The 57,671-nt window shown below is 64.2% G+C and carries 45 protein-coding genes (1 of these 45 cut by a window edge); 24 read left to right on the top strand and 21 right to left on the bottom strand.

Features of this window, described 5'->3' with window-relative positions:
- The 4 genes from IGS60_RS25285 to IGS60_RS25270 form a co-directional block, all read left to right on the top strand.
- Nucleotides 1-2,450: the 3' portion of an ATP-binding protein gene (locus tag IGS60_RS25285; protein WP_230506550.1), read on the top strand. It extends 382 nt beyond the left edge of the window; only the last 2,450 of its 2,832 coding nucleotides appear in the window; its start codon lies beyond the left edge, outside the window; the stop codon is at nucleotides 2,448-2,450.
- 5 nt (nucleotides 2,451-2,455) lie between these two features.
- Nucleotides 2,456-3,454: a DUF4424 family protein gene (locus IGS60_RS25280; RefSeq protein ID WP_230506549.1), complete on the top strand. Its 999-nt coding sequence runs from the start codon at nucleotides 2,456-2,458 to the stop codon at nucleotides 3,452-3,454.
- A 2-nt stretch (nucleotides 3,455-3,456) separates the two neighbouring features.
- A complete protein-coding gene (locus IGS60_RS25275) occupies nucleotides 3,457-4,050 on the top strand; it encodes a nucleotidyltransferase family protein (RefSeq protein WP_141750021.1) in 594 nt (197 codons plus the stop codon).
- Between the two features lie 72 nt (nucleotides 4,051-4,122).
- On the top strand, nucleotides 4,123-4,932 hold the full coding sequence (locus IGS60_RS25270; protein WP_230506548.1) for a hypothetical protein: 810 nt from the start codon (nucleotides 4,123-4,125) through the stop codon (nucleotides 4,930-4,932).
- A gap of 1 nt (nucleotide 4,933) precedes the next feature.
- Here IGS60_RS25270 and IGS60_RS25265 read toward each other — a convergent pair whose 3' ends face one another.
- Nucleotides 4,934-5,452 carry a hypothetical protein gene (locus tag IGS60_RS25265; protein WP_058048930.1) on the bottom strand — a complete coding sequence of 173 codons (519 nt, stop codon included), beginning with the start codon at nucleotides 5,450-5,452 and terminating at the stop codon, nucleotides 4,934-4,936.
- A gap of 189 nt (nucleotides 5,453-5,641) precedes the next feature.
- Between IGS60_RS25265 and IGS60_RS25260 the strand changes: the two genes are divergently transcribed.
- From IGS60_RS25260 to IGS60_RS25250, 3 genes are read left to right on the top strand one after another with little or no spacing between them, the layout of a single operon-like run.
- Entirely contained in the window at nucleotides 5,642-8,137 is a 2,496-nt protein-coding gene (locus tag IGS60_RS25260) for a S9 family peptidase (protein WP_230506547.1), read from the top strand.
- A 56-nt stretch (nucleotides 8,138-8,193) separates the two neighbouring features.
- Nucleotides 8,194-8,346, top strand: a complete 153-nt coding sequence (locus IGS60_RS25255) for a hypothetical protein (protein WP_162995534.1) — start codon at nucleotides 8,194-8,196, stop codon at nucleotides 8,344-8,346.
- 24 nt (nucleotides 8,347-8,370) lie between these two features.
- Nucleotides 8,371-8,610, top strand: a complete 240-nt coding sequence (locus tag IGS60_RS25250) for a hypothetical protein (RefSeq protein WP_034753464.1) — start codon at nucleotides 8,371-8,373, stop codon at nucleotides 8,608-8,610.
- A gap of 173 nt (nucleotides 8,611-8,783) precedes the next feature.
- Here the strand turns inward: IGS60_RS25250 and IGS60_RS25245 are convergent, their stop codons facing one another.
- Both IGS60_RS25245 and IGS60_RS25240 read right to left on the bottom strand, forming a co-directional pair.
- Nucleotides 8,784-13,208 carry a translocation/assembly module TamB domain-containing protein gene (locus IGS60_RS25245; RefSeq protein WP_230506546.1) on the bottom strand — a complete coding sequence of 1,475 codons (4,425 nt, stop codon included), beginning with the start codon at nucleotides 13,206-13,208 and terminating at the stop codon, nucleotides 8,784-8,786.
- Complete coding sequence (locus tag IGS60_RS25240; protein ID WP_230506545.1) at nucleotides 13,208-15,115, bottom strand: autotransporter assembly complex family protein; 1,908 nt, start codon at nucleotides 15,113-15,115, stop codon at nucleotides 13,208-13,210. The genes IGS60_RS25245 and IGS60_RS25240 overlap by 1 nt, the downstream gene beginning before the upstream one ends.
- 223 nt (nucleotides 15,116-15,338) lie before the next feature.
- On the opposite strand from IGS60_RS25240, the gene queC reads away from it, so the two are divergent.
- On the top strand, nucleotides 15,339-16,052 hold the full coding sequence (queC, locus tag IGS60_RS25235) for a 7-cyano-7-deazaguanine synthase QueC (protein ID WP_230506544.1): 714 nt from the start codon (nucleotides 15,339-15,341) through the stop codon (nucleotides 16,050-16,052).
- Nucleotides 16,053-16,131: 79 nt separating this feature from the next.
- Nucleotides 16,132-17,025: a sterol desaturase family protein gene (locus IGS60_RS25230; RefSeq protein WP_230506543.1), complete on the top strand. Its 894-nt coding sequence runs from the start codon at nucleotides 16,132-16,134 to the stop codon at nucleotides 17,023-17,025.
- A gap of 8 nt (nucleotides 17,026-17,033) precedes the next feature.
- Here IGS60_RS25230 and IGS60_RS25225 read toward each other — a convergent pair whose 3' ends face one another.
- Nucleotides 17,034-17,717, bottom strand: a complete 684-nt coding sequence (locus IGS60_RS25225; RefSeq protein WP_230506542.1) for an AraC family transcriptional regulator — start codon at nucleotides 17,715-17,717, stop codon at nucleotides 17,034-17,036.
- 259 nt (nucleotides 17,718-17,976) lie between these two features.
- On the opposite strand from IGS60_RS25225, the gene IGS60_RS25220 reads away from it, so the two are divergent.
- A complete protein-coding gene (locus tag IGS60_RS25220; RefSeq protein ID WP_230506541.1) occupies nucleotides 17,977-21,015 on the top strand; it encodes a CHASE domain-containing protein in 3,039 nt (1,012 codons plus the stop codon).
- Here the strand turns inward: IGS60_RS25220 and IGS60_RS25215 are convergent, their stop codons facing one another.
- On the bottom strand, nucleotides 21,016-21,390 hold the full coding sequence (locus IGS60_RS25215; protein WP_083287436.1) for a hypothetical protein: 375 nt from the start codon (nucleotides 21,388-21,390) through the stop codon (nucleotides 21,016-21,018).
- 211 nt (nucleotides 21,391-21,601) lie between these two features.
- Between IGS60_RS25215 and IGS60_RS25210 the strand changes: the two genes are divergently transcribed.
- Complete coding sequence (locus IGS60_RS25210; protein WP_143449926.1) at nucleotides 21,602-21,838, top strand: hypothetical protein; 237 nt, start codon at nucleotides 21,602-21,604, stop codon at nucleotides 21,836-21,838.
- A 121-nt stretch (nucleotides 21,839-21,959) separates the two neighbouring features.
- Nucleotides 21,960-22,469 carry a hypothetical protein gene (locus IGS60_RS25205; protein WP_070292404.1) on the top strand — a complete coding sequence of 170 codons (510 nt, stop codon included), beginning with the start codon at nucleotides 21,960-21,962 and terminating at the stop codon, nucleotides 22,467-22,469.
- Nucleotides 22,470-22,652: 183 nt separating this feature from the next.
- Here the strand turns inward: IGS60_RS25205 and IGS60_RS25200 are convergent, their stop codons facing one another.
- The 5 genes from IGS60_RS25200 to IGS60_RS25180 all read right to left on the bottom strand — a co-directional run bounded on the left by IGS60_RS25200 (nucleotide 22,653) and on the right by IGS60_RS25180 (nucleotide 30,339).
- Nucleotides 22,653-25,793: an efflux RND transporter permease subunit gene (locus tag IGS60_RS25200; RefSeq protein WP_230506540.1), complete on the bottom strand. Its 3,141-nt coding sequence runs from the start codon at nucleotides 25,791-25,793 to the stop codon at nucleotides 22,653-22,655.
- A gap of 25 nt (nucleotides 25,794-25,818) precedes the next feature.
- On the bottom strand, nucleotides 25,819-27,036 hold the full coding sequence (locus IGS60_RS25195) for an efflux RND transporter periplasmic adaptor subunit (protein WP_230506539.1): 1,218 nt from the start codon (nucleotides 27,034-27,036) through the stop codon (nucleotides 25,819-25,821).
- 12 nt (nucleotides 27,037-27,048) lie between these two features.
- Nucleotides 27,049-28,281, bottom strand: coding sequence for a TolC family protein (locus IGS60_RS25190; protein WP_230506538.1), 1,233 nt, complete (start codon nucleotides 28,279-28,281; stop codon nucleotides 27,049-27,051).
- A 105-nt stretch (nucleotides 28,282-28,386) separates the two neighbouring features.
- On the bottom strand, nucleotides 28,387-28,749 hold the full coding sequence (gene czcI, locus IGS60_RS25185; RefSeq protein WP_230506537.1) for a cation efflux protein, CzcI family: 363 nt from the start codon (nucleotides 28,747-28,749) through the stop codon (nucleotides 28,387-28,389).
- A gap of 42 nt (nucleotides 28,750-28,791) precedes the next feature.
- Nucleotides 28,792-30,339: a C13 family peptidase gene (locus IGS60_RS25180; protein WP_230506536.1), complete on the bottom strand. Its 1,548-nt coding sequence runs from the start codon at nucleotides 30,337-30,339 to the stop codon at nucleotides 28,792-28,794.
- A gap of 185 nt (nucleotides 30,340-30,524) precedes the next feature.
- Between IGS60_RS25180 and IGS60_RS25175 the strand changes: the two genes are divergently transcribed.
- A complete protein-coding gene (locus IGS60_RS25175) occupies nucleotides 30,525-32,471 on the top strand; it encodes a GAF domain-containing sensor histidine kinase (protein ID WP_230506535.1) in 1,947 nt (648 codons plus the stop codon).
- A gap of 284 nt (nucleotides 32,472-32,755) precedes the next feature.
- Here the strand turns inward: IGS60_RS25175 and IGS60_RS25170 are convergent, their stop codons facing one another.
- On the bottom strand, nucleotides 32,756-34,267 hold the full coding sequence (locus IGS60_RS25170; RefSeq protein WP_070292411.1) for a DUF3369 domain-containing protein: 1,512 nt from the start codon (nucleotides 34,265-34,267) through the stop codon (nucleotides 32,756-32,758).
- Between the two features lie 434 nt (nucleotides 34,268-34,701).
- Here IGS60_RS25170 and IGS60_RS25165 point away from each other — a divergent pair, with 434 nt between their 5' ends.
- Both IGS60_RS25165 and IGS60_RS25160 read left to right on the top strand, forming a co-directional pair.
- On the top strand, nucleotides 34,702-35,205 hold the full coding sequence (locus IGS60_RS25165; RefSeq protein ID WP_070292412.1) for a DUF3016 domain-containing protein: 504 nt from the start codon (nucleotides 34,702-34,704) through the stop codon (nucleotides 35,203-35,205).
- A gap of 138 nt (nucleotides 35,206-35,343) precedes the next feature.
- The gene (locus IGS60_RS25160; protein WP_230506534.1) at nucleotides 35,344-35,886 is read left to right on the top strand and encodes a DUF3016 domain-containing protein; all 543 of its coding nucleotides are present in this window, start codon (nucleotides 35,344-35,346) and stop codon (nucleotides 35,884-35,886) included.
- Here IGS60_RS25160 and IGS60_RS25155 read toward each other — a convergent pair whose 3' ends face one another.
- The 3 genes from IGS60_RS25155 to IGS60_RS25145 all read right to left on the bottom strand — a co-directional run bounded on the left by IGS60_RS25155 (nucleotide 35,887) and on the right by IGS60_RS25145 (nucleotide 38,774).
- Nucleotides 35,887-36,672, bottom strand: a complete 786-nt coding sequence (locus tag IGS60_RS25155) for an ABC transporter substrate-binding protein (RefSeq protein ID WP_230506533.1) — start codon at nucleotides 36,670-36,672, stop codon at nucleotides 35,887-35,889.
- A gap of 71 nt (nucleotides 36,673-36,743) precedes the next feature.
- Nucleotides 36,744-37,187, bottom strand: coding sequence for a thioesterase family protein (locus IGS60_RS25150; RefSeq protein WP_070217768.1), 444 nt, complete (start codon nucleotides 37,185-37,187; stop codon nucleotides 36,744-36,746).
- 132 nt (nucleotides 37,188-37,319) lie between these two features.
- Nucleotides 37,320-38,774, bottom strand: a complete 1,455-nt coding sequence (locus IGS60_RS25145; protein WP_230506532.1) for a sorbosone dehydrogenase family protein — start codon at nucleotides 38,772-38,774, stop codon at nucleotides 37,320-37,322.
- Between the two features lie 216 nt (nucleotides 38,775-38,990).
- Here IGS60_RS25145 and IGS60_RS25140 point away from each other — a divergent pair, with 216 nt between their 5' ends.
- On the top strand, nucleotides 38,991-40,097 hold the full coding sequence (locus IGS60_RS25140; RefSeq protein WP_099409206.1) for an S-(hydroxymethyl)glutathione dehydrogenase/class III alcohol dehydrogenase: 1,107 nt from the start codon (nucleotides 38,991-38,993) through the stop codon (nucleotides 40,095-40,097).
- Nucleotides 40,098-40,213: 116 nt separating this feature from the next.
- Nucleotides 40,214-40,447, top strand: coding sequence for a hypothetical protein (locus IGS60_RS25135; RefSeq protein ID WP_230506531.1), 234 nt, complete (start codon nucleotides 40,214-40,216; stop codon nucleotides 40,445-40,447).
- A gap of 12 nt (nucleotides 40,448-40,459) precedes the next feature.
- Here the strand turns inward: IGS60_RS25135 and IGS60_RS25130 are convergent, their stop codons facing one another.
- Entirely contained in the window at nucleotides 40,460-41,464 is a 1,005-nt protein-coding gene (locus IGS60_RS25130) for a GlxA family transcriptional regulator (RefSeq protein WP_070217731.1), read from the bottom strand.
- Between the two features lie 115 nt (nucleotides 41,465-41,579).
- Here IGS60_RS25130 and IGS60_RS25125 point away from each other — a divergent pair, with 115 nt between their 5' ends.
- The 3 genes from IGS60_RS25125 (at nucleotide 41,580) to IGS60_RS25115 (ending at nucleotide 45,865) form a co-directional block, all read left to right on the top strand.
- On the top strand, nucleotides 41,580-44,522 hold the full coding sequence (locus IGS60_RS25125) for a polymer-forming cytoskeletal protein (protein WP_230506530.1): 2,943 nt from the start codon (nucleotides 41,580-41,582) through the stop codon (nucleotides 44,520-44,522).
- A gap of 87 nt (nucleotides 44,523-44,609) precedes the next feature.
- A complete protein-coding gene (locus IGS60_RS25120) occupies nucleotides 44,610-45,308 on the top strand; it encodes a dienelactone hydrolase family protein (protein WP_070217726.1) in 699 nt (232 codons plus the stop codon).
- Nucleotides 45,309-45,448: 140 nt separating this feature from the next.
- Nucleotides 45,449-45,865: an SRPBCC family protein gene (locus IGS60_RS25115; protein ID WP_070217725.1), complete on the top strand. Its 417-nt coding sequence runs from the start codon at nucleotides 45,449-45,451 to the stop codon at nucleotides 45,863-45,865.
- 117 nt (nucleotides 45,866-45,982) lie between these two features.
- Here the strand turns inward: IGS60_RS25115 and IGS60_RS25110 are convergent, their stop codons facing one another.
- Nucleotides 45,983-47,599, bottom strand: coding sequence for a M28 family peptidase (locus tag IGS60_RS25110; RefSeq protein WP_230506529.1), 1,617 nt, complete (start codon nucleotides 47,597-47,599; stop codon nucleotides 45,983-45,985).
- A gap of 135 nt (nucleotides 47,600-47,734) precedes the next feature.
- Here IGS60_RS25110 and IGS60_RS25105 point away from each other — a divergent pair, with 135 nt between their 5' ends.
- The 3 genes from IGS60_RS25105 to IGS60_RS25095 all read left to right on the top strand — a co-directional run bounded on the left by IGS60_RS25105 (nucleotide 47,735) and on the right by IGS60_RS25095 (nucleotide 53,067).
- Nucleotides 47,735-48,616 (top strand): alpha/beta fold hydrolase, encoded by an 882-nt coding sequence (locus tag IGS60_RS25105; protein WP_230506528.1) that lies wholly within the window; start codon nucleotides 47,735-47,737, stop codon nucleotides 48,614-48,616.
- A 200-nt stretch (nucleotides 48,617-48,816) separates the two neighbouring features.
- A complete protein-coding gene (locus IGS60_RS25100; protein WP_230506527.1) occupies nucleotides 48,817-50,970 on the top strand; it encodes a DEAD/DEAH box helicase in 2,154 nt (717 codons plus the stop codon).
- A 441-nt stretch (nucleotides 50,971-51,411) separates the two neighbouring features.
- Complete coding sequence (locus tag IGS60_RS25095; RefSeq protein WP_230506526.1) at nucleotides 51,412-53,067, top strand: PAS domain-containing methyl-accepting chemotaxis protein; 1,656 nt, start codon at nucleotides 51,412-51,414, stop codon at nucleotides 53,065-53,067.
- A 95-nt stretch (nucleotides 53,068-53,162) separates the two neighbouring features.
- On the opposite strand, the gene bamE is transcribed toward IGS60_RS25095, so the two are convergent.
- Genes bamE through IGS60_RS25070 form a run of 5 tightly spaced genes read right to left on the bottom strand, consistent with a single transcriptional unit; the run spans nucleotide 53,163 to nucleotide 56,607 of the window.
- The gene (bamE, locus tag IGS60_RS25090; RefSeq protein WP_230506525.1) at nucleotides 53,163-53,471 is read right to left on the bottom strand and encodes an outer membrane protein assembly factor BamE; all 309 of its coding nucleotides are present in this window, start codon (nucleotides 53,469-53,471) and stop codon (nucleotides 53,163-53,165) included.
- Entirely contained in the window at nucleotides 53,468-54,265 is a 798-nt protein-coding gene (locus IGS60_RS25085) for a hypothetical protein (RefSeq protein ID WP_230506524.1), read from the bottom strand. Before IGS60_RS25085 ends, bamE begins: the two co-directional genes overlap by 4 nt.
- Before the next feature lie 49 nt (nucleotides 54,266-54,314).
- On the bottom strand, nucleotides 54,315-54,674 hold the full coding sequence (locus IGS60_RS25080; RefSeq protein WP_230506523.1) for a nucleotide pyrophosphohydrolase: 360 nt from the start codon (nucleotides 54,672-54,674) through the stop codon (nucleotides 54,315-54,317).
- Entirely contained in the window at nucleotides 54,671-55,132 is a 462-nt protein-coding gene (locus IGS60_RS25075; RefSeq protein WP_230506522.1) for a GNAT family N-acetyltransferase, read from the bottom strand. The genes IGS60_RS25080 and IGS60_RS25075 overlap by 4 nt, the downstream gene beginning before the upstream one ends.
- Nucleotides 55,133-55,167: 35 nt before the next feature.
- The gene (locus IGS60_RS25070) at nucleotides 55,168-56,607 is read right to left on the bottom strand and encodes a cytochrome P450 (protein WP_230506521.1); all 1,440 of its coding nucleotides are present in this window, start codon (nucleotides 56,605-56,607) and stop codon (nucleotides 55,168-55,170) included.
- Between the two features lie 135 nt (nucleotides 56,608-56,742).
- On the opposite strand from IGS60_RS25070, the gene IGS60_RS25065 reads away from it, so the two are divergent.
- The gene (locus IGS60_RS25065) at nucleotides 56,743-57,600 is read left to right on the top strand and encodes an AraC family transcriptional regulator (RefSeq protein ID WP_230506520.1); all 858 of its coding nucleotides are present in this window, start codon (nucleotides 56,743-56,745) and stop codon (nucleotides 57,598-57,600) included.
- Nucleotides 57,601-57,671 lie beyond the last annotated feature (71 nt).

Here is a 57,671-nt window from a genome sequence, read left to right as displayed (position 1 = left end):
TCGAGGACATCACGGACGCCAACGACTGGCTCGGCGTGGAAAACTACCGCAAGCGCCTGGCCAATGCGGGCCTGTCGCCGGCCATGTCGAAAGTGCTGGCGCTGGAGCAGGGCGAGACGGATAAACTGTGCGAATACGCGCCGCGCCAGCTGCTCGACCTGGTGTTCCAGGTCTTCGGCGACAAGGAAGTGCTCGATGCCTACGACGAAGCCAAGCGCCACCAGCGCGACACGGAAGTGGAGCTGAAACGTTTCGAGACGGAACTCGAGGCGTCGAAGACCAACCTGGAAGGCTTGCGCCTGCGCGTGGCCAATTACCACCAGTGGGAAGGTTTACATAAGGAACGCCGCAACCTGCTGGAAGAAGTGCTGCCCAGCCTGCAATACCACGAGGCGCGCGAAAAGGCGGCCATCGCCAGCCGGCAATTGCGCGATGCGCGCAAACCGATGGCGCAGGCGGACCAGCAACTGACGGATAAACGCAATGCGCTGGCGGCGCAGGCGAAGGCTCTGTCCGACGCGCAGATGAACGAAACCCTGCTGGAGCAGGAATCGATCGGCTTGCAGAGCCGTTTGTCCTTGATCAATGCCAAGCTGAAACCGCTGGACAGCCTGCTGGAACAGAAGGACCGCCTGCACAAGCTGGCGGCCGACTTGGGCAGCGACATCGCCGAAGTGGCGGCCCAGCTGGAACAGAAGGAAGCGCAATTGCTGCAGCAGCGCCAGCAGCGCGACGCCTTGTCGGCCCGCATCGCGGGCGAGCAGGCAACGATTGCCGCGCTGCAAGGCAAGACGGCCATGCCGGAGCCGGACAATGTGCGCGGCATGCGCCGCGCGCTGCGCGACGCGGGGATATCGCACGCGATGCTGTCGGACATCGTCGAAGTGACGGACAGCCGCTGGCAGGGCGCCGTCGAAGGCGTACTGGGCGGTTACGCCTCGGTGGTGCTGCTCGACAAGGCCAAGGATGCGGCCGCCGCCTACCGCCTGGCCGAGAAGGAGCGCTACCGCCACTTCATCGTGCCGGACCTGGTCACGGCGCCTGTCGCCAAAGACGAGAGCTTGCTGGCGGTGGTGAAATTTTCCGCGCCCGTGCCCAGCTGGCTGATCGAGCAGCTGTCGCGCATTGCACGCGTGGACTCCGTCGAAGCCGGCTTCAAGCTGGGCAACCACGAAGAGTGGATCACACCCGAGGCGTATCACCGCGAACGCCGCGGCGGACGCTCGCTGTTCGTGGAAGCGTCGCGCTACCGCTTCGGCCAGGCTGGCCGCAGCGGCCGCCTGGAAGCGCTGCTGCGCTCCTTGCCGGGCCTGGAAGGGCAGGAAGACACGCTCACCCTGGCGATCTCGAAGCTGGCGGCGGAAGTGGGCGCCTTGAAAGCGCGCATCGCCGGCGTCGACGCGGCCAAGGAACTCAGTGCGCGCCAGGAAGAATTCGCCGAAGCGCTGCGCAATTCGAAGCCGCTGAAGGAAGAGCGCCTGGAAGTGGGCGGCCGCCTGGGCGAGTTGCAAAATCTCACCAAGAACGCCACCGTGGCGCGCACGCGTGCCGATACAGTGTGGCAAAACGCGCGCCTGGCCCTGTCCGAAGCGGAAGCGGGTTCGCGCCTTGGCTACAAGAAACAAATTGAACAGCGCGCCGAGCATGCGCGCGCCTTGCTGGCGCTGCGCCATGCGTGGCGCCATTTGCCGAAAAGCTGGCGCCGTCCCGCGCGCCGCGCGGCCCTTGTGGCCGAGCACCAGAATGCGCACCAGGTCGACTTGCGCGTGGCCAGCCTGCAAAACAGCCTCGCGCGCGACGACTGGGAACTGGACGCCACCGTCATCGACCAGCACCACCGCCTGTCGGAGCAGCTGCATGGCCGCCAGTCGGAAACGGACGAGCGCCGCTACCAGAACAACCGCGCCATCGAAGCGACGGGCAATGCCCGCGGCGCCTACATGGAGCGCTTGCGCTACACTATCAAGACTTACAGCAAGAACATCAAGGAGCTGGGCGAACTGGCCGGCATCGAAGTGCATGCCGACCCCGTGCGCCTGGAAAACGACGATGTGCAGCTGTCGCAGGCGGGCTTGCACGTGCGCTTCAAATTCGACGGCAAGGGCGTCATCGGCATGAACGATGGCGAGGCGTCGGGCGGCCAGCAGGTCATGAAGTCGCTGGTGCTCCTGATCGGCTTGCTGAAATCGGAAGACGGTTCCGGCGGCTTCGTCTTCATCGACGAACCGTTTGCCCACCTCGATATCCGCAATATTCAATTGGTCGGCGAATTCCTGAAAAATACGGAAGCGCAATACCTGATGACGACGCCGTTGACGCACAACACGGATGTCTATGATCCCTCGGAGCTGACCTTGATCACCAGTAAGAAAAAGAAGGATACCCAATGGGCACAACCGATTTTCGTGCTGCAGCGCCGGATCGAACCCGCACCGGGCAAGGCCGCATGATGGCCGTGCGCAAGCTTGTTCTGGCCGCGGCCCTGGCGCTGGCGTGTTCGGCGCCAGCCGTGGCCAACGACGGCATCGGCTCCGTCAGCGCGGGCGGCATCCTGTTCGGCAAGACGGATGCCGTGGCCATGAAAAAGGAAGTGCTCAGCGTGAGCACGGACTTGATCAAGGTCGAGTATGAATTCCTCAATGAATCGGCCAAGGATGTGGAGGAAACGATCTTCTTCCCCTTGCCCGAATACTCTTCCGTCTACCATGGCTCGCCCACGTATTACGGTCAGCCGCAGCAGTTTACCGTCGACGTGGACGGCAAGCGCAAGGAGTATAAAACCACGTTTGTCGCCAAGCTCGGCAGCGCCGACGTGACGGCCCGCCTGCGCCAGCTGGGCTTGTCCGACGCGCAGATCGCGTATTTCCCTTCGCACACGCCATTCGACAAGAAAGTGGTGCCGCTGACGGCCGCGCAAAGCAAGATCATGATCAAGGAGGGTCTGCTGGCCCAGCTGTACGACGAGGAGTGGGTACCGGCCTGGACCGTGAAAGTCATCTACTTGTGGCAGCAGAAATTCCCTGCCGGTAAAGTCGTGCGCGTGCGTCATCAATATGCGCCGTTCGTCGCAGCCGGCCCCGGCGCCTCCTACCTGGGCGATGGCAATATCTTTGAAAAGAAATACTGCGGCGACAAGGCCTTCTACAAGACGTGGAACCGGCTGGCGGCCCAGCAGGGCGAAAGCGGCTTCGTCAATGCCGTCTGGGTGTCGTACATTTTGACGACGGGTAACACCTGGAAGAATGGCATCGAAGACTTCACCATGAATTTGATCAAGGGCAAGCCGGACGAGCTGGTCAGCCTGTGCTTCCCCGGCACATTCACCAAGATCAATCCCACCACTTTGCAAGTCAAGTTGCGCAACTTCCGTCCGAAGCAGGATCTGGACGTGTACTTCGGCAATGTCGAAGGCACGGTGAGCAACGACGGCGTGGCGCCGCAGATCCGGCCATAGGAATGAGCACGCAGGAAGCGCTGGCCGCGCGCCTGCGCGCCATCGTCCGTGCCACGCCATGGTGCATGCAGATGCTGCAGGCCGTGGCGCAGCTGGGCTTGCCCCACTGCTGCATCGGCGCCGGCGCCGTGCGCAAGCTCGTGTGGGACGCCTTGCACGGTTTCACCCAACCGTCGGCATTGAACGACGTCGACGTGGCGTATTTCGACGCGCACGATGTGCTTGCGGAAAGCGAGGTGCGGCTGCGCCAGCGCCTGGAAACTGTACTGCCTGGCGTGCCATGGGAAGTGTGCAACCAGGCCCGGGTGCACCTGTGGTTTGAAGACGAGTTTGGCTACGCCGTGCCGCCCTTGCTGTCGCTCGACGACGCCATCGCTTCCTGGCCCGAGTTCGCCACGGCTGTCGGCATCTATCTGCAGCCTGACGGCGAGATCGGCATCGTCGCGCCGCATGGCCTCGATGACTTGTTCAATATGGTGATCCGGCGCAACCCGGCGCGCATCAGCGAAGACGGCTATGCGCAGCGCCTGGCCAGCAAGGACTACGCGGCGCGCTGGCCGCGCGTCACCATCATCGCCTGGAAAAATGTGGTGTAAAAAGCAATTAAATGCACTGTGGATACAAATTGCCTATAATTGCCAATTTTCCAATAGTGCTTTCCTGATCCCATGTCCTTCTTGATTTCCATGCCGCTGCGCCGCCTCGGCCGCTTGTTCTGCCTTTCCTCCGCCCTCGTGGTGCCCGCCGCTTGGGCCGACAGCTACACCGATTTCCAGCAAGCCAGCGGCCAGCTGGAAGCGCTGATGGCCAAGGCGACGCCGCACAGCGGCTTGCCGCGCCTGGGCGACCCTGGCGTGGCGCAGCTGTTTGCGCAGATCGCCGACGGTCCGCGCCTGTTCCAGGCGCCCGTCGCGGCGCTGCAGGACGTGAACGAAAGCGTGGCCGTGTGCGAAAAGGCCATGCGGCTGGGCAAAACATACTATGCGTTTGGCCTGGAACGGCCGTTGTCGCTGTCAGGCGCCGAATTGCAGCAGGCGCGCAAGGAACAAGTGACGCGGAACCTGGCCAATTATGGCGATGAAATGAGCACCTTGTTTGCTTTCAGCATGCATTGCCATGGCCATTTGATCGGGCTGATGGAGCAGGAATTCAGCGCCCAGCCGGCCGATGCGGTGAGCGGGCCCGAGCGTCTGCGCGCGCGGGCGTTCAGCAAGAACACGGCCATTGTTTTCACGAGCGTGGTGCAGTTCGTGCAAGTGCCGTTCTGGAACGTGGCGCAAAAGAAGCGGATGCTGGAAGCGGCGGCCCAGCACGCCACGGCGAATGCCAATCTGATGGCGCCGCCCTTGCGCGAGCGTTTGCTGGCCAGCCTGGCCGATGCGGACAAGGATATCGATCCGGTCCTGGCGCCGGTGCTGGCGACGATACGCCAGGCGCTGTCGGTGACGACGTGTACTGGCCTGTGCCAGTACTACTGAGTTATTCGGCGGCTTGCAGCGGCTTGTTGCGCTGGCGCCAGCGCACGAGGCCCCACGCATACACGGCGTAGTAGCCGATGACGAGGCCGTAGGCGGCCATGGTCAGCGGGCTCTGTCCGAACGGCGGCGGCGGCACGGGCACGTCCAGGCGCGTGTTCAGGTAGATTTCCATGCCGCGGTACAGCAAGCGGGCGATGAACAGCATCGTGATGGCCAGGCCCAGATAGCGGTGCTGGGTAAAAAAGAAATCCTTGCCGACTTGCTCGAAACGCGTCAGCTTCAGGCCCAGCACACCGAGCCAGCCGCCGGCCAGCGCGCCCGCGCCCAGGCTCGACAGGGGCAGCAGCTCGAATTTCGTCGTCGTCGCCAGGAACAGCAGCAGCGCGGGAAAGACGATCGCCACGCTCCAGTGGCGCCACAGCTGCGACTTCTGGCGCGCCACCAGTTTCTTCAGGCGCGAATAAATGCGCCAGACCAGCAGCGGGACCAGGAACAGCAGGGCGAGGGTAGTGGTTTCCATGTAGGCAATCGGGTGCGGGTAAAACAGCGATTGTAAGCCAGATGGCGATGGGCGGCGATGCTTGTCAAACGGTAAAAGTTGCTGGTTGACATTTACTTGGCCTGAACGCACTATGCCCTGTCACAAAGCGCCGCCATGAGCGGCGCGGTGCGCTCGCTTGTTGTCACCACCTTCATACACTGGAGTTCCATGTCTACACGTTTGCCTTTGCTGCCCATCACTGTCGGCTTGATGGCCTCGTCTTCCCTGGCCATGGCGCAAGATGGCGCTTATCAAGCCCCGCCCGCGCCCCTGCAAGCCATCGTCGATGCGCCGCGCGCGCCGACCCTGAGCCTGAGCCCGAAACGCAACCTGGCCGCCGTGCTGCCCACGCCATCGTTGCCCGGCATTAGCGAAGTGGCGCAGCCGGAACTGAAGCTGGCCGGTTTGCGCATCAATCCGCGCACCTATTCGGCCAGCCGCTTCAGCTTCCACACGGGGCTGGGCTTGCTCGACATCGATACGCAGAAGGAAATCAAGGTCAGCGGCCTGCCGGCGGCACCCCGCATCGCCGATCTGGCCTGGTCGCCCGACCAGCGCTACCTGGCCTTTACGCACATCGCCTTTGCCGATCCCGCCAGGGGCGTGAAGGAGTCGGGCGTGGAACTGTGGCTGCTCGACGTGCAGACGAAGGCGGCGCGCAAGCTGTCCAGCACCCCCCTGTCGGCCGTGTATGGCCGCGGCTTTTCCTGGATGCCAGACAGCAAGACCTTGCTGGTGCAGCTGAAACCGGCCAAGCTCGGCGCGGCGCCCGTGGCCAGCGGCATCCCGACGGGCCCGTCCATCCAGGACAGCGTGCCGGGCGGCGGCGTCAAGCAATTGCGCACCTATCCCGACTTGCTGAAAAACGAACAGGATGCGCAGCTGTTCGAACACTACATCACGGTGCAGCTGGCCTTGCTGGACGTGGCGGGCAAGCAGCGCCTGGTCGGCCAGCCGGGCCAGTTCTCGCGCGTGTCGGCCTCGCCCGATGGCAAGCACCTGCTGACGACCAGCATCGTGCGTCCGTATTCCTACATCGTGCCGGCGCATGATTTCGGCCACAAGATCGACGTGCGCGACCTCAATGGCAAGGTGGAGCACGCGGTGGCGGCCCTGCCGCTGGAGGAAGGGCTGCCGCCAGGCAATGATGCCGTGTCCGCCGGCGTGCGTTCCGTCAGCTGGAGGGTCGATGCGCCCGCCACCCTGGTATGGGCCGAAGCGCAGGACGGCGGCGACCCGGCCAGGGCGGCCGAAATCCGCGACATCGTCTACACGCAGGCGGCGCCGTTCACCGCCAAGCCGGCCGTGCTGGCCAGGCTCGGTTCGCGCTACGCGGGCGTGGCCTGGGGCCGCGGCGATCTGGCCCTGCTCGGCGAAGCGTGGTACAAGACGCGCGCCGTCAAGCAGTGGTGCATTGCGCCAGATCAACCGTCCACGCCGGCCGACCTCGTGTACGCGGGATCGTTCGAAGACCGCTACAACGATCCGGGCCAGCCCGTCATGCGCACGGACGCGGCCGGCTTGCCGCGTTTGCTCATCGCCGCTGACGGTTCCATCCTGCTCGACGGCCAGGGCGCATCGAAGGAGGGCGACCGGCCGTTCATCGACCGCCTGAACCTGGCGACGAAGCAGAAGGAGCGCCTGTTCCAGAGCGCCGCCCCCTACTATGAAAACGTGGTGGCCGTGCTGGACGAGGATGGCAGCCGTCTGCTGTCCACGCGCGAATCGCCGACCGAGCAGCCGAATTACTATGTGCGCAACCTGAAGCAGCAGGGCGTGGCGCAGCTGACGGCCCTCACGCATTTTCCCCATCCGCTGCCGCAGCTGAAGGACGTGCAGAAAGAGCTGATCCGCTACAAGCGCGCCGACGGCGTGGACTTGACGGCGACATTGATGTTGCCGCCGAACTACGACGTCAAGCGCGACGGCCCGCTGCCGACCCTGATGTGGGCGTATCCGCAGGAATTCAAGACGGCCAGCGCCGCCAGCCAGACCAAGGGCTCGCCCTACAAATTCAATGCCGTCAGCTACTGGGGCCCGGCCGCCTTCCTGTCCATGGGCTACGCCGTGCTCGACAATCCATCGTTCCCCATCGTCGGCAACGGCGAGCAGGAGCCGAATGACACGTATCTGCCGCAGCTGGTGGCCGATGCCGAGGCGGCCGTCGAGGAAGTAGTCAAGCGGGGCGTGTCGGACCGAAACCGCATCGCCATCGGCGGCCACTCGTATGGCGCCTTTATGACGGGCAACCTGCTGGCGCACACGCGGCTGTTCCGCGCCGGCATCGCCCGCAGCGGCGCCTACAACCGGACCTTGACGCCATTCGGCTTCCAGGCCGAAGAGCGCCCGTTCTGGCAGGCGCCGGCCGTCTACCAGGCCATGTCGCCGTTTAATTATGCGGACAAGATCAAGGATGCGCTGTTGATGATCCATGGCGAGCAGGACAACAACTCGGGCACCTTCCCCATCCAGAGCGAGCGCATGTTCCAGGCCGTCAAGGGACTGGGCGGCACGGCGCGCCTGGTGATGCTGCCGAACGAGAGCCACGGCTACCGCGCGCGCGAATCGATCATGCAGATGCTGTATGAAAGCAACAACTGGCTGGAGAAATATGTGAAGAACGCGGCGCCGCCGGCCGCCGACGTCAAGCCGGCCGGCAAATAAGGGCGGCGGCGCGCAACTCGTGGTATGGTCTTCCTTTGTCTGCAGGGAGGCCAGCCATGACCGTCATCCATGCCCACCGCGCGCCCGACCCGGCGCCCGTCGATGAACCCATGCCGGCGCCGGAGCCGCAAGAAGCGCCCGGGCGCCACCCGGGGCCCGTGCACCCGGTGCCGCAGGACGATCCCGTGCCGCACCCGCATCCCAGTTAATCTCGTCAAGAAAGGCTGTTTTAGATGGCAATTGTCAAGGAAGTCTACACACGCAAAGTCAGCGGAGAATCGTTCGACTATGAACTCGATTACACCCAGGGCGCGGACGTGGCCTGGATTGCGCGCGTGTACCACGACGGCGTGCTGAAAGGCTCGCCGCACGGCGCGCTGACGGCCAACGTGCTGTCCGGCCCCGCGCTGGAGCAATATCTGCGCGCGTATGTCGAAGGCATGATCGAGCGGGGACTCGACGTGGCCGAGTAAGATCGCCTTTGCGGCAGATCAAGACAAAGGGCGCCGAGGCGCCCTTTGTTGTTTCGGTGGTGTCGGATTACGCGGCTGCGCCGCGAATCCGACCTACGTGGATGCACATGGGCCGTAGGTCGGATTAGCGGGGCCACGCCCCGCGTAATCCGACAACATTGTTGGCCGCCAATCTAATCAAACGCCCACGTATACAACACGTCCAGCGCATTGTTCGTGCCCGTCTGGAACTGCAAAGTGATGCGGCGGTTCAGTTTGTAGCGCAGCTTGACCAGGCTCGTCGCCGTGCTCGTGCCTTGCTCGAACGTCAGGTAGGCGCGCGACGACAGCCGCTTGCCGACGGTGACGACCGTGCTTTCCAGCCCTTGCGCCTGCGACAGGCCCACTTCATCGAGGCCCAGCGAATTGGCCAGCTTGCCCTGCAAGCCGCCGCCGGAGCCGCCGAAGAGGGCGCCTGCGGCCGTCGTCAAGAGCGCCATTTCATCGCCGGCCGCCGTTTCCGCGCCGTGGCCGAGGATCAGCCATGCCAGCTTGTCGCTGTCCGACACGCTCGGCGTGGACACCAGCTTGGCCGTCGGCGCCTGCGCAGTGCCGCGCACTTCCACGCCCGCTTCCACGTTCGTTTCCGACAGCGCTTCGCCTTCGGGACGCTTGCGCACGGCCAGGATATTCAGCGACGGGTTGTCGTAGGCGCCCGTGAAGGCGATCAGGCCCCGCTCGATCGACAGCTTCTGTCCATACGCGGCGTACTGGCCGTTCGTGACCTTGATGCTGCCCGTCACGCGCGGCGCGGCGCGGTTGATGACTCTGGCGCGCACATTGCCCGCCAGGTCTGCATCGAGCCCCATGCCGCGCAGGTGGAAAGCGTTGCCCAGGTCAAACTCGAGGTCGATATTCAGCGGCAGCGAAGGCGCTTCCTTGCCGCCCTTGACTTCCTTGCCCAGCACCACGACGTCGCTGCTTTGCGTGGGGGTATCCTGCGGCGCCAGTTCGATCAGCGCGCGGTTGGCCTTGAACTTGCCCTCGAAGCTGAAGCGCTTGTCGTTGCGCACCAGGGTGCTGTTGCCCGACAGGACCAAAGTGCGGTCCGGACGCGACAGCGCCTGCAGGCGGTCGGCCATCAGCTTCAGTTCCAGGCTCGCTTCGCCATTCGCAAAGCGCACCCAGCCATCGGCCTGCACCTTGCCGTCGCCGCCGTCAAAGCTCAAACGCTGCAATTGCAATTGATCGCCGGCCAGCTTGGCTTGCAGCACGCCATTGCGCAATTTCAAGCCCTGGTCGGCCCAGTTCACCAGCAGCTTGCTGCCGTTGATGTCGCCATTCAATTGCGGCGCGCCGATGGTGCCGCTGCCGGACAGGGCCACCTTCAAGGCGCCGCCCAGTTCCAGGCCCGGCTGGCCCGTCAGCGGCGCCAGCCACGCCAGCGAATCGATGCTGGTGGTGCCCGTCAGGGACAGGGCGCTGTCGTTGCTGATGCGTCCGTTCAGCATTTGCACGGTGGCATTGATATCGCTCTGGCCCGCGCGTGCGCCATCGAGTTTCACGGCCAGGCGCAGCTGCTGGTTGGCGACATCCACGCGCGCATCGAAGGTGCGCAAGCCCAGCGCCAGCGGCTGTTCCACGCCCACCGTCACGTCGCCTTTTTCGCGGTAGATGTGCAGCATGCCCGCCAGCGAGGGATCTTTCTGTTTCGCCGTCGGCACCTGCATGTCGAGCGACCATTGCGCGCCCAGGGTCAGGTCGCTGCGCGCATTGGCTTGCAGCGAGGGAATGACCTGCGCCAGATAGGTCAGGGCCACGCCGGCAGCCTGGCCGGAACTGGTCCAGCGGGGGCCGTTCTTGACGAGGTTTTGCATGGTGATGCTGCCTGCCGGCAATTTGATGACGGTGTTGCCCACGCTGATCTGCTCCGGCTGGCCCAGGCCCGCCACGCCGCTGCCGGCCGGTCCCGCCACTTTCACGGGCACGGGCGCTTGCAGCACGAGCGCATAGCGGCCCTTGTTTTGCAGGCTGTCGATCGTGCCCGTCCAGGCGGCGCCGCTCTGGCTGCCGCGGATTTGCACGGTGGCATCGAAATCGTCATTGCGCGCCGTCAAACTGACCGTATGGCTGCCGCGCGTGCCCGTCGTGCCCAGGCGGGCGCTGGCCAGCTTGAAGGTGGGCGTGCTGTAGCCCGTGATCTCCAGGCTGCTGACCATGGGGTCGAGCGCGCCCTGGCCGGCGCCCACGCTGGCGCTGCCTTTCACGGCTTTCAATTGCTGGTCGCCAAAGAAGGTCAGATCCTTGCCATCGAGCGTCAGCTGCGCGGCGGGCGCGTCCATCTTGCCCGAGACGGAACCGGCCGCATGCAGCACGCCGGCAAACTTGGGGCCCAGGGTCGACAGTTGCGGCGCATCGAGCTTCCACCTCAGCTGGTCTGTGGCGCCGCCCAGCGCGCCCTTGGCCAGCAGGCTGTTCGGCCCCAGGCGCAATTCCGTATCCACGCTGTCGATGCGTTTCGCATTGGCCGACAGCTTGGCGTAGCCGGCCAGCGGGGCATTTTGCAGGGTCGATTCGCGCAGGGCCAGGTTGAGGGCCACTTGCCAGTCGCTGGTGAGGCGGCCGCTGCCGTTGAAATCCGCATTGACGTTGCCGTTGGGCATGGATGCGCCAAACGCGGCCGGGTTGATCTTTTGCAAGGAACCCGTCATTTTCAATTCCGCCTGCTGCTTCGGACCCGTCAAGCCCACGTCGCCGCTGGCGTGGATGGCGCTGTCGGGCGCGGGGCGCTTGCCGCTGGCGAGGCCCAGTCCTTTCGCGTCGGCAACAAACGTCGTGCGCGGCTGCTGCAGCGTGCCCTGCACCACGCCGCTGGCCAGCACCGTACCCAGCAAGTCGCCCTGCAGGGCAGAAAGTTGCCGTGCATCGACGTTCCAGTTGAGCTTTTCGCCGGCGCCGCCAAAGTTGCCCTTGGCAGTCACTTTGTTTTTGCCCAGTGCCAACTGCACGTCGATGCCGCTGAAGTGGGCCGCATCGGCCGTCAGCTTGCCCTTGCCGGACAGGGGCTGGTCGAGCAGCTTGCTGGGGCGCACGGTGAAGTCCGCGTTCGCCAGCCACTTGGGGGCCACGTGGCCATGGGCGCGCACGTCGAGGTTCAGGTCGGCCACGGGGAAGGCGCCGAAGTCGGCGGGATTGAGGCGGCTGGTGCTGGCCACGGCCTTGAACGGTTGCTCATCCTTCAGGCTGATCTGGCCCGTCGCGTTGACGCTGCTTTTGCCTGCCTGCAAGGTGGCCTTGCGCAGTTGCACGAGCGAATCGGCCAGGGTGGCTTCCATGTCCAGGCGCAGCTTGGCTTCGCCGAGTTTGGCGCGCAGGGTTTGCGTCTTGCCGTCGCTGTCGAGCACGATGTCGCCGACGATCTTCGTGCTGTTGATGCTGCTGTAAATGTGCTGCAAGTCGATCTTGTCCGTGTGCAAGGTCAGTTGCGCATTGCCGATGGGGCCATCGACGGCATCGCGGTTGAGTTTGCCGCCGCCCGTGAACTTGCCCGCGTTGCCGAAATCGATGATGGCCGACTCCAAGGTCGTGGCCGTCAGGGTGCCGCCCAGGCGCGCCTCGAACTGGCGCAGCGGCAGCTTTTGCTGGTCGATGGGGCCCGGCGTGGCGTGGTTGAGGATGGCCAGCTTGCCCGACACGGTTTGCTTCGTCGGCCGGGTGTCGATGGCGGCATCGAGTTCCAGGCTCAGGTCCGCCTGCGGCAAGGTGGCGTCGAACTTGCCCGGATTGATGTTGCGGCCTTTGATGCTGGCCGAGCGCAGGATGATGACGGGGTCGAACGGCGCCAGCGCCAGCTGGGCGTCGGCCGTGGCCGCGCCCGCATTGCCCTTGGCCGTGACGTTCAGCACGTTCAGGTCGCCGCCCAGCTGCAGCGCCAGGGCGGCCGGTTTTTCGCCGGCGGCAGGGTTGATCTGCGTCAAGCCCGCCTTGCCGCTGAGCTTGAACGGCTGCGTGGCGGCGATCGTCGCGCTGGCCGTGGCCTGGCCGAACGGCGTGACGGCCGATGCATCTTCCAGCTGCCATTGCGACTTGTCGCCCGACAAGGTGAAATGGATTTTTTCAAACACCGTATTGCCGCCCGCGCTGACGAGGGTCACCTTGTCCAGGCGCGCGTCGGCAATGCCGATTTTAAAAGGCGCGGCCAGGCTGGCGGGCATGGTCGACGGTTCCTCGGACGGCGCCGTGCTTTCCACGGACAGGCTGGCCACGTGCAGTTCGCTGATGGCGATGCCTTCCGAGAAGAACTGGAACGGCGACCAGTTGATGTCGATGTTGTCGGCCGTGATGTGCTGCGTCTTGCTGCGGTAGCTGACGTGGCCCAGGTGCATGCGGTTGTACAGCGAGCCGGACACGCCCGACACTGCGATGTCGCCGCCGCTGGCGCTGGCCACTTTTTGCACCAGCATCTGCAAGGTCGATTCGCGGCCCAGGAACCAGAAGCCGGCGCCCAGCAGCACGGCCAGGCTGGCGACGGCGATCAGCACGTAGCGCACCCAGCGGCGCGGTTTTTTCGCCGGCGGTGGCGGCGCGGCATCGTGGGACTCGGTAGAAATATCGGACATCAGAAAGTGAATCCCAGAGAAAAGTGCAAACGGTAGGCGTGGACGGCGTGGCCATACGCCACGTCGACATTGATGGGGCCGACGGGGCTCTTGTAGCGCCCGCCCAGGCCATAGCCCGATTTCGGCGTCATGGCCGCTTTGACCGTGTCGGCCGCGTTGCCGGCGTCATAGAAGGCGGCAACGGCCCATTTCGGCTTGAACCAGTACTGGTATTCGGCGCTGCCGGTGAGCATGTAGCGCCCGCCGATGGTGGCGTCGCCTTCCTTCACGCCCAGTTCCTGGTAGCCATAGCCGCGTACCGACTGGTCGCCGCCCGCGCGGAACAGGTAGACGGCCGGCACGCCGCGTTTTTCCTTCGAGCCCAGCGCGCCCATTTCGCCGCGCACGATCAGCTCGCCCTTTTCGCCGAGCGGACGGTAATACACGGCCTTGCCGGCCACGCGCACGAAGCGCTCGTCCGTCAGCAGGGGCAGCAGGGCGCCGCCCACCTGGGCGTTGATGACGTAGCCCTTGGTGGGGAACAGCAGGCTGTCGAGGCTGCGCTTGGTGATGGCATAAGTCAGCGGCAAGCTCTTGCTGCGCGTCTGTTCCAGGCCCACCACCGTCTTGTCTTCGCTGAGGAACTCGAACGTCAGGCTGCGCTCGAGGTTGGTGCCGCCCCAGTTGCGCTTGGCCGAGATGGTGGTGACGGCCGTGATTTCATTGGAAATATCGCTGCGCTCGAACGAGGCGCCCGCGCTGTCGTTGTAGCCGCGCTCGGTGGTCGGAAAGTAAAAATTGGCGTGCGCCGCCTGTTTCTTCGTTTCCATGGTGATCGCGCTCTTGAAGCGCGTGCCCCACACGTTCAGGTTGTCATAGTTGAGCTGGGCACGATTCCCCGTATTCGTACTGAAACCGAGACCGGCGCTGACGTTCTGCTGCTTGTTTTCCGTCACGCGCACGACCAGCGGCAGCTGCGGCGCGGGGCCGCGGTTGGCGGGCCTGGCTTCTGGCGCGGCGCCGGCGGCCTCGGCCTGCTGGCTTTCCTGGCCCGCCTCGATCTGCTCGCCCAGGATGCTGCTCATGTCGGCACTGACTTCCACGCTGGCAAAGTAGCCCGTGTCCTGCAGGCGCGCCTGGAACGATTGCAGCGCCGATTCGCTGTAATAGTCGCCCGGGCGTATCTTGTCGAGGTTGCGGATGATGCTGGCATCGTAGCGTTTCAAGCCTTCGATGCGCAGCTCGCCGAAGCGCAGCTCGGGGCCGCTGTCGAGCACCACCAGCAAGGAGACCTTGTGCGTTTCCGGGTCGACCACGGCTTGCGTATCGACCAGCTGGGCGCGCGGGTAGCGCGTCTGCACCACTTCGCGCAGCAGCGCGCGCTTGGCCGCTTCCCATTCCGCCTGGCGGAACACGCTGCCCGTCTTCAGGGCCCAGCTGCGTTTCAGGGCTTCCGTATCGTAGGGTTCGGAAGCGGCCAGCGGCGGCGTGGGATCGAAGCCGCGCAATTCCAGCTCGACCTTGTCGATGGTCACCGGCTGGCCCGGATCGACGTCAACGATGACGACGGGTTTGGCGCCCGTCGTATCGACGCGCACCGTGACGACGGGCGTGTAGTAGCCGGCCGTGGCGATGAGGTTTTTGGCTTGCTCGGGCGTATCGCGCACGAGGCGCTGCAATTGCTCGCGATCCATGCGCGGGTTGCCGCGGAAGCGTTCCAGGTCCAGGTTTTTTTCCAGCAGCTCATCGAGGTCGCCGGGCGCGTTGACCTTGACCTCATACTGCAGCGGGGCGGGCGCCGTGTCCGTGGCGGGGCTGTCCGCAACGGCATCTTGCGTGCGTTCCTGCGTACCCTCCTGCGCGCCGGCATGGGCGATGGGAAACAGCGAGATGACACTGCCGGCGGCCGCCAGTGTCAGTTGACCCATTGCTTTTGTCACTACTTGTGCCAAAATTCGTGGTCGTATCGCCTTGCCGGCAGCCGTATGCCGTATGGGTCGTGCAGAAAACATGGTGCTCCAGATGAGTAAATGCTGACTGCATGTTACCGGAATAGGTAAACTGATGGCGGACGAATAAGTATTTTTTGCACTGGGAATCTTGTTTCCCCGCGCACAATTGGAACAGAATCAAACTGAAAAGAAAGAAATTATGCTAGCAACGGACTCCGCACTGGTGCTCTTTAGCGGTGGACAAGATTCCACCACCTGCCTGGCCTGGGCTCTCAAGCACTATAGCCGCGTGGAAACCATCGGCTTTGACTATGGACAGCGCCATGCGATCGAGCTGACCGTGCGTCCTGGCGTGCTGGAACAGATGCGCCGGCAGTCGCCCGAGTGGGACAGCCGCCTGGGCCAGGACCACATGATCGACCTGTCGTTGATTTCCGCCATTTCCGATACGGCCATGACGCAGAACGTCGAGATCGTCATGCAGGAAAACGGCTTGCCGAATACCTTCGTGCCCGGCCGTAACTTGCTGTTCATGACGGTGGCCGCCACCGTGGCCTACCGCCGCGGCTTGACGGTGCTGGTGGGCGGCATGTGCGAGACGGATTTTTCCGGCTACCCGGATTGCCGCGACGACACGATGAAAGCGCTGCAAGTGGCCCTGAACCTGGGCATGAATACGCGCCTGAAGCTGGAAACGCCGCTGATGTGGCTGGACAAGGCGCAAAGCTGGGACCTGGCGGAAGACCTGGGCGGCCAGCCGCTGGTCGACCTGATCCGCAGCGGCACGCACACCTGCTACCTGGGCGAACGGGGGCAATTGCACGACTGGGGCTATGGCTGCGGCACTTGCCCCGCCTGCGCCCTGCGCGCGAACGGCTACCAGCAATACGCGGCGAGGAAGGCTGCCAAGTAAGTAATTTTGCGCCGTTTATTCAAGCGGCGCGGCAGGGGGGATGGCCATGCTGTGGTTTTTGCCACAGGAGAACCTTGCCATGACATCCCTCTTTGCCGCGCTGTACGGCCCCGTCTTCTGGGCCGGCTTCATCGGCGCCGCCAGTTACCTGATTGCGGTGTGCCGCTATTCTTTCTGGGTCTTGCCGCCCTTGCTGTTGCTGGCGCTGCTCACGTCCCTTCTTGCCGAACGCTATCTGCCGTATGACGGCGCGTGGAACCACGCGCACGGCGACGGCTGGCGCGACGTGCTGCACGCGCTCGTCAATGAAGCGCTATATCTGCTGGGCCTGGCTGCCTTTCCCCTGCTGGCAGGGCACCTGGCGCTGGGCGCATTCTGGCCGGGCCAGCTGCCGTTCTGGGCGCAGCTGCTGCTGGCCATCCTCATCGCCGACTGCGGCATCACGCTCGTGCATTACCTGAGCCACCGTTCTTATTTTCTGTGGAAACTGCATGCCGTGCACCACAGCGTGCGGCGCCTGTACGGTTTCAATGGCTGGATGAAACACCCTTTGCACCTGCTGCTGGAAGCGGCGGGCGGCATGCTGCCCTTATTGCTGCTGGGCATACCGGAGCCTGTCATGGCCGTGCTGGCGTTTGCCGTGGCGATCCAGCTGTTGCTGCAGCACGCGAACGTCGACATGCGCATGGGGCCGCTGCGCCACGTGTTTACCTGGGCGCCGCTGCACCGTTTTCACCACATGAAGTACGGCACGGCCGGCGACGTGAATTTCGGCCTGTTCTTTACGTGCTGGGACCGCCTGCTGGGCACGGCCTTCGACGCACCGGATTACCGCATGCGGGGCGAGGACCTGGGCATCGGCAGCCGTCCCGATTACCCGCTCGCGTATGGAGCGCAATTGATCGAACCGTTCCGCGCGGAAGAGGGCGTGCGCGCGCCCGAGCTGCCGGCCGGCTTGCGCAACGGGTCGTAGCCGGCAGGTCAATCGAGCAGCTTGACGTCGAGCTGGCGCAAGCTGCGGTCGGCGCGCACGCCGAACAGGCTGCGCATGGTGCGCGAAAAATGCGCGGCATCGGCAAAGCCGGCGCCGTGGGCCGCGTCCGTCAGAGTGCTGCCGAGCAAGATAAAACGGATGGCCAGGCGCAAGCGGCGCCACAGCACCAGCCGCCGCACGGGCAAGCCCAGCTGGGCGCTGAACAGGCGTTCCAGCTGGCTCAGCGACAAATGCGCGGCCCCGGCCACGGCGGCCGCGCTGACCTTGCCCGACAACAATATGTCGACCTGCTCCAGCGCGCGCCGCACGCGGGCGTCGGACAGGATTTCCCGGGGCTGGGCCTGCAGGGCGGCGGCGACATGCTCCAGCGTGGGCGCGCCAGCATGGGCGGCGGCCGCCAGCAAGGCTGCACCGCCCAGGCGCTGCGGTTCCGCATAGATGGTCAGCATGGGCGCCGGTGCGGCGACGATGGCGTGCGGGCGCAGGCTTTCGACCAGCAAGTGCCGCGCCGTGTGGACGATGCCGTCGAGCTCGGCCGTGAAGGGCGCGCCCGTGCTCAGCATCAGCTGGTGCGCATAATGGGCGTGACTGTCCGTGGCGCCCGCTGCGCCATGCAAGATGGCAAAATCCGGCGCCAGCCACAGTGTTCCCTGCCAGCTATCGTGCTGCAAACGCGGCTCCCTGATGATGGATGACGGGGCGATCATAGCAGCCGGCGGGAATGGTTTTCATGGCATTGAATTTTCCTGGAGTACACATCATTGCATCGATGAAATATGTGGTCTTTTTAATACAATATTCGGCATTGCAAGGGCGCCCGCTGTAACGTACTATCATTCTCATCGACTACCGATGGTAATCGTGCAGCCCGCTGCCAGCCATGTTGCCGGCAGTGTCGCGGTTTGATGTCGTCCTGCCTGTCAGCCTGCCATGTCTACACGCGCGTCTTCGTCGTGGTTTGCCCGGCCAGTGTCGTACTGGGTGGGGCCGCGCGCCTTGGCCACGCTGGTGCTGGCGCTGTGCCTGGGATTGACGTATGGCGCCTGGCGCAATGCCCACGACGCCAGCGAACAGCAGGTGCAGGCCGATTTCGATTTCCGCGTGCGCGAACTGGTGGGCAACATCGCCGGCCGCATGCAGACCTATATCCAGGTGCTGCACGGGGTGCAGGGACTGTATGCCAGTTCGCAGGAAGTCACGCGCCGCGAATTCCATGCCTATCTGGCGGTACAACAGGTCGACCGAAACTTTCCCGGCATTCACGGCATCGGCTACCTGCCGCTGGTGCCCGGCGCCGCCCTGGCGCGGCACGAGGCCAGCGTACGCGCGGAAGGCTATCCCGGCTATGCCGTGCGTCCGTACGGCCAGCGTGTCTGGCATGCGCCCATCACGTATCTGGAACCTTTAAGCGACAGCAACCTGCTGGCATTCGGCTATGACATCTGGTCCGAATCCGTGCGCCGCACCGCGCTCGAGCAGGCGCGCGACACGGGCCAGGCCGCCATGACGGGCAAGATCCACCTGGTGCAAGATGGCGGCAGCGACCAGGCGCATGGTTTCCTGGTCGTACTGCCCGTGTATGACAACGGCTTGCCGCATGCCAGCGTGGAGCAGCGGCGCGCCGCCTTGCGCGCCTGGGTGTTTGCGCCGTTCCGCATGGGCGACCTGATGGCGGGCGTGGGCGGCGAGGCGGCGCGCCAGCTGGACCTGGAAATCTATGACGGCGCGCAGCTGGCCGAGGCGGCCCTGATGTACGACAGCCTGCCGGGCGGCCTGTCCTCTGCCGCCTCGGACAGCCTGTTATCGCGGCAAGTCATCACCATCGCCGGCCGGCCGTGGACCTTGCGCGTGCGCGCCATGCCGGGCTTCGATGGCGAGCTGCTGGCGCGGCCCCGCCTGGTGGCCTGGACCGGTTTGCTGGCCAGCATCGTGCTGGCGCTGGCGGCCTGGCTGCTGGCGGCGGGCCGCGCCCGCGCCCAGGTGGCGCTGGCGCGCTCGAGCGAGCTGACCGGCCAGCTGGAGCAGGGGCAGGCGAGCGTGCTGGCGATGGCCGAGGCGGCGCAACGGAGCCAGGCCATGCTGCGCAGCATCCTCGATTCGACCATCGACGGCATTCTGGTCGACAACATCAATGGCCGCATCTTTACCTCGAACCGGCGTTTCCGCGACCTGTGGCAAGTGCCCGACGCGCTCGACTGGCAAGCCGATGGCGCGGCGCTGGTGCGCCATGTGGAAAGCCAGCTGGAGCAGGCGGCGCCTTTCCTTGGAGCACGCGCCCATGCGCCGCACGGCCACCGCGAGCGGCGCGACGTGCTGCACCTGCGCGATGGGCGGGTGGTCGAACAATATGTGCGCAGCATGCAGTTAGGCAATGAGCAGGCGCGCCTGTGGACCTTCCGCGATATCAGCGAGCGCAGCCAGATGGAGCGGCGCGAGCATACGCGGCGGCAAGTGCTGGAAATGCTGGCCACGGGCGCGCCGCTGGAACGGGTGCTGGAAAGCGTGGTGCTCAGCGTGCAAGCCGACCATCCCGCCATGCTGTGCAGCATCTTGCTGCTCGATGAAAGCCGCCACCGCCTGGTGCTGGGCGCGGCGCCGAGCTTGCCCGCGTTTTTCAACCTGTCCAGCCATGGACACGACCTCGACACCCTGCAGGGCGTGCATGGCATCGCCGCGCAAGCCGTGCGCGACGGCCAGCGCGTGATCGTGGGCGACCTGCATGCCAATGTGCAGGAAACGATGGAACTGGCGTACCGGGCCCAGCTGCAATCATGCTGGGCCGAGCCCGTGCGTGGCGGCTCGGGCAAGCTGCTGGGCGTGCTGATGGCGTATCACCGCCAGCCGACCTTGCCGGGCGCGGCGCATCTGGCGCGGCTCAGCGAGGCGGCGCACCTGGCCGGCATGGCCATTGAGCAGGCGCAGGTGGCGCTGGCCCTGCGCGCCGGCGAAGCGCGTTTCCGCAGCCTGTACGACCACGCGCCCGTGGCCCTGTGGGAGCAGGACTGGTCGGCCGTGCGCGCCGCGCTCGACGCGCTCGAGCAGGCGGGCGTGCGCGACCTGGGCGCCCACTTCCAGGCCAATCCGGACGCGCTGCGGAAGCTGGCGGGCCTGGTGCGCATCATCGATGCGAACGGTGCCGCGCTGGCGCAGGTGCGCGCCAACGAGGACGACCAGCGCCGCGGCGCGCTGAGCCTGGCACAGAATTTCGATGACAGCGCCTTGCCCCGTTTCGGCGATGCGTTGCTGGCGCTGGCTGGCGGCGCCCACCTGTACGAGTGCGAAAGCAGCTTCGTGCGTCTCGACGGCGCGGCGCGGCAAAATGAATTGAGCCTGCTGGTGATGCCCGGGCATGCGGACAGCCTCGATTTCGTCATGGTGTCTTCGCTCGACATCACCGAGCGCAAGCGCATGAACGCGGAACTGCTGCAGCTGGCCACCACGGATTTCCTGACCGGCTTGCCGAACCGCCGTCACTTCATGGCATCGCTGGAAAACGAGCATGCCCGCTTGCAGCGCGAGCTGGCCAGCTGCGCCAGCGTGCTGATGCTCGACATCGATCACTTCAAGCGCGTCAACGACGAGCATGGCCACGCCGTGGGCGATGCCGTGCTGTGCCACCTGGGCGCGCTGATGTGCCAGGCGCTGCGCAAGGTCGACGTGCCGGGCCGCGTGGGCGGCGAGGAATTCGCCATCTTGCTGCCGGGCACGGATCTGAGCGCCGCCGCCGTGTTTGCCGAACGGCTGCGCCGGCGCGTGGCGGAAAGTTCGCTGACCATCGATGGCGGCATTGTGCTCACCATCACGGTGAGCATCGGCATGGCCGCCATGGTCGGTACCGATGCCGATTGCGACGCCGTGCTGGCGCGCGCCGACGAGGCGCTGTACCGGGCCAAGCGGGGCGGGCGCAACCGCATCGAACAGAATGACGGCGGCGGCGACGGCGTGCTCAGCAAGTTCATGGCGCAGTGATTACAGGCTGTGCTGACGCGTCTGTGCCTGCTTGCGGTTGCGGCTGACGATCAGCCAGACGATGGCGACGGGAATCAAGAGCGGCAGCAGCACGGGCGTGCTCAAGGCCAGCGCCAGCGCCACGCACAGGGCCACGACGGCGATCAGCACCACGCCCACGCCGGCCAGTACCACGCCCGTGACGACGGCGCCGCATACCAGCGCAATGGCGGCGATCAGCAGGCCGCCGCCGGCAAACACCAGGCCGAACAGCCACTCCAGCGGTCCGTCGATCTCGTCGCCGTTGAGCTGCATGTGCATGTCCGTGGCGCCGATTTTGTCGAGGAACAGGCAGGCGAGCATGACGATGAGGACGAAGGTGAGCAATTTTTTCATGGTAAGCCTCGGTGTGTGGGTGATCGGGTATTGCATGGTCACACTGTAGGCGCGCGCCCCGCTTGCCGCCAGCGGCGTGCGACAGGCCGTCATTTTCACGGTATGGAAGGCGCTGGCGCCCAGAAAACACTGATCTGGAACAAGATTTCTTTTCTTGTAATGTGCGCAAGCCGTCCTATACTGAACACCTCAGTCTCGCAAGGAGGGCAACATGCTTTTGTTTGCAGATACCGGGGATCAATCGCTATCCCTTTTTCACCATCGAACCACGCGCCAGCGTAGCGCCACGCAGTCCTGCGCCGAGCCCGTCGGCGCGCCATCGGCGATCCCGCCGATCATCATCAATCCTTTTAATTATCATGCGCCGCTGCCGGCCATCGACCCGCGCTGGATACCGCCCGGCCCGCCGCTGACCTGGCCCAACCGGCCTGCCATGTCCATGTGCTGACAGTTGCCTGGGAAGATGCCGGACGGAAGCATTGAACGTTCACCCATGCCGCCGTGAAGGCGGCACGGGCGGGCGTTTTCGACTATCATGCTAGCCCCGACCTTCCATCACGAGCACCGCCATGAGTACCGATTTCCCCGACTTTTCCGACGAAGCCGCCGAGCACGACAATGACGCCCCGATCCAGGAGCCGCGCCTGTGGGTAGGCAATGGCTGGACGGCGCGCGTGATCAAGAACGAGGAAGATGAAGGCTGGGCCGTGGCCATGATCAAGGATGGCGAACCGGAGCCGGCCCTCGTGGGCCCGTGGACCATGGGCCGCGACAAGAAAAACCCGAAGCCGCTCGACGTCAACGCCTTCAACACCCTGGTCAAGACGGCGTCCGAGGTGCTGCGCCGCCACGAGCAGCAGCTGCATGCGCAACTGCACAAGAACCTGTTCGTCGCCACCGACGAGGGGCAGATCAAGGTGATGTTCGACATCGTGCCCGACGAAGACCACCCGTACGCGGAACTGAGCGCCTACGACGCCGACGGCGAACAGATCGCCAAGGTGCGCACCTCGGCCGCGTTCAAGTTCAACGCCACGTCCGCCGCGAACTGGATCGAAGGCGGCTACCGCCGGCCCTAAGCTGCATATTGTTGGCGCTGGTGCTGGTGTCGGATGACGCTCCTTCGGAGCTAATCTGACCTACGTCCGCGGTATCGACGCATGGACAGGTAGGTCGGATCAGGCCTGCAAGGCCGTCATCCGACGTTACCGCCAGCGTCAACAATGTGTCGGATGACGCGCTTGCGACCTCGGCGGCCCCCGCTAATCCGACCTGCCTCTTACGGCATACGCCAGCCGGTACAACAGCGGCAGCACCAGCAGCGTCAATGCCGTCGACGATAAAATGCCGCCGATCACCACGGTGGCCAGCGGACGCTGCACTTCGGCGCCCGTGCCCGTGGCAATGGCCATCGGCACGAAACCGAGCGACGCCACCAGCGCCGTCATCAAGACGGGCCGCAAACGCGTGATGGCCCCCTCGCGTATCGCATCCTGCAAGGGCATGCCCTGTTCGCGCAGCTGGCGGATGTAGGCAATCATCACCAGGCCGTTCAGCACGGCCACGCCGGACAGGGCGATGAAACCGACCGCCGCCGAAATCGACATGGGAATGTCGCGCAGCCACAGGGCGACGATGCCGCCCGTCAAGGCGAACGGGATGCCGCTGAAGACCAATAGTCCATCCTTCACGTTGCCGAACATGGCGAACAGCAACACAAACACGAGGGCCAAGGCCACGGGCACCACCAGTTCCAGGCGTTTCGTGGCCGACTGCAATTGCTCGAACTGGCCGCCCCAGCTGGTCCAGTAGCCAGCCGGAATGGCCACCTGCGATTGCAACTGCTGCGTGGCATCGGCCACGAAGGAGCCGATATCGCGCCCGCGCACGTTGGCGCTGATGACGATGCGGCGCTTGCCGTCTTCGCGGCTGATCTGGTTCGGTCCCGGCGCCACTTGCAGGCTGGCCACTTCGCCGAGCGGGATGAAGCGCGCGCGGCCTTCCGCCGCCGCGCCCAGGGGCAGGGCGATGGGCAGGCGTTTCAACTGCTCCAGGTCGCTGCGCAGGCTGTCGGGCAGGCGCACGACGATGTCGAAGCGGCGGTCGCCCTGGAACAGGGTACCCGCCTCTTGCCCGCCGATGGCCGTGGCGATCGCCGCTTGCACGTCGGCAATATTGAGACCGTAGCGCGCCGTCTGCTCGCGGTCGATCTGCACCGTCAGCATGGGCAGGCCCGTCGTCTGCTCGACTTTTACCTCTGTTGCGCCCGGAATCTTGCCCAACACGACCGCAATCTTCGCCGCCGTGCTGTCGAGCACGCTCATATCGTCGCCGAACAGTTTCACGGCCACGTCGCTGCGCACGCCGGAAATCAGTTCATTGAAGCGCAGCTGGATCGGCTGCGAAAACTCATAGTTATTGCCCGGCAAGCTCGTGGCCGTCGCTTCGATTTCCGCCAGCAATTGCTCGCGCGACTTCTTCGGTTCCGGCCATGCGTCGCGGGGTTTCAGCATGATGTAACCGTCGGAGATATTCGGCGGCATGGGATCAGAGGCGATCTCGGCCGTTCCAGTGCGGGCGAACACGCGCGCGATTTCCTTGTGGTTTGCCATCAGCTTGCTTTCCAGCTGCTGCTGCATGGCCAGCGATTGCGTCAAGCTGGTGCCGGGGATGCGCAGGGCCTGGATGGCGATGTCGCCCTCGTTCAGGCTGGGCACGAATTCGCTGCCCATGCGCGTGGCCAGCAAGCCGGACAGCACGACGGCTACCGCCGCGCCCGTCAACACGACGGGCGTGTTGCGCATCACCTGGTCCAGCAGCGGCGCATACCAGCGCTTGGCGGCGCGCATGATGGCGTTTTCCTTCTCCGCCACCTTGTCGCCGATAAACAGCGCGACGGCGGCGGGAATGAAGGTGATCGACAGCAGCATGGCGCCGAGCAGGGCGATGACCACCGTCAGGGCCATCGGCGTAAACATGCGGCCCTCCACGCCCGTCAGCGCGAAGATGGGCAGGTACACGACCATGATGATCAGCTGCCCGTACAGCAAGGGGCGGCGCGCTTCTTGCGATGCCGCAAACACTTCCTGAAAACGCTCCTGCAAGGTCAGCGGCCGTCCCAGCTTCTGCTGCGCATGGGCCAGGCGGCGCACGCAGTTTTCCACGATGACCACGGCGCCATCGATGATGATGCCGAAATCGAGCGCCCCCAGGCTCATCAGGTTGGCGCTCACATGGTATTGCACCATGCCCGTAAACGTGAACAGCATGGCCAGCGGAATCACCATGGCCGTGATGACGGCCGCGCGGATATTGCCGAGGAACAAAAACAAAATGGCGATCACCAATACCGCCCCTTCCAGCAGGTTTTTCTTCACCGTATTGATGGCCTTGTCGACGAGCACCGTGCGGTCATACACGGTGACGGCGTGCACGCCTTTCGGCAGGCTGCGGTTGATCTCGATCATCTTCTTGTCGACGGCTTGCGACACGGCGCGGCTGTTTTGCCCGATCAGCATGAAGACGGTGCCGAGCACCACTTCGCGGCCGTTTTCCGTGGCCGCGCCCGTGCGCAGCTCGCGCCCCAGCACCACGTCGGCCACGTCGCGGATGCGGATGGCCACGCCTTGCACATTGGCGACGACGATGTTGCCGATGTCGTCCTTGGACGCCACCTGGCCCGGGGCGCGTATCAGCAGCTGCTCGCCCTGCTTTTCGATGTAGCCGGCGCCCACGTTGCTGTTGTTGCGCTCGAGCGCCGTCACCACGTCTTGCAGGCTGATGCCGTAGGCGGCCAGTTTTTCCGGGTAGGGCGCCACCTGGTATTGCTTGGCGTAACCGCCGATGGCATTGATTTCCGTGACGCCCGTGACATTGCGCAACTGCGGCTTGATGATCCAGTCCTGGATTTCGCGCAAGTCCGTCGGCGTGTAGGGCGTGCCGTCCGGCTTTTTCGCGCCCTCCTGCGTTTCCACCGTCCACAGATAGATTTCACCGAGACCCGTGGAAACGGGCCCCATCTTCGGCGTGATGCCGGCCGGCAAGCTTTCCTTCGCTTCCTGCAGGCGCTCGTTGATCATCTGGCGGGCAAAATAAATGTCCGTACCATCCTTGAAGATCACGGTCACTTGCGACAAACCATAGCGCGACAGCGAACGCGTCTGCTCCAGGTTGGGCAAGCCGGCCATGGCCGTCTCGATGGGGAAGGTGACTCGCTGCTCGGTTTCCAGCGGCGAATAGCCGGCGGACTGGGTATTGATTTGCACCTGCACGTTGGTGATGTCGGGCACGGCGTCGATGGGCAGCTTTTGATAGCTGTAGATGCCCAGGCCGGCCATGGCGGCCACGGCCAGCATCACCAGCCAGCGCTGGTCGATGGCAAAGCGGATCAAGCGTTCAAACATGATGGTTTCCTTAGCTTTGACGTGATCAATGTTCGTGGCCGGCAGAATCTTTGCCCAGCTCGGACTTCAGGACAAAACTGCCTTGCGCCGCGTACGGCGTGCCGGCGACCAGGCCCTGTTTGATGTGCGTCAGATTGCCATCGCTGCGGCCCAGCACCACGGGCGTGGCCTGGTAGCCATCCTTGACCTGCACGAAGACGACGGGCTTGTCTTCCACCGTCTGGATGGCCGTGCTCTGCACTGTGACGGGCGCGTCCGCTTCACCGGACACGACTTCCACGCTGACGAACAGGCCCGGGCGCCAGGCCATGTCCGGGTTCTGCAAGCTGATGCGTGCCTTGGCCGTGCGCGTCTGCTCGCCCAGCAGTGCGCCCACGTAGGTGATCGTGCCTTGCGCGCTGGCATCGAAAGCGCTGGCTTTCACCTCCGCCTTGCCTCCCATGCGCACGGTGGCCAGGTCTTTCGCCGGTACGGCGATTTCCGCCCACACGGTCGACAGGTCGGAAATGACGAAGATGTTCGCGTCTTCCTTGACGGCTTCGCCCAGGGTGATGTGTTTTTCCAGCACCATGCCGTCGAACGGCGCGCGGATCTCGTAGCGGTTCAGCGGCCCTTTGCTGGCCCCGGTCCCGGCGCCGCTGGCGCCCAGCGCGCTGAGTTTTTGCTGCGCGTTCTGCACGGCGATTTCCGCCTCGCGCCACGCCTGCTGCGCCTGCAGGTAATCCTGTTCGGCCGAAATCTTTTCGCGCCACAGTTTTTCTTCGCGCTCGTATGTAGAGCGGGCCAGGGAGAGCCGCCGCTGCGCCGACAGCAGCGCGCTGCGCTGTTCCGACAGTTCCGTGCTGGCGATGACGGCCAGTACCTGCCCCTTTTTCACCAGCTGGCCCAGGTCCGCCTGCACGGCTTCCACCACGCCGGCCAGACGGGGCACGACGTGGGCCGTGCGGTCTTCATTGAAACGGATTTCGCCGGGCAGGGCGACCGTCGTCTTGATGCGGCCGGGCGCGGCCGTGGCGATGACGACGCCGGCCGCGCGGCTTTGCGCCGCCGTCAATTCCAGCCTGCCTTCCACTTCCTCGTGGCCGTGTTCGTCTTTCTTTTCAGCATGGGCTTCCACCTTGGCGGCGGCGGGCGGCGTGGTCTTGGAATTGCCCGTGCCGAGGATGAGGATGGCCAGCACGATGCCGGCGGCCGCGATGGAGGCGATGGCGATCGCCTGTTTTTTGTTCAGTGTGATGTTCATGGAGGGTATTCCTTACAGGGGAGCTGGTGTGCCCAGCAGGCGCTCGATCTCGGCGGCGGCGTGCTGCGCTTCCGTCAGCGCGCGCAGGTATTGGTTTTTGGCTTGCAGCAAGGTGCGCTGGGCATCGAGCACGTCGAGGAAGGCGAACTTGCCGAACTCAAAGCCCTTGCTGGCCGCGTCGTAGGCGCTTTGCGCGCCGGGCAAGATGTCCAGGCGCAAGCTTTCCACGTCGAGCCGGGCCGTGGCCAGGCGTTCGCTGGCGGCGGCCACGTCCGTCTGCACGGCGATGCGGGCGGCGGCCAGCTCGTCGCTGGCCTTGTCGCTGCGGCGCAGGGCGTCGAGCTTGTTGCCCGCATTGCGGTCGAACAACGGCAGCGGCAGGGCCAGACCGATGATGGCCTGGTTGCGGCCCAGTTCTTCCGAGCGCTTCATGCCGATGCTGAGCGTGACGTCGGGCGTGGCGCGCCGCTGTTCCATGTCCAGCATGGCTTGCCGTTGCGCCAGCGCGCTGCGCGCCTGGCGCACGGCCGGCGCTTGCTCCAGCCGTGCCGCCAGTTCGCTGCGTGGCGGCAGCTCGGGCAAGGTTTCCAGGCGGCCCTCGGCTACGCTAAAGCGGGGCGCGGCATTGCCCCATAGGGCGGCCAGGCGCTTGCGGGCGCTGGCCAGGGTGCTGCGGGCCAGGTTCAGTTCCAGCCGCACGCTCGCTTCGGCAACCCTGGCGCGGGTTTCCTCGACAGGCGAGGCCTTGCCGGCCGTCACCCGGCGCGCCGTGATGTCGCTGGCGCGCGCGGCCAAGGCTTGCGCGCTGTCGGCCAGGCGCAAGCCTTCCTGCGCCGCCAGCACGTCGACAAAGGCGGACGTGACGGCGGCGCGCGTGTCGGCTTGCTGCAGTGACAGGCCGGCCTGCGCCAGTTCCTGGCCCTGCTGCGCGACGGCGGCGCGCGCACCCCGTTTGCCGCCCAGTTCTATGAGCTGGTTGAGTTGCACGGTGGTGCTGCGCGTGGCGCGCCGCGTGTCTTCCAGCACGGTTTGCAGTTCCGGGTTGGGCAGGGCGCGCGCCTGTTGCAGGGCGCCGCCCTGCGCCGCCAGTTCATGGCGGGCGGCCGACAGGGTGGCGTTGCCGCCTTCGGCCAGCAGCAGCGCGGCGGGCAGGGTCAGGGGACCGGCGGGTTCCGTAGGTGCTTGCGCATGGGCAAAGTTGCCGGCCAGCAGGCCAGCGGAAAGTAACAAGATGATTTGGTACATCGAATTCTCCAGGGAATGGAAAAAGAATTCGACGGGACGCGCAGGCTGGCGCCTGCTTTAGTCAGGCCCGCATATTGCGATCAGTGAAAGAAACGTCCCGTCGGCCTAGATGGCCGACGACCAGTCAGGGCGCTTGGGAGCGTCCGGGATGTGGGAAGCGTAAAAGAAAGGGGACGTGTCCGCGTTGACGGACGCCATGTCGCCGACGGGCAGGCTGGAGCCGGCCGGCAGCCATGCGTGGCCGATGCCATGGCAGACATTGCAATCGCTGTGCGGCTGGCCTTTTTTCTGCTGCTCAGCTTTATGGCCGGCGGTTTTTTTGTCCGCATCGGCCTTGTGCTGGTGGCTGTGGTGGCCCAGGTGTTGCGCCGCCTTGCCCTCCTCGTGCAGGCAATACGCGCTCGCCGCGGCCCAGGACATCTGGAGCGGAAGCACGAACAGCAGCAAAATGAGGAAGAATTGTCGCATGGTGACGGCTATTGTACAGAAAGGCGGGCGGCCGTGCCGTGCTTAGCGTGGCTGGGCGCGCCACGCCTTCAGCTGCGCGGCAATCGCCTTACCCTGGAATAGCTGCGGCTCGGAATGCTCTTCCGCCTCCATGCCGCCTTCGAGGAAATCGGCCGCCTCGCGCGCCTGCACCAGCACCTTGGCCTTGTCGAACGCCTCGGCAAAGCCGGCGCTCTTGGGCAAGGCTTCCTTGAAATACGCTTCGCTGAAGTAAGTAAAATCGTTCTGGTCGTCGCAGCCGAACGAGGTGCGGTCGCTGCGCGCGGCCGCGATGATGAGGGTATTGTCATCTTTCAATGGCGCAATAAAGCCGCCCGCATAGCAGGCCGAGATCACGATGACTTTCCAGCGGATGCCGCTGTGCTTGAGCATGCCCGCCAGCTCTTGCGCGGGCAAGCTGTGCAAATCCATGCCGTTTTGCGCCAGCGCCAGTTCGTGCTCGGGCGAGCCGTGGCTGGTGAGGAATAAAAACAGGATGTCGTTGGCCTTGTCCATCTTCGCGCCCAGGGCGTCGAGGCTGGCGGCGATGCTGGTGCGCGTGGCCATCGGCTGCTGCGCCACCGTGTTGCGGCTGTTGACCAGCATCAGGGAGCGGCCCACGGTGCCGTAATCGCGGTCGAACTGGCGCTGCACGAAGGCCGTTTCGCGGTGAAACACTTCCTGCGCGCCATCGCCGGCCACGCCCAGCAGGTACAGGTTGATCTTTTTCGCCGCATCGCGCGGCGCGATCCGGGCCAGGGCGCCGTCGAGCAGGCTGCGCTGGTTGTACAGGGCCAGCTCGATATTGTCGCGCGTGAGCTTGTCTGCGGCCGGGTCGTCCAGCTGGCCTTCCGTCCAGTTGCCGCTGTCTTCGCGCCGGCCGTCCGCCTGCGCCACGGCATAGCGCAGCACGCCCTTGCCGTCGAACTGGCCATTCTTGAAGCCGCCCCGGTATTCGTCGCCGTCGGCCGTGCGCAGCACGCCTGTACCCTCGAATTTCCAGTCTTTCAGCTCGCCTTCATAGTGGATGCCGTCGCTGGTGGTGACCTTCGCCTTGCCCTGCACCTGTCCCTGGACGAATTCGCCTTCGAAGACAGTGCCGTCCGTGTCGGTCAGCTTGCCGGCGCCGTGCGGGCGCCAGTGCTTGAAATGGCCCTCGAAGGTGGCGCCGTCGGCGCCCTGGAAGCGGCCTTGTCCCTCGAAGCTGCCGTTGACGAAGCTGCCCGCATAGATTTCACCCTTGGGCGAGGTGTAGCGGCCGATGCCGTCGAAGGCGCCCTGGCGGAAGGCGCCCGTGTATTCGACGCCGGACGCCTGGCGCAGCTTGCCCTGGCCGGAAAACACGCCGCGCGCGAAGCCCCCTTCGTAAAACGCGCCGCTCGCGTATTCGAGCCGGCCCTGGCCGTGCATCTTGCCCGCGACGAGGGGACCGAAATAGCGTCCGCCATCGGCCGTTTCCGCCGCCGGCGCCTTGGCTGGCGCGGCGCACAATGGCGGCATGCCCAGCGCGGCAAAGGCCAGCAGGCCGGCGAGGGTGTAGGGGCGAAGCGAGGCGCGTAGCGTGGCAGTCATGAGGACGGTCTGGTCTGTAGGAAGGGGCCTAGTCTGCCACTGTATCGGCCAGGTGGCAAATGCGCGCGTGGCGAGTGTTGCTATCGCTCAAGGCAAGATTCTGCGTTTTATGCCGTGCCAAGGCTGGGCTGAACTGATAATATTGATTTTCAGAACATATACTTGCACAAGGTACATAGTCACCCATGGAAAGCCGTCTCAGCCGCCTGGAAGCCGTCCAGACCGTGTTGCTGGAAATCGGGCAGCGCTCGAGCACCTGCAGCGATATCAGCGAATTCCTGCAGGCGGTGCATGCGGCGCTGGGGCGCATCATGTATGCGGCGAACTTTTACGTGGCGCTCAGCGACCGCGACGACGGCCTCGTGCGCTTCCCGTATTTTGTCGACGAATTCGACGCCGCTCCAGACCCGGACGAGGGTGTGCGCCTGGCCAGCGCCGCGCAGTCGCCCACGGCCTGGGTCATCGTCAACCGCAAGCAACTGGTGATGACGGCCGACGACGACGCCATGCGCGCCATCGGCGGCGGCGCCTGGGGCGGCGGCACGGCGGCCGAGCATTGGATAGGCTGTCCGCTGCTGGACCAGCAGCACCAGGTACTCGGTGCCATCGTCATCCAGAGCTACGACGCGCAGCACCGTTTCAGCCTGGAAGACCAGGCCCTGTTCGCGCTGATCGCCACGCACGTGTCGAGCGCCCTGCAAGGCATGCAAAGCATGGACCGGCTGGAAAAGGCGGTGCAGGAGCGCACGGCCCTGCTGGCGCACGAGGTGGCCGAGCGGCGGCGCGCGGAAAACCTGCAGCATGCGCTGTATGAAATCGCCAACCTGTCGGCGCAGGCGGCCGACGCGACGACCCTGTATGCGCGCCTGCACGCCATCATCAGCGAACTGGTGACGGCGAAGAATTTCCTCATCGCCCTGTACCACCCGGACAACAAGGACATCACGATCCCGTATTTCGTCGACGAGAAGGATGCGCAGGCGCCCGTGAAACGTTTTCATTACGGCATCGGCATGAGTTCCTATGTGCTGGCGCGGCGCAAGGCGTGCCTGCTCGATGCCGACAGCTATGCGGCGCTGGTGGCCAGCGGCGAGATGGACGAGCCGCTGGGCAATACCAGCATCGCCAGCTGGATGGGCGCGCCCATGCTGCTGGGCGAGAGAAAGTATGGCGTGATCATCGTGCAAAGCTACGACGAATCCGTCGTGTATGGCCAGGCGGAACTGGACGTGCTGGCCTTCATGGCCAGCCACGTGGCCGTGGCGATGGCCCGCATCCAGGCCGACAGCGCCATGCGCCAGGCCAAGGAAGCGCTGGAAGAGCAGAATGCGGCCCTGAACAGCGCCTTGAACGCCTTGCAGGAAGCGCAGTCGGAACTGGTGCGCCAGGAAAAGCTGGCGTCCCTGGGACGCCTGGTGGCGGGCGTGGCGCATGAAATCAATACGCCGCTGGGCATCTGCGTGACGGCCACCAGCCACCTGGTGCAGGAATTGAAACTGACGCGCGAAGACCTGGACGGCGGCCAGCTCGATGAAGACGGCTTGCGGCAATTTTTCGACATCATCGACCAGACCTTACGCATCATGACGACGAACACGCAGCGCGCCGCGGCGCTGGTGCGCAGCTTCAAGCAGGTGGCCGTGGACCAGTCCTCGGATGAGCTGCGCAGCTTTAACTTGCGCAAATACCTCGATGAAATCCTGCTGTCCTTGCAACCCAAGCTCAAGGGCAAGCCGGTCAAGGTGGAGATCGACTGCGCGCCCGAGGTGCAACTGCGCAGCTATCCGGGCGCCGTCTCGCAGATCGTCACGAACATGGTGGTCAATTCACTGGTGCACGGCTTTGCGGAAGGCGAGCCGGGCAGGATCAAGATCAGTGCCAGGACGGCCGGCGACATGCTGGAACTCGACTACAGCGACGACGGCATGGGCATGGACAGCGCCACCCTGGGCCAGTTGTTCGACCCCTTCTTCACGACCAAGCGGGGCTCGGGCGGCAGCGGCCTCGGTGCGCACATCCTGTACAACCTGGTGACGGGGCCGCTGGGCGGGACGGTGAAGGTGGTCAGTGCGCCGGGGATGGGGTTGCATTACAAGATACGCTTTCCGCTGGAGCCACGTAGGTCGGATTAGCGGCAAGGCCGCGTAATCCGACGCCGGAGGCTAGGCTAAAAACGGCGGGCTGGAGACGCGGGCCCGGAGTACCTGTGTTGGGGGCTTGAGCCGAAGCGTGTTTTGCTGGTGTGCAGATCGCGTAATCCGACAACATCGTTGGCGTGGCTGCCGGTGGTGTCGGATTACGGCCTGCGGCCTAATCCGACCTACGCCAGCTTTTTATCGGGGAAGCGTTAGTTCAAGGCATGCTACGTAGGTCGGATTAGCGGCAAGGCCGCGTAATCCGACACCACCGCCAGCTTTTAATCAGGGAAACGTTGATTCAGCGCCAGGGCCTCGTCCAGGTTCGCAATCAGCAACTCCACATACTGCGGGTCCAAATGGCTGCCGCTCACTTCGCGCAGGTAGCTGACCACGCGCTCGAGGGGCCAGGCATCCTTGTAGCAGCGCTTGTGCATGAGGGCGTCGAAGACGTCGGCGACGGCGGCGATGCGCGCGTATTTGTGGATGTTTTCGCCCACCAGCCCTTGCGGGTAGCCGCTGCCGTCGAATTTTTCATGGTGCTGGTGGGCGATCACGGCGGCCGCCTTCAAGAGCGGGCGCTGCGAACCGTCGAGGATGGACATGCCCACCGTCGGATGCTGCTTCATGATTTCCCACTCTGCCGCGTCGAGCTTGCCGGGTTTCAGCAGCACGGCGTCGGGCGTGGAAATCTTGCCGATGTCGTGCATGGGCGCCGCGTGGCGCAGCACCATGGTTTCCTCTTCCGACATGCCGGACGCCTGCGCCAGCAGCTGGCACACTTCGGCCATGCGGCGCACGTGGTTGCCGCCTTCGTGCGAGCGCGATTCGACCACGTCGCCCAGGCGCAGGATCAGCTCGGCCTGGGTGTCGGTGATTTCCTGCGTCAGCAGGATGTTGTCGAAGGCGATCGCCACGCCGGAACAAAATACTTCCAGCAATTGCGCGTCGAGGTCGGAAATCTCTTCCACGCCCTTGAGCACCAGCAGGGAGGCCTTGCCGCTGCTGTTGGGGAAATAGCCGACATAGGTGTCGCCATGCAGGCGCGAAATTTTATTGCTCTTGGCGTCGTCCAGCTGCGACAGCAGAGACGGGCTGAGGATGCCGCCATCGGCTTCATGGTCGCCGATCTGCGCGAGGATTTCATAGTCCTGCTCGCCCGTGATGGCGCTGGCGCCGCGCAGGCGCAGCAGCATGCTCGTTTCCAGGCGCAGCAGGGCGACGACTTGCTGCAGCAGGCCGCTGGCGAAGTCGCGCAGGTTGCGCTGCTTGAAAATGTGCGCCGAGGCGGCGATGACGCGCTCGAGGCCTTCGCGGTAGTGCAGCTGGGCCTGGCGCGCCTCTTCCACCTTCATGATGTCGCGGTAGGCGCGCAGGGCGGCAAAGGTGGTGGTAAACAGCTTGGTGCGGTCGAGTTCGGTTTTTTCCTTGTAGTCGTTGATGTCGTAGTTGACGATCACCCGTTCTTCCGGCGCCTGTCCCGGCTGCCCCGTGCGCAGCACGATGCGCGTAAACTGGTTGCCCAGGTCTTCGCGCATCCAACGCGCCACCTCCAGGCCGCTGTCTTCGCGTTCCATCACCACGTCGAGGAAGACGAGCGCGATGCCTTCTTCGCGCGCCAGCACCTGCTTGGCCTCGGCGCCGCTGTACGCATGCACAAAGCTCAGGGCGCGGCCCTCGAGACGGAAACGGCTCAGCGTGAGTTCGGTGATGTCGTGGATGTCGGGTTCATCATCGACGAGCAGGACTTTCCAGGGAGGTAACTTGGGCGATGCAGATGACAAAAATGACATAAGGGCGAGTTCCGCTAAAAGGCATAACTGACGCAATGCTGAGACGCCCGCGCCAGGAATTCCTGTGCGCCATGACCGGCGTTGCGCGTTTTTCGGGCGCATTCTGTCGATTGTAGACCGACCGCTAAGTATTAACAATAAGCAAGAACAATTGACTAAAATCATGCAACACACGTGCTAAAAAAGCACTTTAAATCCATGCTGTCTACACTATCTATACTTTATCGCTTAGGCAACTATATTTTCAAGACAATACTTTGTTTTAATTAATATTGCTAATGAATCTGCAAAAAAATACGGCGTCTTTCCTTCTTGGCGAAAAACCGGAAAAGTAACAAGGTATGAATTACGCGCCAGAAGGGACTGGAGCGCGCTATATTGGACAGGCATAAGAAGTGGCTCCATGCCACTCATATTTCCTGAAAGGGTACACCATGCAAAAGCAAACGACACGCGCCCTGATCGCCGGCCTGGCCTTGCTGGCCAGCAGCGCGGCCTGGGCAGGAACTGAAGTGCGGTTCAGCAAACCGGATCAATACACGGACGTTCCGTTCAATCCGCAGGACCGCGACGACGTGCTGAAGGAACTGAGCCGGCATTTCGAGAAACTGGGCGCATTGTTGCCGCCCGGGCAAACCTTGAAAATCGACGTCACGGACGTGGATCTGGCGGGACGTGAAAACCCGTCGCTGCGTGCGGGCCAGGATATCCGCGTCATGAATGGCCGGGTCGACTGGCCGCGCATGCGCCTGCACTATGTGCTGGAACAGGATGGCAAGGTCATCAGCAGCGGCAATGCTGCCCTGTCCGACATGTCGTACCTGACCCGTCTCAATCCTTACTTCAGCAATGAAAAGTTGCGCTATGAAAAGTTGATGATCGATGACTGGTATGCCGATACCTTTGGCATCAAGGTAAAGCGCCACGCGCGCAAGTAAACGGCCCGGTCAGTCGCGTGGCGCCACGCGAAACGTATTGCGCTCCGGAAATGTTCACTTCAGGCTATAGTCAGGCAGGGTAGGCAGAAGCCGGCATGGAGTTGCCGCCGGGCCGTGAACTTTCTGGAGGGAAGGCATATGCGTATTTCCACGATGACGAAAACATGGATAGCCGCCTTGGCGCTGGCTGCGGGCAGCAGTGCCTGGGCGGGCGTCCAGGTGACGTTCGAAAAACCCGACGACTATTCCGACGTGCCGTTCAGCTCGCGCGAACGGGAGCAGGTGCTGGCGGGCCTGGCGGATCACTTCAGCTGGTTAGGCAAGAGCTTGCCCCCCGGTCAGGACCTCAGGATCGAAATCACCGATGTTGACCTGGCGGGACGCGAAGACCCGGCGCGCCGCGGTGCCTTCGATGTGCGCGTGATGACGGGCCGTGCTGACTGGCCCCGTCTGCGCTTGCGCTATACGCTCGAGCAGCATGGCAAAGTCATTGCCAGCGGCAACGCGTATCTGTCGGATATGTCCTATTTGCAACATATCAACCGTTATTCCAGCAACGATGCCTTGCGCTATGAAAAGCGCATGATCGACGAGTGGTTCAAGAATACCTTCGGCGTCAAGCCCCAGGGCCGCAGCAGTCCCGTCCTGACCTTGCAGCCGCGCGACGTTCAGCGCAGGTAATCAACGCAAATAAGCGTCTTCGATGTGCGCCAGCTGGCCGTTCTGCCGCATGGCAAGCAGGGCGGCATTCATTTTCTCGATGAAATCGGTCTTGTAGGAAGGCGTGTTGCGCGCGCTGTAGGCGATGTAGGTGGCTTCGGACGACAGTTCCAGCACTTCGCGCAAGTGAAAACCGTAGCCGGCCAGTTCGCCTTGCAGCCGGCGCGCCGTATGGCGTGCCGCGCCGCGGTCGCTGGCGTAGCAATCGATGCGCCGCAGGGCCAGTTTCTTCAGATTCGCCTCATTGCCCTTGGCCGCATCCAGGCGCAGCAGCCCCTGGCGGGCGGGCGCCATCAACTTTTCCGATAGTAAAAATCCTGTGTTGACGCCGATGGTCAGGCCCGCAAAGTCGGCCGGGAAGTGCGTGCGCGGCGTGCGCATGACGGCGTCATGGCAAAACAGCACCACCGATTCGCGGTGCAGCATGGCCGAGTACGGCTGCACGTATGGCCGTTCCGTCTTGCGTCCGGGCGGGAACAAGCCGAAAACCTTGCCTTTTTCCAGCGCATCGAGCCCCCGTTTCCAGGGGCGCGGCTGCAGTTCCAGCCGGTACCCGGGCATCCGGCTGGCCGCCTGGCGCAGGATATCGATGTACATGCCCTTGAAAGCGCCGTTTTCCACATAGCTGTACGGCGCATAGTCATCGTCGCCGTACAGGATCACGGTTTGCGGCGCGGCCAGGGCGGGCGGCAACATGCCCAGCAGGGCCAGGGTCAGGCACAGTCTTGCCGTGATTGCTGATTGCATGCCGCTCCAGATTTAATGTCTTCCTGATAAGCATACAGCATGGCGGCATGACGGCCCGTTTAATCGATCCTTCAATCGATCCAGTTCACCAGTGGAAACTTGCTTGCGAACTCTTCCGCCATGGGCACGACCTGGCTGCGCTTGTAGTTGAAGAAGACAAAGCCGGACTTGGCCATCGCGATCAGGGTGTTGTCGCGCGGACGCGTGATGCGGAAGGTGATGTCGCCGCCATACTTGTTGAAATCCATGACGCCCACTTCGAACAGCAGCTGGTCGCGCGCATGGGCTTCGGCGCGGTAGGTGGTGGCCAGGTCGGTGACGATGATGCCGGTGCCGTCCGCTTCGATGTCGCGCACGCCATATTCGAACAGGAAGCGGGCGCGCGCCTCGGAAATCATGGAAATCATGGAATCGTTGCCGAGATGGTTGCCGGCGTTGATGTCCGTCGTGCGTACCGTCAGTTGCGAGGAATAGCAGTACTGGTCTTCGGGGAATTCAAGTTTCAAACGGGCCATGGTGTTCTCTTGGGCTGGTGCGCAGGGCGCGGCGAAAAAATCCAATTCTAGCCGGTTCGCCGTGCCCCGTCGAAAAACGCCGCCTCTGGCGTGCGCTGCCATGACTGCTTGCGCACGCTGACTGGCCTATGCTTATTTACGGACAATCCGGTACACCTTGCCCGTGCCGCTCAGCATGTACAGCTCGTTTTGCGCATCCTGGCCAAAGGACAGGATGTTGCCCACGTTCGTGATGCCCCAGTCTGTCACAGCGGAGGCGGCGCCATTGCTGTAGCTGAAACTTTTCAGCCAGCCGCCGCAGTAGTCGGAATACAGGTATTGTCCCGCCAGTTCCGGCAAGGCCGTGCCCCGGTACACATAGCCGCCCGTGATGGAGCAGTTGCCCGCACTGCCGGTGTCGTATTCGATAACGGGCAATACCAGACCCGCCTGATTGCAACTGGCGCTGTTGTAACAGTGCGCGCCTTCCATGATGTTCCAGCCATAGTTGTTGCCCGCCTGGCCCACGGGACGCACGTCGACTTCCTCCCAGTTGGCCTGGCCCACGTCGGCGATGTACAGCAGCTGGGCCGGCACGTCGAAGGCGTAGCGCCACGGATTGCGCAAGCCGTAGGCCCAGATTTCTCCGCGCCCGCCCGCCGTGCCGGCAAATGGGTTGCCGGGCGGAATGGCGTAAGGCTGGGCTACCGTGCTGGCGTTGACATCCAGGCGCAGCAGCTTGCCCAGCAGCACATTCGTGTTTTGCGCATTGCGGGGCGGGTCGCCGCCACCGCCGCCGTCGCCCGTGCCCGCATACAGATAGCCGTCCGGCCCAAAACTGAGCAAGCCGCCATAGTGGTTGCTGAACGTGGGGTGGGCAATCGTGAGGATGGTCAGCGCGGACAGGGGATCGGCCACGTTGGCGTTGCCGGCCGACACTTGTCTGCGCTCGATGACGATATCGCCGGCCAGGTTGGTGTAGTAGATGAAAAAATAGCCATTGCTGGCGTACTGTGGATGGAAGGCCATCGACAGCAAGCCCCGTTCGCCGCTGGTGGTGGTGAGCGTGCTGATGTCGAGGAAGGGCGTGGCCAGCAGGTTGCCGTTCTGCACCACGCGGATGCGGCCGGGACGCTCCACAATGAAAAGGCGGCTGTCGCCGGGCGGCGCCGTGAGGAAGAGGGGGGAGCTCAAGCCGTTGGCCACTTCCTGCAGGCGCAGGGCCAGCGGCGCGGTCGCCGCATACTGGATGCTGGCGCTGGCCGTCGCCCCCGCATTGACTTGTACCTGCTGCGTGACGGGCGTGGGCGCCAAGGTCCCCGTGCCTTGCGCCACGCTGGCGGCATTGATGGCGTAGGCGCCGGGCGCCAGGCCGGTGAGCGTGGTGCTTGCCGTCAATGTCTTGCTGTACGACGCAGGCCCCGTGACCGTGACTGCGCCCGCCACGCCGGCCGGCAAGCCGCCGATGCTGACCGCCAGGCTGCCTGTGGTGGAGCCGGGCGCGGGGTCGTCGTCGCCACCGCCGCCACAGGCGGCCAGCAGGGCCAGGCAGCATGCCAGCAGCAGGGCCAGCCAGGGGCGGGCAGAGCGGTGAAGGAAAGGGCGCATGTCAGTCTCCTGCGGGAACGCGGCAATGGCTGCTCGATCGGTGCTGGGCTTGTGCCAAGAATGCGCGTCTGTAGGGCGGGAAGATTGAGCTGGCACAAACGTGCGGCGCCATCGGACAAATGCGCCGCGTTTTCAGACAAGCGCGGGGTCCCTTGCGCCGCCCCGCTCACCGGCGTCCGATAATGGCGCATCTGAAACCGAGCAGGAAGACACCCCATGAAAACCAAAGCCGCGATTGCCTGGAAGGCGGGCGCCCCGCTGACCATCGAAGAAGTCGACCTGGCCGGCCCGCGCGCCGGCGAAGTACTGGTCGAGCTGAAAGCCACGGGTATTTGCCATACCGATTACTACACCTTGTCCGGCGCCGATCCGGAAGGTATTTTTCCTGCCATCCTCGGCCATGAGGGCGCCGGCGTCGTCGTCGATGTGGGCCCGGGCGTGACGACCCTGAAAAAGGACGACCACGTCATTCCCCTGTACACGCCGGAATGCCGCCAGTGCAAATTCTGCCTGTCGCAAAAGACGAATCTGTGCCAGGCCATCCGTTCGACCCAGGGCCGCGGCCTGATGCCGGACGCCACCAGCCGCTTTTCGCTGAATGGCCAGCCGCTGTTCCATTACATGGGCACGTCCACCTTTTCCAATTACATCGTCGTGCCGGAAATCGCCCTGGCCAAGATCCGCGAAGACGCGCCGTTCGACAAGGTCTGCTACATCGGCTGCGGCGTGACGACGGGCGTGGGCGCCGTGCTGTTCTCGGCCAAGGTCGAGGCGGGTGCCAACGTGGCCGTGTTCGGCCTGGGCGGCATCGGCCTGAACGTGATCCAGGCGGCGAAGATGGTCGGCGCCGACAAGATCATCGGCATCGACATCAACCCGGCGCGCCAGGCCATCGCGCGCAAGTTCGGCATGACGCATTTCATCAACCCGAACGAAGTGGACAACGTGGTCGACGCCATCGTGCAGCTGACGGACGGCGGCGCCGATTATTCGTTCGAATGCGTGGGCAATACGACCCTGATGCGCCAGGCGCTTGAGTGCACGCACAAGGGCTGGGGCAAATCGTTCATCATCGGCGTGGCGGCAGCGGGCCAGGAAATCTCCACGCGTCCGTTCCAGCTGGTGACGGGGCGCGAATGGCGCGGTTCCGCATTCGGCGGCGCACGCGGCCGCACGGACGTGCCGAAGATCGTCGACTGGTATATGGAAGGCAAGCTCAACATTGACGACCTGATCACGCACCGCTTGCCGCTCGAACGCATCAACGAAGGCTTCGACCTGATGAAGAGCGGCGAATCGATCCGTTCCGTCGTGTTGTACTAATCTTATCGGATGTACTCATTGCGCAACACTTGACGGACGGGGCTGGGCGGCAGGCTGTACTTCGCTGCCTGCCCCTGCTAGTGTGAAGACATTATGTCTTGCTTTGGGAGCCGTCCATGTTTGCCACTGCCTATCTCGCGACCTTGCGCCGCATGCTGCCCGTCTTCCTCGGCGCGGCCCTGTCTTCCCTGCTGGCCTTGTGGTGGAGCAATGTCGCCATCCTCGCCACGCCCGCCATCTGGCTGGCGCTGCTGGCCACCTATCTGCTATGCGCGCTGATGTTCACGCCGCTGGCCTGGCACCGCCAGCAGCTGGCCACGCGCCACGTGCGCACCAACAAGTCGCGCTGACCTTCGCTGCGCCTAGCGCGCCGTGCTGGAAAAGCGCTCGCGGTAGTCGCGCGGCGTGATGGCGAGTTTCTTTTGAAACAGGCGGCGTAGCCTGTCCTCGCTATGCAGACCCGCCTGCACGGCCACCTGTTTTAAGGAAGACACATTGTCTTCCAGTAAGCGGCGCGCCACTTCGAAGCGCGCCGTGTCGATGAATTCCGTGGGACTGGTGCCCGTTTCGCGCTGGAAGACGCGCGTAAAATTGCGCTCGCTCATGGCCAGCCTGGCTGCCAGCAGCGGCACCGTGAGCTCGTCGGCCAGGTGCTCCATGATCCAGCCCTGCAATTGCCGGATGGTGGGATGCGTCGTCATCTGGCTCGACAGGTGCACGGAAAACTGCGACTGGCCGCCGGGCCGCTTCAGATACACGACCAGGTCGCGCGCCACTTCGAGCGCGATATCGCGGCTGAAATCGTCTTCCACCAGGGCCAGCGCCAGGTCGATGCCGGCCGTCACGCCGGCCGACGTCCAGAATTTCCCTTCCCGCACGAAAATCGCATCCGCATTGACCTGTATCTGGGGGTAGCGCTGGCGCAGGCTGTCCACGGCGCTCCAGTGCGTGGCGGCGCTCTTGCCGTCGAGTACACCGGCCTCGGCCAGGAAGAAGCAGCCCGTGCACAGCGCCGCCAGCGTATCGATGCGGGGCGCCGCCTCGGCCACCCAGGCGGCGAGAGCGGGAATGTCCTGCAGCACCTGCTCGACGTGGTGGCAGCCGACGATGACGGCCAGGTCGGGCAAGCGGTGCGCATCGAGCGCCTTGCTCGCGTGCAGCGACATCAGGGTGTCCGACTCGACGGGGCCGATGGCCGTCGAGGCGATGCGCACGTCGTAGCCGCCAGGCAGATTACGCAGGCGCAAATGCGTGTTGGCGTAATCAAACACTTTCATGGCGCCGATGGCTTCGAGCGCCTTGAAGCCGGGATAGACGATGATGTCGACGGTGCGCAGGGGGAATTCTTTGGGGCTTTGCTTGATCATGCGATATGCGTGAAGGAGATAAATACTGCCATAATGCAATAACAGCGATGGCGTAGATTAGCATGGAATAATCCGCGCGCCCGCTGGCTCCCCACCCACCGGATTCCTCGATATCGTGCGCTTACTTCACTTTTTTGCCGCCCTGACATTGCTGCTGGGCTCCTCGCTTGCCCACGCGGCCACGCTCAACTTCAATGGCGGCACCGTCAGCGGCTGCAGCCTGAGCACGGACGGCTTGCAATACACGTGCGCCTCGCTGGCGCCGGGCTCCACCGACGTCATCGTCATCGGCAGCGCGTATGGCGTGACGGTCAACAGTTCCCTGGCGATGAGCTACAACCAGGGCTTGACGATGAGCGGCAATGCCGCGCTGACGGTCAAGGGCAATCTCGACATCAAGGACATCAATCCGTCGAACCTGAAAGTGACGGGGGGCAGCTTGAGCGCCGAGGGCGGCACTTTCCTCATGGGCGCGCAGGAACAGACCATTACGGCGAATATTTCCGCCACCACCATCAAGATGGGCTCGAACAACGTCAAGGTGACGGGCAAGATCAGCGCCAAGGGCCCGGTGGAAATCGCTTCGGGTTCCGTCATCAACGGTCCCATCAGCGGCACCGTCGTCAATATCCTGGCCTCCAGTACCCGCATCCAGGGCGATATCACGGCGACCACCTCGCTGACCATCGGTTCCGGCAGCCAGGTGACGGGCAATCTGAAATCGCCGACGATCGACTTGAAGGCATCGGGCCTGCTCGTCACGGGCGACGTGGACGCCAGCAATTCCTTGTCGATCGCTTCCGGCAATGGCATCAAGGGCAATGTGGACGCCGGCGAGGTGACGCTCGACTCGTCCAACGCCTATATCACGGGCAACGCCAAGGTCGACCACATCACCCTGGGCTGGCAGGGCCGCGTGCAGCAGACGATCACCTGCAAGGCGTACACGCCGTCGAACCCGTGCAGTTGCGTGACGAACAACAGCGGCTGGGCTTTCAATGAGCCGATGGGGCCGAAGTGCGGCCCGGGCACCCAGGCCGGGCCGGATCATTTCCAGATCACGCATCCGCCTTCGGCGCTCAGTTGTGCGCCCGCGCCCGTGACCGTGACGGCCTGCGCCGACGCGGCCTGCAGCACCGTCTACACGGGCGCGGCCCAGGTCACGCTGACGCCGGGCGGCGCCGTGGCACAACTCAACGCGACCCTACCGGCGACAGGCACGGCCGCGTCCAGCGTAGCGCAGACCACGCCGGCCAGCAACGTTCCCCTGGGCCTGAGCAGCACGCCGGCGACGACGGGGGCGCTGGTTTGCAAGAGCAGCATCGACGGCAGCGTGACCAATTGTCAGATGGCATTTGTCAGCAGCGCGCTGCAGGTGAGCGGCCTCCCCCGTTATGCCGAGGCCGAGGGGCCCATCGCCATCAGCGCGCTGCAGGCGTCGGCATCGAACCCGCGCGCCTGCGTGCCCCTGTTTTCCAACCAGAACAAGACCTTGCAGCTGCGCTGCAACTACGCCAATCCCGGCACGGGCACCTTGCCCGCGCGCATACAGGACAAGGATGGCACGTATAAACCCCTGGCCGCCAACGCGGGCAGTGCCTGCAGCGCGAACGGTACCGCCGTGCAACTGGCCTTCGATGCCAACGGCCTGGCCACGCCGAACATGCTGTACGCCGATGCGGGTGCGCTGGGCCTGACGGCCACGTATGCCCCGGCCAGCGGCAGCGACAGCGGCCTGACCATGACGGGCAGCGGCACTGTCATCGTGGGGCCCCGGCGTTTCGTGTTCAGCGCCATCGCCACGCCGCAGCGCGCGGGCCTGGCCGCGTTGCCCGTGGAGCCCGCCACCCGCATCAGCGTGTCGGCCGTGAACGTGGCCGACGCCGTGACGGCCAATTTTGGCAGGGAAACGACGGCGCAGACGGTGCTGCTGGGCAGTAGTCTCGTCGCGCCCACCTTTTCCGGCGCCGCCAACCCCGCAGTCGCGGGCAGCCTGACTTTTAACAACGGCATCGGCACCGCCAGCAACCTGAGCTGGGCGGAAGCGGGCACCGTCCAGTTTACGGCGACGATGGCCACCTACCTCGGGGCCCCGCCGCCCGCCGTCAATGGCGTCGTCCCGCCCTTTGCCACGGGCGCCAGCAACAGCGTGCAATTCATCCCGCACCACTTCGTCACGGAGGTGCCTGGCACTGAGCCCATGCCTTGCAAGGCGCCATTGTCCTGCGCGGCGGGCAGTTTCATCTATGCGCAGCAGCCGTTCAAGCTGCGCGTCACGGCGCAGAATGCCACGAACGGGACGACGCTCAACTTCGACGGGCGCGACACGGCCTTGACGACCCAGGTGGCCTTGCGCGCCTACGATGCCGCCACGGGCCTGACGGCCTTTCCGCCGGCGGCGCCGTCGGGCAGCCGGCTGAGTGACGGGACTGCCGCGCAAACCAGCGTGACGGGCATCGCGCCGGCCAGCTTCACGGCGGGCGTGGCCAGCAGCCAGATCGCCTACCGCTTTCCCGGCGCATTTGCGGTACCGGCCGGTACGGTCGCGCTGGCGCCGCCGACCGACGTGCTGTTCCGTGCCACCACTACCTATGCCGGCGGCACCGCCGTGACGTCGGCGCCGTCCGATGCCGGCACGGAAGCGAAGCTGACCGTGCTTACGGGCCGCATCATGGTGCCCCATAGCTACGGTTCCGAGCGCCTGCCGATACGCCTGCCCGTACAGGTGCAATACTGGAATAGCGGCTGGCTGGGCAATGTGTCCGATAGCGTCACGCAGTTCGGGAGTGCCGGGGTCACGCTAGCCAACTGCGGCAAGGGATTTACCTCGGGCACTGGCGCGTGCAATGGCGTTCTGAAAGTGCAGGGCGGCACCTATGCATTCAAGCAAGGCGCCTTGCCTCCACCCAATGGGCAACTGGTCTTGCTGGCACCCGGCGTGGCGGGTAGCGTCGACGTGTCTGTCAGCGGCTTGCATTACCTGCCCAGCACCCTGGGGCACGTCGTCTTTGGCATCCTCAGATCGGGTCCCGTGATTTACCTGCGCGAGATGTATTAGCCTGGACCAAGGGCGGGGGCAGAAAAGGGGAAAAACCAGTAACATGCCTGCTTGTGACATCCTCCCCAACCTCAGACTGGAGTTTCTATGAGCACAACTTCGCAGTGGATCGATATCGCCGGCCCGGACGGCAGCTTCCAGGCTTACCTGGCCGTGCCGCACGTGGGCAAGGGCCCCGCCATCATCCTGTTGCAGGAAATTTTCGGCGTCAACGAGCACATCCGTGCCGTGGCCGACCAGTACGCGGCCGATGGCTATGTGGTGCTGGTGCCGGACCTGTTCTGGCGCGCCGGCGCGCACATTGAACTCGGCTATGACGCGGACGGCTGGAAGCGCGCCGTCGAACTGATGCAGGCCACCGACAATCCGCACGCCGACGCCGATATCGCCGCCACCGTCGCCGTCCTGCGCGCGCGTCCGGAAGCGACGGGCAAGCTCGCTTCGGTCGGCTACTGCTTCGGCGGCCGCCTGTCGTATCAGGCCGCCGCGGCCGGTCTGGTCGACGCCGCCATCGCCTATTACGGCGGCGGCATCCAGAACAAGCTGGACCTGGCCGACAAGATCCAGGTGCCGCTGCTCATGCATTTCGGCGGTCAGGACAGCCATATTCCGCCGGAAGCCGTGCAAAAGATCGCCGAGCGCTTCGAAGACCGGCAAGACGTGGAAATCCATATCTACCCGGGCGCCGAGCACGGTTTCAACTGCACCCACCGCGACAGCTACCAGCAGCGCGCCGCGGCCCACGCGCATGGCAATTCGCTGATTTTCTTGGCGGAAAATCTGTAAGGCAGCCATCTCAGCCTGGCCAGTGGCCATGGTTTGCTCAGCAGCAAAGCCGCTTGGGCGCTAAAATAGCGGCTGTGCCGGGCAACTCCGGCCGGCCGGGCGCGGCGCCCGGCAAACCTGGATGAGGAACCGAATTAAAGATGGCCCAAGTAATTGTTTCTGTAACATTGGCGGCAAGCGCCGAAAGAGTGTGGGATTTTATCGGCGGCTTCCAGTCGCTGGCTGAATGGTCGAGCTCCATCAAGACCAGTTTGTCCGAGCATGGCGGCCGCGTGCGCCGCCTGAAAACCACGGACGGCGCCATCATCGCCGAACGCCTGCAAAGCTACAGCGAAGCGGACAAGAGCTACAGCTACACCATCGTCTCGGGCCCGATCCCCGTCAAGAACTACCGTTCCACCTTGCGCGTCACGGGCGAACCGGGCGCCGCTTCCTGTGTGGCCGAATGGTCGAGCGAGTTCGATGCGGCCGAAGGCGTGGAAGAGGTCATGGTGGGCGCGTTCCAGCATTTGTACGAGACGGCATTCGTCGACCTGAAACGCATCATGGCGATTTGAATCAACGAGGTAGGTCGGATTAGCGGCTACGCCGCGTAATCCGACACCACCGCCGGCGCTAACAATGTTGTCGGATTACGCGGGGCGATGCCCCGCTAATCCGACCTACGCTTGACGTCAGCGCTTCACTTTTCCAAACGCCTCGCCCTTGTTCCACACCGGCAAATTCTTGTCGTTCGCCACTTCGTAGCCCAGATTCAGGGTGAACTGCGCCTGCTGCACCATGCCGGACAAGTCCCACGACGGGTGATACTCATCGGTGACCTGGTGGTAATCCTTTTTAAACGCGACCAGACGTTCGCTGGACGCCTTCGGCTCCTTGACGAAGTCGAACGAGCCGTCGCCGGAAAACACGGCCGAGCCCACGTTGAAGGCGGGCACGCCGGCCTTGGCGAAGGCAAAATGGTCGGCCCGGTAAAAGGCGCCGGACAGGTCGGGGATGGTCGGCGCCAGGCGCAAGCCCATGCGCTTGGCGACCTTGGCGGCGCTCGCATACAGGCTGCTGCGCTCGGCGCCGGCCACGCCGATGTCGTGCGTCTTGCCGATGAAATTCATGCTGTCGAGGTTCAGGTCGGCTGCCGTCTTGGCCAGCGGCCACAGGGGCGCGCGCGTGTAAGCCGTGCTGCCCAGCATGCCCGTTTCCTCGCCGGCCGGCCACAGGAAGATCTGCGTGCGCCGCGCCGGCTGTTTCACGGCCACTTGCGCCATGGCCAGCAGGGCCGCCGCGCCCGAGGCATTGTCGATGGCGCCGTTGTAGATATGGTCGCTCTGTCCTGCGCGGGCGCTGCCTTCGTCATCCTTGCCCAGATGGTCCCAGTGGGCCGAGTAAATGACGGCTTCGTCCTTGAGCTTCGGGTCCGTGCCCGGCACGATGCCGGCCACGTTGAATTGCTCGATGCTGCGCACCTGGCTATTCAGTGCCACCCTGACCGTCGCGTTCAGGGCCACGGGCCGGAATTCGCGCGTTTCCGCCTGGGCGCGCAGGGTGTCCAGGTCCTGTCCGCCCGCCTGGAACAGGGCGCGCGCCATGTCTTCCTGCAGCCAGCCTTCCATCGCATTGCCCGCGCCGGCCAGGTTGAAGCGTTCATGGCCGAAACCGTTGGCGGGCACGGACCACGGGTAGGAAGCGGACTCGGTCGTGTGGATCAGCAAGACGCCTGCGGCGCCCTGGCGCAGCGCTTCCTCGTACTTGTAGACCCAGCGGCCGTAATACGTGAGGGACTTGCCGGCAAAACGGTTTGGCTCGGCGGCGGTCGGCTGCGGGTCGTTGACCATCATGATGACGAGCTTGCCCTTCAAGTCGATGCCCTTGAAATCGTCCCAGCGTTCCTCGGGCGCGCGGATGCCGTAGCCGGCAAACACCACGGGCGCGTCGAACGCCACTGTCTGCTGGCCATTCGCCGCGCCAAAGACGATGTCCTTGCCGAAGGCGGGAGACAAGGTCTTGCCGCCCGCGCTGAACGTCACCTTACTCGATGGCAAGGCCTTGCTGCCGACGATGGTCAGCGCCTGGCGGTAGCTGCCATCTTTCAATGGCTGCAAGCCGGCCACGGCCGCCTGCGTTTCCAGGTAGCGCACGGCCAGGTCGCCGCCGCGCTGGCCCGTGCCGCGTCCTTCGAGCAAATCGTCGGCCAGGAAGGACAGATGGGCGCGCAAGGGCGCTTCGGCAACGAGCGGTTGGGCGAGGGCAGCCGTGCTGAACAGGCTGGCGGCGAGGACGACGGGAAAGCGCATGACAACTCCAAAAGTGAATACGGGAAAGCAAAGCAGCGGCAATCTTACTCTACCGCAATGCTCTGACGTAGCGCGCGGCGTGCGCAAGCCGATTGCGGCCACAATGGCCGCTGGCCCACCGACAAGGAGCGTTCCATGACTACCCCTGACTTGCATTCAACCAATACCCTGCGTACCGCCGACGGCACTTTGATTTATTACAAGGACTGGGGCAGCGGTCCGCCCGTCGTCTTCAGCCACGGCTGGCCATTGTCGTCCGACGCCTGGGAAGACCAGATGTTTTATCTGGCCGCGCGCGGCTACCGCGTCATCGCGCACGACCGGCGCGGCCATGGCCGCTCCAGCCAGCCCTTCGATGGCAACGACATGGATACCTATGCCGACGACCTGGCCGTGCTGATAGCCGCGCTCGACCTGACGGGCGCCACCCTCGTCGGTCACTCGACGGGCGGCGGCGAAGTGGCGCGCTACATCGGCCGCCATGGCACCGAGCGCCTGGCGGGCGCCGTGCTGGTGGGCGCCGTGCCGCCGCTGATGCTGCAAACCACGGAAAACCCGCTGGGCTTGCCGCTGTCCGCGTTTGACGCCATCCGCGCGGGCGTGCAGGCCGACCGCAGCCAATTCTTCCGCGACTTGAGCGAGGCCTTTTATGGCTATAACCGGCCCGGCGCCACGCCGTCGCAGGGCGTGCGCGACAGCTTCTGGCGGCAAGGCATGCAGGCGGGCATGCCGGCGTCCTACCTGTGCATCAAGCAATTTTCCGAGACGGATTTCACGGACGACCTGGCCAAATTCGACGTGCCGACCCTGGTGATCCATGGCGACGACGACCAGATCGTGCCGATCGCCGCCTCGGCGCGGCGCACGGCTGAGCTCATCATCGGCAGCAAATTGCTCGTGTATGCGGGCGCGCCGCACGGCCTGGCGACGACGCACAAGGACCGCCTGAACGAGGACTTGCTGGAGTTCTTGCGCCACTCGGTCGATGCGGCAAGCAATATCGAGGCGCATCTGTAAAATAGCCGAATCTATTGCAAAACACATAATATTGCTTGGTTTTTGCACCAATTGCGTGCGGATCGCCGATTTTTCTGCGTTTTAGAATGCAAAAAATGGCGTTCTGCCGCCTCGTTCCACCCGGTAAGGTCCAGTAAAGAGTAAACTAGCAGATACACTCTTTCGCATTGGGCGATTCGAGCGAACTTGTGAGTGATTTCATGTCTGATACACCAATTTCCTTATTTTCCGACCTTAACCTGAGCGAGCCGTTGATTCGCGCGCTCAAGGATGTCGGTTACGAAACACCGTCGCCTATCCAGGCGGCCACGATTCCATTATTGCTCGCCAACCGCGACGTGCTGGGCCAGGCGCAAACGGGCACGGGTAAAACCGCCGCCTTCGCCTTGCCTATCCTGTCGCGCATCGATCTGAAACAAAGCTCACCCCAAGCCCTGGTCCTGGCACCGACGCGCGAACTGGCCATCCAGGTCGCCGAAGCGTTCCAGGTGTACGCCACCCACATTCCCGGCTTCCACGTGCTGCCGATCTACGGCGGCCAAAGCTACGGCCCGCAGCTGTCGGCCCTGCGCCGCGGCGTGCACGTCATCGTCGGCACGCCTGGCCGCGTCATCGATCACCTGGACAAGGGTTCGCTCGACCTGTCCAAGCTGAAAACCCTGGTGCTGGATGAAGCCGATGAAATGCTGCGCATGGGCTTTATCGACGACGTCGAACGTATCTTGAAAGAAACGCCAGACGGCCATCAAACGGCCCTGTTCTCGGCCACCATGCCTTCCGTCATCAAGCGCATCGCCACCACCTACCTGGTGAACCCGGCCGAAGTGACGGTCGCCGCCAAGACGGGCACGGCCGACAACATCCGCCAGCGCTACTGGCTCGTGTCGGGCATGCACAAGCTCGACGCGCTGACGCGCATCCTGGAAGCGGAAGCGTTTGACGGCATGATCATCTTCGCCCGCACCAAGCTGGGCACGGAAGAGCTGGCCAGCAAGCTGCAAGCGCGTGGCTTCTCGGCCGCCGCCATCAATGGCGACATCCAGCAAGCCCAGCGCGAGCGCACGATCCAGCAGTTGAAAGACGGCAAGATCGACATCCTCGTGGCAACCGACGTGGCCGCCCGCGGCCTGGACGTCGAGCGCATCAGCCACGTCGTCAACTACGACGTGCCGCACGATCCGGAAAGCTATACCCACCGCATCGGCCGCACGGGCCGCGCCGGCCGCAGCGGCGAAGCGATCCTGTTCATCACCCCGCGTGAAAAGAACTTGTTGAAAGCCATCGAACGCTCGACCCGCCAGCCGATCGGCATGCTGGAATTGCCGACGATCCAGGCCGTCAACGACGTGCGCATCGCCAAGTTCAAGGAACAGATCAGTGAAACCCTGGCCTTGGGCGAACTGGAGCAGTTCCAGTCGCTGATCGAGGACTTCGAGCGCGAACAGAACATTCCCGCCATTGAAATCGCCGCCGCCCTGGCGAAGATGGCGCGTGGAAATACGCCGCTGCTGCTGGACAAGAACAAGGCGCGCGAGCAAGCCACGTGGCAAGACGACCGTCCTGTGCGCCAGGACCGTTTTGAGCGCAACGACCGTCCGGAACGCGGTGACCGTTTCGACCGTAACGAGCGCAGCGAACGCCCGGCCTTCCCGAAAAAGGAACGCATCCAGCGCCCAGCCGACGCCGGCATGCAGACCTTCCGTATTGAAGTCGGTCATCAGCATGGCGTGAAACCGGGCAATATCGTGGGCGCCATCGCCAACGAAGCGGGCATCGATTCGAAAAACATCGGCCGCATCGAAATCTATGACGACTACAGCGTCCTGGACTTGCCAGACAGCATGCCGAAAGAATTGCTGGATCAGCTGAAGACCGTGTGGGTCGCGGGCCAGCAGCTGCGCATCAGCCGCGATGGCGACGCGCCGGACCTGGCGCCGCCAGCCGCGCCGCGCAAGCCGTTCGCCGCCAAGTCCGCGCCAGCGTTCAAGGATGCGCCAGCGGACGCGGGCGACGCAGCACCTGCACCGCGCGCGCCGAAGAAGGAACGTCCACGTCCAGGCGTGACGGCTTACCGCATCGAAGTGGGCCGCGAGCACGCCGTGACGCCAAGCAACATCGTGGGTGCCATCGCCAACGAAGCGAACCTGGAAGCCAAGCATATCGGCCGCATCGATATCTTTGACAACTACAGCGTGCTGGACCTGCCGGAAGGCATGCCGCCGGAAATCCTCGACCACCTGAAATCGGTCGTCGTGTCGGGCCAGAAACTGCGCATCAGCCTCGATGACGGCACGACGGAGCGCAAGCCTGCGCCGCCGCGTCCGAAATCGCCACCGCGTAAATCATTCAAGTAAGCTGTCCCTGCACAGGCGCCTCCCCGGCGCCTGTGTAGCGGATTGGAGACAGTTCCCCCACTGGCGCGTTCGCGCCAGTTTTTATTTTCCCTCAAGAAATGTTCGTGGTTGCGGCGTTATGGTTGGCGGCAGGCCCCGTCATGGGCCGGCGCATATTGCCGCGCTTGCGCGTCTTTTTATCGGCGCAAACACCATATTTATTGACTGCCGCATCGATACATAATTTTTTATTAATTATTGTGTCTGCGTTCAATTTGAATTTTACATTCAATAAAATCAATCTAGTTGAATCAAAGTAAATTCTAAAACATAAATGAATTGGTTTTTATTAAATTTTTTGACCAGTGTCACTGCCGCCGGGGCGATATATCATGGGTGCTTGATGTGGTATATTGTTTTTATGATTTTGTTATGCTAGTTGATAAAAATAGAGGAGCGACGATGCGGGTCAATACGCCTATCACGCAAAATGAATACGTATTAAATGAAGGCATGACGATTGTTTCCACCACGGATTTACAGGGAAACATCAATTACGCCAATCAGTATTTCATTGAGGTCAGCGGTTTTTCAGAAATGGAACTGCTGGGTGCGCCACAGAATATCCTGCGTCATCCCGATATGCCGGCTGAAGCGTTTGCCGACCTGTGGGACACCATCAAGACGGGCATGCCGTGGACCGGCATGGTCAAGAACCGCTGCAAGAATGGTGACTTTTACTGGGTCTTCGCCAATATCACACCCGTCATCGAAAACGGCCGCCCGATCGGCTATATGTCCGTGCGCACCAAGCCCACGCGCGAGCAGATCAACGAAGCGGCAGCTCTGTATAAAAGTTTTAAAGACGGCAATAGCGCGAACCTGGCGATCCGCAATGGCCGCGTCGTGCGCCAGGGCTGGGCCGCCAAGCTGGCCGAGTGGCGCAAGCTGAGCCTGTCGCAGGACATCGCCCTGCATTGCATCATCTTGGGCGTGGTGCTGGCCATCCTTGGCTGCGCCGTGTGGAATATCGACGGCGATACGAGCACGGCCACGCGCAGCTGGCTCAGCGGCGCGGCTGCCGCCGCCGTGGCGCTGATGCTGTATTTCTGGGCCCATCTGCACAACTCCATCGTCGCGCCGCTGGGCGACGCCATCACGGTGGCGCGCAAGATGGCCGGGGGCGACTTGACGGGCGTGATCGACAAGGTGCGCGACGACGATATGGGTCAATTGATGGCGGCCTTGCGCCAGACCAATATCAACTTGCACAGCATCATCGGCGACGTGCGCGCCAACTTCGAGGATATCCGCATCACCACGGCGGAAATCGCCACGGGCAATATGGACTTGTCGAGCCGCACGGAATCGCAGGCGTCCAGCCTGGAGCAGACGGCGGCCAGCATGGAAGAGCTGACATCGACCGTGCAAAACAGCGCCGACCACGTGGCCACGGCCAACGACCTGGCGGTGCAGGCGTCGACCGTCGCGGCCAGGGGCGGCACCATCGTCAGCGAAGTGGTCACCACGATGGACGAGATCAGCACGTCGTCGCGCAAGATTCTCGACATCATCGGCTTGATCGACGGCATCGCTTTCCAGACGAACATCCTCGCCTTGAACGCGGCCGTGGAAGCGGCGCGCGCAGGCGAGCACGGTCGCGGCTTCGCCGTCGTGGCGGGCGAAGTACGCAGCCTGGCGCAGCGTTCTGCCACGGCGGCGAAAGAGGTCAAGAATCTGATCGACCATTCGATCGCCACCGTGAATGCGGGCAGCGTGCTGACCAGCAATGCGGGCGCCACCATGACGGAAGTGATCGCCTCGGTGGCCCGCGTGACGGAAGTGATGGACGAGATTTCCTCGACCACGCGCGAGCAGAACCAGGGTATCGGCCAAGTCAACCAGGCCGTCATCCACATGGATGGCATCACGCAGCAGAATGCGGCCCTGGTCGAGCAGGCGGCCGCGGCCGCCACCAGCCTGGCGCAGCGCACCGAGAGCGTGGCCCAGTCGATCGGCATCTTCAAATTGAAGGCCTCGCCCAAGCGCAAGGCTGCCGGCGTGGGGCGCAGCGCGGGCGCGGGCGTGGCGGCACGGGCCTTGCTGAAGGCAAGATAATTACCCCAACGGCGAAAGGCTGGGGTCAGTCACTGCGTGACCGGAATGCTTCCCATTGGGAGCATTCCCCCCGGGTTTTGTCTGTGGGGTTACTCTTACTTCTTCACCCGGTACACGTCCCCGCTGCGCACCTTCTTCACCACCCCATCCCCGCCAAACAAAATGACATATTCTCCCTGCGCGCCAGAGGCGGCCGGGTAGGTGTACATCCACACTTCATTGCCGCTGTCGAAACGGATGGCCGTGCTCTCGCCCAGCGCGGCGCGCACCTGTTCGCGCGTGCTGCTGCCAAGGTGTACCGTCTGTTCCAGCGTAGCGTAAGGTACGTTCTTGCTTGCCTGCAAGGCGCGCGTGCCGGAACAGGCGGCCAGCAATGCCAGCACGGGAAATACCAGCCACTTCATGGCGCCACCTCGTCCATATAGTCAAATTCCAGCAGGGTATCGTCGGGCCAGCTGGCATCCCACAGGGGCGCGTAATACGTGCGGTCAAGCAAGACCTGGCAATCGCAATAGGGCAGCGAGGCGGGCGTTTGCTCGCCGCCCGCATACAGCATTTTGAACGGCAGGGCCAGGCGCCGCTCCCCATGCACGAGGGTCACGCCGAACAGGGGCCGGTCCGTGAAGAACAGATAATTGCCGTCCGGCTGCGAGCAGACCTTGTCGGTGCTGTAGAGCATGCTGGACAGCCAGGCGATGATTTGCGGGTCGTTCGAGATCAGGCCCGAATCCATGCCGGCGCGGCATTCCAGGCGCAGGTCGCCCAGGCGCCGCGTGCCGGGCGGCAAGCCGGGCGTGATCACCTGCGCGCGCCAGCTCATGGTGGTCGCCTTGCGGTTGGCGATCAGCACGGCATCCTCGCGCGCGGCCTGTGCATTGCGCACGGGGGCAAAGCTGTTGTCCTCGGCCAGCGGCAAGGGGATGCTGATGGTGTCGCCGGCGATGCGCAGCTGCACGCCCGTCATGTCCACGCCGGGCTGGCGCGGCAGTAGACGAAAGCGCAGCACGGCCTGCGGCGCCAGCGCATGGTCGCGCTCGAAGCGGTCCACGCCCTGCAGCATCTTGCGATACGATTTATCGACGGGGTCGCGCGTGGCGTCCACCTTGACTTGCGGCACGGGCGCGGTTTGCGCCAGCACAACAGTGCCATGGAACAGCATTGCCAGCAGGGGCAGCAGAAGAGGGCGGTAAGTAGGCATGGCTTGATGCTACGCCTTTTTGCGCGGCAGCCACGCACGGGTGGGCCTATCAATATTCGCTATATTTGCGCGCGTCGCCACGCACCTGCTGCGCCGGGTATTTCTGCGCGTTCAGTTCCATTTTTTCCAGTACGGCCGCGTGCAGGTCGACGCCGCTCTTGTCGGCCAGGCGCACCAGATACATCAGTACGTCGGCCAGCTCGTGGCGGATGCCCGTGCGTTTGGCCTCGTCCAGCTCGGCATCCGCGCCCGTGGGCAGCCACTGGTAGTGCTCGGCCAGTTCCGCCACTTCCACGGACAGGGCCATGGCGAGGTTTTTCGGCGTGTGGAACTGGTCCCAGTCGCGCTCGTCGGCAAAGGTGCGCAGGCGCGCGCGGATGTCGAGCAGGCTGTCGGATGGGGCGCTCATGGCGCCGCCTGCAGCGGTTTTTCCATGAACACGCTGAACGGATCGTCGCGATAGTCGCCGTACGGTCCGCGCCGCTGGTAGCCGTGGCGCGCGTACAGGGCGATGGCCTCGGGCTGGTGGATGCCCGTCTCCAAGGTCAGCAAGCGGCAGCCGCGCGCCAGCGCCTGCTCTTCCAGCAGGGCCAGCAGGCGCTTGGCCAGGCCTAGGCCGCGGCTGTCCGGGTGCACATACATGCGCTTGACCTCGCCGAAATCGGGCGTGACGACGATGGCGCCGCAGGCGCGCGCCGCACCTGCCGCATCGCGGGCGACGGCAAACAGCAGGGTTTCCGGCGGCAGGGACGCCAGGTCCAGCGAGTAGACGCATTCGGCCGGATACAGCGTTTGTTGATAGGCATCCAGCTCGGCGATCAGGGTTTGCACGTCCGCTTGCTGCGGCGATTCCAGGTGAATTTGCATGGGGAAAGCACGTTGACTGACATTCCCCCATGGTATCACTGCGGCCGCGCCAGGCGCATCGTCAGGCCGATGGGCGACATCACAAACCCCATCAGTTCCTGCGCCTCGCCGCCATCGGGCGTGTCGACGCCGGCGATGTCGAAGCTGCCCAGCAGCATGGCCATGGCAATCTTGATTTCCAGCAAGGCCAGATAGCGGCCCGGGCACGTGCGCAAGCCGGCGCCGAAGGGCATCGAAGCGCGCTTGTTGTTGGCCTCGCCGCTGTCCGCCAGCCAGCGTTCGGGCTGGAAGGCCTGCGGGTCGGGAAAGTGCGCATCCGATACGGTGTCGTTGCGCATCACGCACCAGACGAGGGTGCCGGCCGGCACGGCGATGTCGCCGATAACCGTGTCGCGCAGCGCTTCGACGGGCAGGAAGGGCGCCACGGGCTTCAAGCGCATGGCTTCGCTGGCGCAGGCGCCCAGGTAATCGAGGCTATCCATCTGCTCGATCGTGAATTGGGCCGCGTCGGGCGCCAGGCGCCGCACTTCCTCGCGCGCCTTCGCCAGAGTCTGCGGATTGCATTGCAGCAAATAAATCATCCAGGACACCGTGTTGGCCGTTGTATCCTCGCCCGCCAGCAGCATGGTCAGCACATTGCCGGCCACGTTGCGGTCCGTCACGCCGCTGCCTTCCAGGTCGGCGGCGGCGATCATGGCTTCGAGCAGGTTGGGCGGATGCGCGCGGCGCGCCGGGTCGTGCGCCATGCGCGCGCGCGCCTGCTGCACCAGGTCTGCCACGGCGGCGGACAGGGCCGCCACGTCGCGGTCCAGCCGGCGGTCGATGGGCAGCTTGACATAGCGCCAGTACGGGAACATGGACAGGCTGCGCCGCGCCACGGCGGGCAGGATGTCGTCCATGTGGCGCTGGATCACGTCTTCGCCCGATTCGAGCGTATTGACTTCCGTGCCGAAGGCCAGGCCGGCGATGATGTCGACCGTGTAGCGTTTCAGGTCGCCATCGAGGTCGATCGCCTGGCCTTGCGTGGCGGCCAGATGCCAGCGCCGCTGCAGGCGCTGCGCCACCGTCACCAGCGCGGGGAAGTAGGCTTTGATGGCGCCCGGCGCCATGCCGGCCATGACCATGCGGCGCTGGTTGCGCCACTCCGTGCCCTCGGCCAGGAACAGGCCGGGCACGCCGCCCATTTCGTCGGAGACGACGGAACTGCTCAGGGGGCGGCGAAACCCGTCGGGCCGGTCGCGCAGCACGGCGCCGACGGCCTCGCTGTCGGCCACCACCAGTACCAGGGTGCGGCCGAACCAGGCGCGCATGAAGGGGCCGTAGCGCTGTACCCATCGTTCCACGTCGCGGTGGATGCGCGTGAGCTTGAGCTGCAGGCTGTTGCCGACGATGGGCAAGGCGAAGGGCCCCGGCAGGCGGCGGATCTGGCGCAGGGGCGTGGCGACGGCGGGGGCGGTGTGGTCGAGTGGCGGCATGAACATCTCCTGTCGATACGGTAAAAGTACGAGGATTGCTTGCAATAATGGCCACACTCTACGCGATTGCGGCCCGTTTGTATTGAACGAATACGACATCGTGCGCGGCCAGAAATTGCCGGTACAATCGTCGCCATGCCAGCCGCCCCTACGCCCCTGACCCGTTTGATCGCCCCGCGCGCCGCGCTCGCTTCCTGCGTGCGCGCCATCCTCGTGCGCGACACCACGGGCTGCGCGCCCTTGCCGCCGGCGCAACGCCTGAACCGCTTTCCCGCCGCGCCCATGTGCAGCATCGTCTGGACCGTCGCCGGCCACGTGGAAGCGGCCGCGCCGGGCCTGTCTCTGGCGGACGTGCGCATGCCGCCCGCGCTGTTCGGCGGCCCCCGTTCGTATCCGCTGGTCAGCTACAACCCCGGTCCCGTGCACTCGTTTGTCGTGATGTTTTATCCGGCCGCCCTGCATGCGTTGACGGGCATATCGATGGATGCCTTGCTGGACCAGTTCCGCCCCCTCGGCGCGCTGTTCGATGCCGACTGGCTGTCCCTGTCCGACGCCGTGCTGGCCGCGCCGGACGATGCCGCCCGCGTCAGGCTGGTGGAGGATTTTCTGGCGCCGCGCTGGCTGCTGGCCCGCAAGAATGGCGACCATCCGGCCGGCGCCGTGCAAGACTGGGTGCGCCGGCTGGGCGTGCAGGCCGCATCGACGGGCCTGGCCAGCAGCGCGCGCAACATCGAGCGCCGCATCAAGGCCTGGGCCGGCCAGCCCATGCGCACCTTGCGCCGCATGCGCCGCGCGGAACAGCTGTTCCTCGACGAGCGCGGCGCCATCCTGCAGGGCACGGCGTCATGGTCCGACGTCGCCGCCAGCGGCGGCTACGCCGACCAGGCGCATTTCTGCCGCGAGACGCGCGAAATCACGGGCTTGAGTCCCACGGAACTGGCGCGCGCCATGAAAGAAGATGAAAGCTACTGGATCTACCGCATATGGGCGTAGGTCGGATTAGCTCGTAGAGCGTAATCCGACAACATTGTTGGCGCGGCCGGTGGTGGTGTCGGATTACGCGA

It is taken from the genome of Janthinobacterium sp. FW305-128 (assembly GCF_020858135.1).
GTDB lineage: Bacteria > Pseudomonadota > Gammaproteobacteria > Burkholderiales > Burkholderiaceae_D > Janthinobacterium.
The sequence above is the reverse complement of the archived record's forward strand: the minus strand, read 5'-3'. Positions and strand labels throughout refer to the sequence as shown.

Bases quoted from the DNA above. Each gene is read 5' to 3' on its own strand.
- IGS60_RS25210 (WP_143449926.1), top strand. From the start codon at position 21,602: ATGCTTTTGTTTGCAGATACCGGGGATCAATCGCTATCCCTTTTTCAC.
- IGS60_RS25140 (WP_099409206.1), top strand. From the start codon at position 38,991: ATGAAAACCAAAGCCGCGATTGCCTGGAAGGCGGGCGCCCCGCTGACC.
- IGS60_RS25220 (WP_230506541.1), top strand. From the start codon at position 17,977: ATGTCTACACGCGCGTCTTCGTCGTGGTTTGCCCGGCCAGTGTCGTAC.
- IGS60_RS25115 (WP_070217725.1), top strand. From the start codon at position 45,449: ATGGCCCAAGTAATTGTTTCTGTAACATTGGCGGCAAGCGCCGAAAGA.
- IGS60_RS25075 (WP_230506522.1), bottom strand. From the start codon at position 55,132: ATGCAAATTCACCTGGAATCGCCGCAGCAAGCGGACGTGCAAACCCTG.
- IGS60_RS25110 (WP_230506529.1), bottom strand. From the start codon at position 47,599: ATGCGCTTTCCCGTCGTCCTCGCCGCCAGCCTGTTCAGCACGGCTGCC.
- IGS60_RS25100 (WP_230506527.1), top strand. From the start codon at position 48,817: ATGTCTGATACACCAATTTCCTTATTTTCCGACCTTAACCTGAGCGAG.
- IGS60_RS25080 (WP_230506523.1), bottom strand. From the start codon at position 54,674: ATGAGCGCCCCATCCGACAGCCTGCTCGACATCCGCGCGCGCCTGCGC.
- IGS60_RS25085 (WP_230506524.1), bottom strand. From the start codon at position 54,265: ATGCCTACTTACCGCCCTCTTCTGCTGCCCCTGCTGGCAATGCTGTTC.
- IGS60_RS25135 (WP_230506531.1), top strand. From the start codon at position 40,214: ATGTTTGCCACTGCCTATCTCGCGACCTTGCGCCGCATGCTGCCCGTC.
- IGS60_RS25155 (WP_230506533.1), bottom strand. From the start codon at position 36,672: ATGCAATCAGCAATCACGGCAAGACTGTGCCTGACCCTGGCCCTGCTG.
- queC (WP_230506544.1), top strand. From the start codon at position 15,339: ATGCTAGCAACGGACTCCGCACTGGTGCTCTTTAGCGGTGGACAAGAT.
- IGS60_RS25250 (WP_034753464.1), top strand. From the start codon at position 8,371: ATGGCAATTGTCAAGGAAGTCTACACACGCAAAGTCAGCGGAGAATCG.
- IGS60_RS25260 (WP_230506547.1), top strand. From the start codon at position 5,642: ATGTCTACACGTTTGCCTTTGCTGCCCATCACTGTCGGCTTGATGGCC.
- IGS60_RS25230 (WP_230506543.1), top strand. From the start codon at position 16,132: ATGACATCCCTCTTTGCCGCGCTGTACGGCCCCGTCTTCTGGGCCGGC.
- IGS60_RS25190 (WP_230506538.1), bottom strand. From the start codon at position 28,281: ATGTACCAAATCATCTTGTTACTTTCCGCTGGCCTGCTGGCCGGCAAC.
- IGS60_RS25195 (WP_230506539.1), bottom strand. From the start codon at position 27,036: ATGAACATCACACTGAACAAAAAACAGGCGATCGCCATCGCCTCCATC.
- IGS60_RS25145 (WP_230506532.1), bottom strand. From the start codon at position 38,774: ATGCGCCCTTTCCTTCACCGCTCTGCCCGCCCCTGGCTGGCCCTGCTG.
- IGS60_RS25215 (WP_083287436.1), bottom strand. From the start codon at position 21,390: ATGAAAAAATTGCTCACCTTCGTCCTCATCGTCATGCTCGCCTGCCTG.
- IGS60_RS25175 (WP_230506535.1), top strand. From the start codon at position 30,525: ATGGAAAGCCGTCTCAGCCGCCTGGAAGCCGTCCAGACCGTGTTGCTG.
- IGS60_RS25070 (WP_230506521.1), bottom strand. From the start codon at position 56,607: ATGCCGCCACTCGACCACACCGCCCCCGCCGTCGCCACGCCCCTGCGC.
- IGS60_RS25150 (WP_070217768.1), bottom strand. From the start codon at position 37,187: ATGGCCCGTTTGAAACTTGAATTCCCCGAAGACCAGTACTGCTATTCC.
- IGS60_RS25275 (WP_141750021.1), top strand. From the start codon at position 3,457: ATGAGCACGCAGGAAGCGCTGGCCGCGCGCCTGCGCGCCATCGTCCGT.
- IGS60_RS25265 (WP_058048930.1), bottom strand. From the start codon at position 5,452: ATGGAAACCACTACCCTCGCCCTGCTGTTCCTGGTCCCGCTGCTGGTC.
- IGS60_RS25160 (WP_230506534.1), top strand. From the start codon at position 35,344: ATGCGTATTTCCACGATGACGAAAACATGGATAGCCGCCTTGGCGCTG.
- IGS60_RS25200 (WP_230506540.1), bottom strand. From the start codon at position 25,793: ATGTTTGAACGCTTGATCCGCTTTGCCATCGACCAGCGCTGGCTGGTG.
- IGS60_RS25270 (WP_230506548.1), top strand. From the start codon at position 4,123: ATGTCCTTCTTGATTTCCATGCCGCTGCGCCGCCTCGGCCGCTTGTTC.
- IGS60_RS25105 (WP_230506528.1), top strand. From the start codon at position 47,735: ATGACTACCCCTGACTTGCATTCAACCAATACCCTGCGTACCGCCGAC.
- IGS60_RS25205 (WP_070292404.1), top strand. From the start codon at position 21,960: ATGAGTACCGATTTCCCCGACTTTTCCGACGAAGCCGCCGAGCACGAC.
- IGS60_RS25255 (WP_162995534.1), top strand. From the start codon at position 8,194: ATGACCGTCATCCATGCCCACCGCGCGCCCGACCCGGCGCCCGTCGAT.
- IGS60_RS25245 (WP_230506546.1), bottom strand. From the start codon at position 13,208: ATGTCCGATATTTCTACCGAGTCCCACGATGCCGCGCCGCCACCGCCG.
- czcI (WP_230506537.1), bottom strand. From the start codon at position 28,749: ATGCGACAATTCTTCCTCATTTTGCTGCTGTTCGTGCTTCCGCTCCAG.
- IGS60_RS25120 (WP_070217726.1), top strand. From the start codon at position 44,610: ATGAGCACAACTTCGCAGTGGATCGATATCGCCGGCCCGGACGGCAGC.
- IGS60_RS25065 (WP_230506520.1), top strand. From the start codon at position 56,743: ATGCCAGCCGCCCCTACGCCCCTGACCCGTTTGATCGCCCCGCGCGCC.
- IGS60_RS25240 (WP_230506545.1), bottom strand. From the start codon at position 15,115: ATGGGTCAACTGACACTGGCGGCCGCCGGCAGTGTCATCTCGCTGTTT.
- bamE (WP_230506525.1), bottom strand. From the start codon at position 53,471: ATGAAGTGGCTGGTATTTCCCGTGCTGGCATTGCTGGCCGCCTGTTCC.
- IGS60_RS25095 (WP_230506526.1), top strand. From the start codon at position 51,412: ATGCGGGTCAATACGCCTATCACGCAAAATGAATACGTATTAAATGAA.
- IGS60_RS25170 (WP_070292411.1), bottom strand. From the start codon at position 34,267: ATGTCATTTTTGTCATCTGCATCGCCCAAGTTACCTCCCTGGAAAGTC.
- IGS60_RS25130 (WP_070217731.1), bottom strand. From the start codon at position 41,464: ATGATCAAGCAAAGCCCCAAAGAATTCCCCCTGCGCACCGTCGACATC.
- IGS60_RS25165 (WP_070292412.1), top strand. From the start codon at position 34,702: ATGCAAAAGCAAACGACACGCGCCCTGATCGCCGGCCTGGCCTTGCTG.
- IGS60_RS25180 (WP_230506536.1), bottom strand. From the start codon at position 30,339: ATGACTGCCACGCTACGCGCCTCGCTTCGCCCCTACACCCTCGCCGGC.